56 protein-coding genes, 3 tRNA genes and 1 riboswitch (1 of these 60 only partly in view) are annotated in these 55,803 nt (G+C 70.7%); of the genes, 43 read left to right on the forward strand and 16 right to left on the reverse strand.

What is annotated here, in order from left to right:
* Positions 1–257 (forward strand): hypothetical protein (locus TA90_RS14970; RefSeq protein ID WP_043534920.1); only part of this gene is annotated, 257 nt, incomplete at its 5' end.
* Between the two features lie 22 nt (positions 258–279).
* Here TA90_RS14970 and TA90_RS14545 read toward each other — a convergent pair.
* On the reverse strand, positions 280–435 hold the full coding sequence (locus TA90_RS14545) for a hypothetical protein (protein WP_197067849.1): 156 nt from the start codon (positions 433–435) through the stop codon (positions 280–282).
* 285 nt (positions 436–720) lie between these two features.
* Between TA90_RS14545 and TA90_RS14975 the strand changes: the two genes are divergently transcribed.
* Entirely contained in the window at positions 721–1,728 is a 1,008-nt protein-coding gene (locus TA90_RS14975; RefSeq protein WP_074015299.1) for a hypothetical protein, read from the forward strand.
* Positions 1,729–1,843: 115 nt separating this feature from the next.
* Here the strand turns inward: TA90_RS14975 and TA90_RS05010 are convergent, their stop codons facing one another.
* On the reverse strand, positions 1,844–3,325 hold the full coding sequence (locus TA90_RS05010; RefSeq protein ID WP_043534921.1) for a plasmid pRiA4b ORF-3 family protein: 1,482 nt from the start codon (positions 3,323–3,325) through the stop codon (positions 1,844–1,846).
* A gap of 303 nt (positions 3,326–3,628) precedes the next feature.
* Here TA90_RS05010 and TA90_RS05015 point away from each other — a divergent pair, with 303 nt between their 5' ends.
* Positions 3,629–3,889, forward strand: a complete 261-nt coding sequence (locus TA90_RS05015) for a hypothetical protein (protein ID WP_043534922.1) — start codon at positions 3,629–3,631, stop codon at positions 3,887–3,889.
* On the forward strand, positions 3,886–4,293 hold the full coding sequence (locus TA90_RS05020; protein WP_043534923.1) for a PIN domain-containing protein: 408 nt from the start codon (positions 3,886–3,888) through the stop codon (positions 4,291–4,293). The genes TA90_RS05015 and TA90_RS05020 overlap by 4 nt, the downstream gene beginning before the upstream one ends.
* Positions 4,294–4,498: 205 nt before the next feature.
* On the opposite strand, the gene TA90_RS05025 is transcribed toward TA90_RS05020, so the two are convergent.
* Positions 4,499–5,971 (reverse strand): 6-phospho-beta-glucosidase, encoded by a 1,473-nt coding sequence (locus tag TA90_RS05025; protein WP_043534924.1) that lies wholly within the window; start codon positions 5,969–5,971, stop codon positions 4,499–4,501.
* Positions 5,968–6,717: a DeoR/GlpR family DNA-binding transcription regulator gene (locus tag TA90_RS05030; RefSeq protein ID WP_043534925.1), complete on the reverse strand. Its 750-nt coding sequence runs from the start codon at positions 6,715–6,717 to the stop codon at positions 5,968–5,970. The genes TA90_RS05025 and TA90_RS05030 overlap by 4 nt, the downstream gene beginning before the upstream one ends.
* 113 nt (positions 6,718–6,830) lie before the next feature.
* On the opposite strand from TA90_RS05030, the gene TA90_RS05035 reads away from it, so the two are divergent.
* The 4 genes from TA90_RS05035 to TA90_RS05050 all read left to right on the forward strand — a co-directional run bounded on the left by TA90_RS05035 (position 6,831) and on the right by TA90_RS05050 (position 11,209).
* Positions 6,831–7,955 carry a carbohydrate kinase family protein gene (locus TA90_RS05035; RefSeq protein ID WP_052450533.1) on the forward strand — a complete coding sequence of 375 codons (1,125 nt, stop codon included), beginning with the start codon at positions 6,831–6,833 and terminating at the stop codon, positions 7,953–7,955.
* An 18-nt stretch (positions 7,956–7,973) separates the two neighbouring features.
* Positions 7,974–9,353: an ABC transporter substrate-binding protein gene (locus tag TA90_RS05040; protein ID WP_074015300.1), complete on the forward strand. Its 1,380-nt coding sequence runs from the start codon at positions 7,974–7,976 to the stop codon at positions 9,351–9,353.
* A 78-nt stretch (positions 9,354–9,431) separates the two neighbouring features.
* Positions 9,432–10,403, forward strand: a complete 972-nt coding sequence (locus TA90_RS05045; RefSeq protein WP_082031476.1) for a carbohydrate ABC transporter permease — start codon at positions 9,432–9,434, stop codon at positions 10,401–10,403.
* Complete coding sequence (locus TA90_RS05050) at positions 10,400–11,209, forward strand: carbohydrate ABC transporter permease (RefSeq protein ID WP_043534926.1); 810 nt, start codon at positions 10,400–10,402, stop codon at positions 11,207–11,209. Before TA90_RS05045 ends, TA90_RS05050 begins: the two co-directional genes overlap by 4 nt.
* Before the next feature lie 61 nt (positions 11,210–11,270).
* On the opposite strand, the gene TA90_RS05055 is transcribed toward TA90_RS05050, so the two are convergent.
* From TA90_RS05055 to TA90_RS05065, 3 genes are all read right to left on the reverse strand, one after another.
* Positions 11,271–13,559 (reverse strand): heavy metal translocating P-type ATPase, encoded by a 2,289-nt coding sequence (locus TA90_RS05055; protein ID WP_074015301.1) that lies wholly within the window; start codon positions 13,557–13,559, stop codon positions 11,271–11,273.
* A 224-nt stretch (positions 13,560–13,783) separates the two neighbouring features.
* A complete protein-coding gene (locus tag TA90_RS05060; protein ID WP_052450534.1) occupies positions 13,784–14,620 on the reverse strand; it encodes a mycofactocin-coupled SDR family oxidoreductase in 837 nt (278 codons plus the stop codon).
* 447 nt (positions 14,621–15,067) lie between these two features.
* A complete protein-coding gene (locus TA90_RS05065; RefSeq protein WP_074015302.1) occupies positions 15,068–16,438 on the reverse strand; it encodes an App1 family protein in 1,371 nt (456 codons plus the stop codon).
* A gap of 252 nt (positions 16,439–16,690) precedes the next feature.
* On the opposite strand from TA90_RS05065, the gene TA90_RS05070 reads away from it, so the two are divergent.
* Complete coding sequence (locus TA90_RS05070; protein ID WP_074015303.1) at positions 16,691–17,074, forward strand: DUF4342 domain-containing protein; 384 nt, start codon at positions 16,691–16,693, stop codon at positions 17,072–17,074.
* Positions 17,075–17,086: 12 nt separating this feature from the next.
* Here the strand turns inward: TA90_RS05070 and TA90_RS05075 are convergent, their stop codons facing one another.
* On the reverse strand, positions 17,087–18,340 hold the full coding sequence (locus TA90_RS05075) for an MFS transporter (protein ID WP_052450547.1): 1,254 nt from the start codon (positions 18,338–18,340) through the stop codon (positions 17,087–17,089).
* A gap of 132 nt (positions 18,341–18,472) precedes the next feature.
* Positions 18,473–18,620: riboswitch (FMN riboswitch) on the forward strand.
* Positions 18,621–18,733: 113 nt separating this feature from the next.
* On the opposite strand from TA90_RS05075, the gene TA90_RS05080 reads away from it, so the two are divergent.
* Positions 18,734–19,159 (forward strand): riboflavin synthase, encoded by a 426-nt coding sequence (locus TA90_RS05080; RefSeq protein WP_052450535.1) that lies wholly within the window; start codon positions 18,734–18,736, stop codon positions 19,157–19,159.
* Positions 19,051–19,377, forward strand: coding sequence for a riboflavin synthase family protein (locus TA90_RS14550; RefSeq protein WP_074015304.1), 327 nt, complete (start codon positions 19,051–19,053; stop codon positions 19,375–19,377). Before TA90_RS05080 ends, TA90_RS14550 begins: the two co-directional genes overlap by 109 nt.
* A gap of 351 nt (positions 19,378–19,728) precedes the next feature.
* On the opposite strand, the gene TA90_RS05085 is transcribed toward TA90_RS14550, so the two are convergent.
* From TA90_RS05085 to TA90_RS05095, 3 genes are all read right to left on the reverse strand, one after another.
* A complete protein-coding gene (locus TA90_RS05085) occupies positions 19,729–21,147 on the reverse strand; it encodes a multicopper oxidase domain-containing protein (protein ID WP_052450537.1) in 1,419 nt (472 codons plus the stop codon).
* A gap of 283 nt (positions 21,148–21,430) precedes the next feature.
* On the reverse strand, positions 21,431–22,858 hold the full coding sequence (locus TA90_RS05090; protein WP_231550670.1) for a hypothetical protein: 1,428 nt from the start codon (positions 22,856–22,858) through the stop codon (positions 21,431–21,433).
* Positions 22,855–24,234 (reverse strand): hypothetical protein, encoded by a 1,380-nt coding sequence (locus TA90_RS05095; RefSeq protein WP_074015306.1) that lies wholly within the window; start codon positions 24,232–24,234, stop codon positions 22,855–22,857. Before TA90_RS05095 ends, TA90_RS05090 begins: the two co-directional genes overlap by 4 nt.
* 850 nt (positions 24,235–25,084) lie before the next feature.
* On the opposite strand from TA90_RS05095, the gene TA90_RS14980 reads away from it, so the two are divergent.
* Both TA90_RS14980 and TA90_RS14985 read left to right on the forward strand, forming a co-directional pair.
* Positions 25,085–25,888, forward strand: coding sequence for an ATP-binding protein (locus TA90_RS14980; protein ID WP_197067850.1), 804 nt, complete (start codon positions 25,085–25,087; stop codon positions 25,886–25,888).
* 30 nt (positions 25,889–25,918) lie between these two features.
* A complete protein-coding gene (locus tag TA90_RS14985) occupies positions 25,919–26,335 on the forward strand; it encodes a DUF4143 domain-containing protein (protein WP_269419969.1) in 417 nt (138 codons plus the stop codon).
* Between the two features lie 19 nt (positions 26,336–26,354).
* On the opposite strand, the gene TA90_RS15755 is transcribed toward TA90_RS14985, so the two are convergent.
* A complete protein-coding gene (locus TA90_RS15755; RefSeq protein ID WP_269419967.1) occupies positions 26,355–26,489 on the reverse strand; it encodes a hypothetical protein in 135 nt (44 codons plus the stop codon).
* Positions 26,490–26,504: 15 nt separating this feature from the next.
* Complete coding sequence (gene pgm, locus TA90_RS05110) at positions 26,505–28,175, reverse strand: phosphoglucomutase (alpha-D-glucose-1,6-bisphosphate-dependent) (protein WP_043534928.1); 1,671 nt, start codon at positions 28,173–28,175, stop codon at positions 26,505–26,507.
* A gap of 228 nt (positions 28,176–28,403) precedes the next feature.
* On the opposite strand from pgm, the gene TA90_RS05115 reads away from it, so the two are divergent.
* From TA90_RS05115 to TA90_RS05135, 5 genes are all read left to right on the forward strand, one after another.
* Positions 28,404–29,774, forward strand: coding sequence for an AGE family epimerase/isomerase (locus tag TA90_RS05115; protein WP_043534929.1), 1,371 nt, complete (start codon positions 28,404–28,406; stop codon positions 29,772–29,774).
* 160 nt (positions 29,775–29,934) lie between these two features.
* Entirely contained in the window at positions 29,935–30,678 is a 744-nt protein-coding gene (locus tag TA90_RS05120; protein WP_043534930.1) for a gamma-glutamyl-gamma-aminobutyrate hydrolase family protein, read from the forward strand.
* A 54-nt stretch (positions 30,679–30,732) separates the two neighbouring features.
* The gene (locus TA90_RS05125; RefSeq protein WP_147513384.1) at positions 30,733–31,713 is read left to right on the forward strand and encodes a glutamate ABC transporter substrate-binding protein; all 981 of its coding nucleotides are present in this window, start codon (positions 30,733–30,735) and stop codon (positions 31,711–31,713) included.
* 20 nt (positions 31,714–31,733) lie between these two features.
* Positions 31,734–32,375, forward strand: coding sequence for an amino acid ABC transporter permease (locus TA90_RS05130; protein WP_043534931.1), 642 nt, complete (start codon positions 31,734–31,736; stop codon positions 32,373–32,375).
* Positions 32,372–33,253, forward strand: a complete 882-nt coding sequence (locus TA90_RS05135) for an amino acid ABC transporter permease (protein ID WP_043534932.1) — start codon at positions 32,372–32,374, stop codon at positions 33,251–33,253. Before TA90_RS05130 ends, TA90_RS05135 begins: the two co-directional genes overlap by 4 nt.
* A 91-nt stretch (positions 33,254–33,344) precedes the next feature.
* On the opposite strand, the gene TA90_RS05140 is transcribed toward TA90_RS05135, so the two are convergent.
* Positions 33,345–34,457 (reverse strand): NAD(P)H-quinone oxidoreductase, encoded by a 1,113-nt coding sequence (locus TA90_RS05140; protein WP_052450539.1) that lies wholly within the window; start codon positions 34,455–34,457, stop codon positions 33,345–33,347.
* A 118-nt stretch (positions 34,458–34,575) separates the two neighbouring features.
* Between TA90_RS05140 and TA90_RS05145 the strand changes: the two genes are divergently transcribed.
* From TA90_RS05145 to TA90_RS05180, 8 genes are all read left to right on the forward strand, one after another.
* Positions 34,576–34,665: transfer RNA gene (locus TA90_RS05145), tRNA-Ser, on the forward strand.
* 53 nt (positions 34,666–34,718) lie between these two features.
* Positions 34,719–34,807, forward strand: a tRNA-Ser gene (locus TA90_RS05150).
* 270 nt (positions 34,808–35,077) lie between these two features.
* A complete protein-coding gene (locus tag TA90_RS05155) occupies positions 35,078–38,275 on the forward strand; it encodes a discoidin domain-containing protein (protein ID WP_043534933.1) in 3,198 nt (1,065 codons plus the stop codon).
* 167 nt (positions 38,276–38,442) lie between these two features.
* Positions 38,443–40,134 (forward strand): MFS transporter, encoded by a 1,692-nt coding sequence (locus TA90_RS05160; protein WP_074015307.1) that lies wholly within the window; start codon positions 38,443–38,445, stop codon positions 40,132–40,134.
* Positions 40,135–40,163: 29 nt separating this feature from the next.
* Positions 40,164–41,549, forward strand: a complete 1,386-nt coding sequence (locus TA90_RS05165; protein WP_082031480.1) for a M20/M25/M40 family metallo-hydrolase — start codon at positions 40,164–40,166, stop codon at positions 41,547–41,549.
* 135 nt (positions 41,550–41,684) lie between these two features.
* On the forward strand, positions 41,685–43,457 hold the full coding sequence (locus TA90_RS05170; RefSeq protein ID WP_082031495.1) for an amidohydrolase: 1,773 nt from the start codon (positions 41,685–41,687) through the stop codon (positions 43,455–43,457).
* A 72-nt stretch (positions 43,458–43,529) separates the two neighbouring features.
* Positions 43,530–44,522, forward strand: coding sequence for a PfkB family carbohydrate kinase (locus tag TA90_RS05175; protein ID WP_043534978.1), 993 nt, complete (start codon positions 43,530–43,532; stop codon positions 44,520–44,522).
* A 72-nt stretch (positions 44,523–44,594) separates the two neighbouring features.
* A tRNA-Arg gene (locus TA90_RS05180) sits at positions 44,595–44,667 on the forward strand.
* Here TA90_RS05180 and TA90_RS13765 read toward each other — a convergent pair.
* Complete coding sequence (locus tag TA90_RS13765; protein WP_074015311.1) at positions 44,626–44,949, reverse strand: helix-turn-helix domain-containing protein; 324 nt, start codon at positions 44,947–44,949, stop codon at positions 44,626–44,628. The two genes, TA90_RS05180 and TA90_RS13765, sit on opposite strands and share 42 nt — an antisense overlap.
* 103 nt (positions 44,950–45,052) lie before the next feature.
* On the opposite strand from TA90_RS13765, the gene TA90_RS05185 reads away from it, so the two are divergent.
* Positions 45,053–45,286 carry a helix-turn-helix domain-containing protein gene (locus TA90_RS05185; RefSeq protein WP_043534934.1) on the forward strand — a complete coding sequence of 78 codons (234 nt, stop codon included), beginning with the start codon at positions 45,053–45,055 and terminating at the stop codon, positions 45,284–45,286.
* A gap of 5 nt (positions 45,287–45,291) precedes the next feature.
* Here TA90_RS05185 and TA90_RS05190 read toward each other — a convergent pair whose 3' ends face one another.
* Positions 45,292–45,669 (reverse strand): hypothetical protein, encoded by a 378-nt coding sequence (locus TA90_RS05190; RefSeq protein ID WP_147513385.1) that lies wholly within the window; start codon positions 45,667–45,669, stop codon positions 45,292–45,294.
* Between the two features lie 29 nt (positions 45,670–45,698).
* Here TA90_RS05190 and TA90_RS05195 point away from each other — a divergent pair, with 29 nt between their 5' ends.
* The 16 genes from TA90_RS05195 to TA90_RS05275 form a co-directional block, all read left to right on the forward strand.
* A complete protein-coding gene (locus TA90_RS05195) occupies positions 45,699–45,881 on the forward strand; it encodes a hypothetical protein (RefSeq protein WP_043534936.1) in 183 nt (60 codons plus the stop codon).
* A 2-nt stretch (positions 45,882–45,883) separates the two neighbouring features.
* Positions 45,884–46,105 carry a hypothetical protein gene (locus TA90_RS05200; RefSeq protein ID WP_147513386.1) on the forward strand — a complete coding sequence of 74 codons (222 nt, stop codon included), beginning with the start codon at positions 45,884–45,886 and terminating at the stop codon, positions 46,103–46,105.
* Entirely contained in the window at positions 46,102–46,875 is a 774-nt protein-coding gene (locus TA90_RS05205) for a hypothetical protein (protein WP_043534938.1), read from the forward strand. Before TA90_RS05200 ends, TA90_RS05205 begins: the two co-directional genes overlap by 4 nt.
* A complete protein-coding gene (locus tag TA90_RS05210) occupies positions 46,859–47,065 on the forward strand; it encodes a hypothetical protein (RefSeq protein ID WP_043534939.1) in 207 nt (68 codons plus the stop codon). Before TA90_RS05205 ends, TA90_RS05210 begins: the two co-directional genes overlap by 17 nt.
* Positions 47,062–47,415, forward strand: coding sequence for an HNH endonuclease (locus tag TA90_RS16010; protein ID WP_074015309.1), 354 nt, complete (start codon positions 47,062–47,064; stop codon positions 47,413–47,415). Before TA90_RS05210 ends, TA90_RS16010 begins: the two co-directional genes overlap by 4 nt.
* A 9-nt stretch (positions 47,416–47,424) precedes the next feature.
* A complete protein-coding gene (locus TA90_RS05220) occupies positions 47,425–47,730 on the forward strand; it encodes a hypothetical protein (protein WP_147513387.1) in 306 nt (101 codons plus the stop codon).
* On the forward strand, positions 47,727–49,130 hold the full coding sequence (locus TA90_RS05225; protein ID WP_043534941.1) for a terminase large subunit domain-containing protein: 1,404 nt from the start codon (positions 47,727–47,729) through the stop codon (positions 49,128–49,130). The genes TA90_RS05220 and TA90_RS05225 overlap by 4 nt, the downstream gene beginning before the upstream one ends.
* A gap of 220 nt (positions 49,131–49,350) precedes the next feature.
* A complete protein-coding gene (locus tag TA90_RS05235; RefSeq protein WP_052450540.1) occupies positions 49,351–50,445 on the forward strand; it encodes a phage portal protein in 1,095 nt (364 codons plus the stop codon).
* A 2-nt stretch (positions 50,446–50,447) separates the two neighbouring features.
* Entirely contained in the window at positions 50,448–51,995 is a 1,548-nt protein-coding gene (locus TA90_RS15760) for an HK97 family phage prohead protease (RefSeq protein WP_043534943.1), read from the forward strand.
* A gap of 2 nt (positions 51,996–51,997) precedes the next feature.
* Positions 51,998–52,336: a hypothetical protein gene (locus TA90_RS05245; protein WP_043534944.1), complete on the forward strand. Its 339-nt coding sequence runs from the start codon at positions 51,998–52,000 to the stop codon at positions 52,334–52,336.
* Complete coding sequence (locus tag TA90_RS05250) at positions 52,333–52,680, forward strand: hypothetical protein (protein WP_147513388.1); 348 nt, start codon at positions 52,333–52,335, stop codon at positions 52,678–52,680. The genes TA90_RS05245 and TA90_RS05250 overlap by 4 nt, the downstream gene beginning before the upstream one ends.
* Entirely contained in the window at positions 52,677–53,093 is a 417-nt protein-coding gene (locus TA90_RS05255) for a hypothetical protein (RefSeq protein WP_052450541.1), read from the forward strand. The genes TA90_RS05250 and TA90_RS05255 overlap by 4 nt, the downstream gene beginning before the upstream one ends.
* A gap of 3 nt (positions 53,094–53,096) precedes the next feature.
* Positions 53,097–53,492 (forward strand): hypothetical protein, encoded by a 396-nt coding sequence (locus TA90_RS05260; protein ID WP_043534946.1) that lies wholly within the window; start codon positions 53,097–53,099, stop codon positions 53,490–53,492.
* A gap of 1 nt (position 53,493) precedes the next feature.
* Positions 53,494–53,796 (forward strand): hypothetical protein, encoded by a 303-nt coding sequence (locus tag TA90_RS05265; RefSeq protein ID WP_043534947.1) that lies wholly within the window; start codon positions 53,494–53,496, stop codon positions 53,794–53,796.
* Between the two features lie 108 nt (positions 53,797–53,904).
* Positions 53,905–55,380 (forward strand): phage tail tape measure protein, encoded by a 1,476-nt coding sequence (locus tag TA90_RS05270; protein WP_052450542.1) that lies wholly within the window; start codon positions 53,905–53,907, stop codon positions 55,378–55,380.
* Positions 55,377–55,803: the 5' end (the start) of a hypothetical protein gene (locus tag TA90_RS05275; protein WP_043534948.1), read on the forward strand. Its footprint extends 1,253 nt past the window's final position; only the first 427 of its 1,680 coding nucleotides appear in the window; the start codon lies at positions 55,377–55,379; the stop codon falls past the right edge of the window. The genes TA90_RS05270 and TA90_RS05275 overlap by 4 nt, the downstream gene beginning before the upstream one ends.

Here is a 55,803-nt window from a genome sequence, read left to right on the forward strand (position 1 = left end):
GCTCCAACATCGCCTTCACCTACTACCCGGCCGGGCACATGGTCTACACGAGCCCGGGCTGCCTGGAGAAGCTGGTGGAGGACCTGCGGGTCTTCTACGCGGCCGGTGTGGAGGCAGGGGTTACTGGGAGTGTGGCGGGTGCAGCGGGCACGACCGGGGCAGCGAGTGCGCGGGGTGCAGCACGCGTGTCGGCCGCCCTCGTGGACCTCTCCGACCTCGACGAACGCCCGGACCTGCCGCCGCTGGGTCTCAGCTGAAGGCTCTGTCGGGGCCGCTCCTTCACTCGATCTGTCGGTCGATGAAGCCGGCCATGCCAGGGACGGTGAAGGCAACAATGCCGTGGTCCGGGGCGTAGATCAGTCCTTTGTGGATCAGTCGTGCGCGGAAGAGCCTCTTGTCGGACTGACCCTGCTCCTGGACGAGATCTGCTGGCATCGGTGGGGGTGATCCCAGAAGAGCTTGTCCATGACGATGTGTAGCGACGTGTAACAGGTCGTTACACTCTTTTATGTTTCGTTACACCAACCGCGCGTCGACACTGCGTCCAGCCACGCCGCTGTCGAGCGAGCTCCAGGCAGTGTCGGCAGTCGGGGGAAGAAGAGGACTGTGGCATCCGTGGACCTCTCCGACCTCGACGAGCGCCCGGACCTGCCGCCGCTGGGCCTGGTCTGACGTCGCGGGGGCGCCGCAGGGCACCGGACGCCCCGCTATCGTCGGACCATGACGGATCGGCTCTCACGCGAGGACTTCTCCCGCAAGCTCGCCCCGCTCGACGAGGACGCGCTGCGGAAGGCCCTGTGGACGCTCTACTGGCGGGGAAGTGCCCAGATGCGGGAACGCATCCTGGACACACTGGATCCCGTGCGGGCCAAGGTCAGACGGGCGGCCGCCAACGCGCCAGCCGACGGCGCACTCACCCTGACCCGCATCAAGACCTTCGCAGCGCTCGCCCGAGCAGGCGCCTATCTCGCAGGCGACCGCCGGGTCTCCCCCTCCCAGCGCACCAAGTGGCGCACCGAGTTCAAGGGGCTCGCCACCGATGCCGTCTCCGCACTGCGCGGTGAGGAGTCCGAGAAGGCGTCCCGCGCGCTCGCGATCCTCATCGACCTGGCCTGCGAGGTGGGTTCCTACGACTACTTCCGCTCCGAGGACGCGGTGGCCGCCGCCAGGTTCGTGGTCTCCGACGCTGCGGAGGCGATCTGGACGGTGGCACGCGCCCAGCACGGCATCACCGGGATGGCTGACCTGGTCGCCCCACAACTCATCCGCTGGGAGAGGCGCTACGGCTGGACGCGGTACGGGGAGGGCTGGGTCGCGGAGCATGAGCGCAGCCTGGCCGAGGTCCTCGCGCCGATGCTGACGAACACGGATGCCTGGGGCGCATTCGCCGCTGCCCATGTCCGTGCGCTCGACGGCCTCACCACCACTCGGCGACATCGGTACGACGATCCGGCGCACGACCGGGCCGCCAACCTGGCCCAGTGGAACGCCATGCTGCTGGACCGCCTCGTCGACACGGAGTACGAGCCGCTCCTCGACACCTTGGTGAAGCACCCCGCACTGGTCGGCTCGGAGCGCACGTTCCTCGCCTCCCGCCTGGCCCACCTGCGCGGGGATGACGAGTCGGCGCGGCGGCTGATCGCCCGGTGCCTGAAGGATGTGCCCGGACACAGTGAGTACCGGGAGTTCGCCCTCGTCCTGGGGTCCTCACCCGAGCAGCCGTCGTGAGCGGTCGGCCTCCCGCCGAGGGGTGGACGTCCCACCCAACGGCGGGGCTGGAGCGCCACCTCTCGGTGGGAACCCCTCCTCTCGGGATGCCCGTCCCCGGACCTGTCCGACCGGATCACGGCGTCCGCGTGGCGGCACGGGCCGCGGCCGCGACGTCCGCATCGACGCCGCGCGGGGGTCGACCAGTGCGCAGGGTCCCTGCCAGCAGTCCGAGGACGTCGAGCGTCGGGCTGCCAGCCGGGGGCGCCGCGAAGCTGTCCCTGGAGTCGTGCCAGCCGAGGTCGAACATCATCTCGCTGATGCTCCGGTCCCACAGTTCCGCAGGGGTCTCGCTCCCGGCGACGGCGAGGGCCGCCCAGCCGAACTGGCGCTCGGCGGTGGACTTCCCGAGCGGGAGCCGGCCCGTGATGTGGCGCAGGAGGGCCTCCGGGTCCTCACCACAGCGCCTGGCGGCCAGCGTCGGTGTGATGCGCCCCTTGCGCACGGAGACGAGCCCGAGGGCCTGAGCCGTGTCGCGCACCTGTGCGACGGGTGGGGTGAGGTCCTCGCGGTTGACCTTCCCGATCCACCACTCGGCGATGCCGGTGCGCCGCGCGACCTGCTCGACGTCGGCCGGCTTCAGGTACCCCGCAGCGGTGAGCCCGACGCCCTCGCCGATGACGTCGAGCAGGACCCGCAGGGGTTCCGTGAGCCGGGCAGCGGCATCGGCACTGACCTCGATGGGGCCGAAGGATGCGGGATCGGCGAGGGCGTCGCGCAGGAGGCGCGAGCCCCGGTTCCTCGACACCTCGAGCAGTGACGCGAGTTCCACGGTGACCGGCGCGGGCTCTACCGAGAGCATCGTGATCATCGCGTTCGTCCCCTCGAGGTCGAAGGCATCGGGATGCCACCCCTCGGGCAGCCAGGCGCGCCCGTCCTCGGCACTGTCGAAGACCTCCGGGCGCAGTGCATCATCGAAGCCGCTGCGCACCCACTCGGCGATCTCGCTGTAGCCCCACGCACCGCCGCAGTCCTCCGGTGGGCAGGCGAGCCTGCCCCGGAGGCACCGGGGGGCGGTCGGCGGGTCATCGAGCACCTTCTCCACGCGCAGCACGTGCTCCCACCCGTCGCCGAAGTCGTACTCGTACCAGAGACGGTCGCCCTCGGCGGCGACGACCTGGTCCAGGCGGACTCCGTCCTCGAGCAGGCCCTCGTCACCCTCGTCGAGGTCGAAGGAAGTGAGGAACTCCGGAGCGTTGCGGCCGTTGCCCGTGCGGAAGCGGTGCAGGTGGCTGTCCGTCCACCCCATGGCGGCCTGGAGCACGTCGTGGAGGCGGGGGAGAGTGATGTCCCCGGGGACCTCGATGCGCCGCCAGACGGGCGGTTTGGTGCGCAGGAGGTCGACCCGGATGCGGAAGCCCCTCGTGGTCGTGGGGACGGGGTGGAGTCGGGGCCGAGGGTGATGCCAGGTGTCAGGCAGTCCGGGCCCGCCGCCGGGGAGTGCACCGGGGAAGCCGCCGGAGAGCAGTGCTCCGATCTGTTCCGGGGTGGCATCGCTCAGGAGTTCCTGGATGAACCTCCGGAGGTCCGGCGACTCGAACTCGTTGTCGGATGTCATCTGGTTCCCCCTGGTTCCCCTGGTTCCGCAGAACGCACTGAACAGACAGGGTAGCCGGTCGTGGTGGTCGTGGTGGTCGTGGTGGTCGTGGCGGTCGCTACAGGAGCGCCGAACGGTGGACTTCTCACCGAGCGGAAGCGCTATACCCCTACCGTTCGGTGAGAAGTCCACCTCTCGGGATGCCCACCCGTTGATGCCCACCCGTTGATGCCTACCGCTGATGCGCCCTCCTGACGGCGCACCCAACGGGGAGCGGATTCCACACCGAGTCGTGCAGCACGGGTTCCGCGCTACACTGGTCCCATGGCCAATCTGACGATCACGGTGGACGAGGAGACGCTCAAGCGCGCCAGGATCCGGGCCATTGAGCGCGGGGAGTCCGTCAACCAGTACCTCGCCCGACGCCTCGAGGAATACGCGCGCGGCGACGAGCTCCGGGAGCGCAGGGACCGTGCGGCGCACGCCTTCGTCGAGCTGTCGCGACGGATCAGCGGCAGCAGTGACGGTGCAGGCTGGACCCGCGAGGAGCTCTACGAGGATGACACCCGTGGTGGCCTGCGATGAGGGTCTTCTTCGACACGAACGTGCTGGCCTACCAGTTCGACGACAGTCGTCCTGACAAGCAGGCTCGTGCACGGGAGGTGTTCGCGGATGCCGCCGCCGATGCGGTCATCTCCACCCAGGTCCTCATCGAGCTCCACTCCGTGCTGACCCGGAAGCTCGGACGCACACGCACAGAGGCGTTCGAGGCTCTCTCGGCCCTGGACCTGGAGACCGTGGCTGCTGATGGTCCTCTGGTGATGGCGGCAGCGGAGACGTCCGCCGTCCACGGTCTCTCGATCTTCGACGCGATGGTCCTGGAAGCTGCCGCCAGGGCCGGGTGTCGGGAGTTGTGGACGGAAGACCTCGCCCAGGGGAGCAGGCTGCGTGGTGTGCTGATCGTCAACCCCTTTGCCGATGGGGCCTGAACTCGGTGCCCGCCCCCGGAAACTCCGCAGTGCCCAGCGAGATCACACGACGAAGGAGGCAGCTGTCCTCGTGGCACCGCGCATTCGCTGAGGCATGGGGTCCTCCGGATGACCGTGAGTCCGCGCCCGGACCCAGATGTGCCGCCGACCTGTGCGGCCGACGGCACACCCTGCGGAACGGGGAGGCGGCCCCGCCCGCAGCTCCTCAGTCGCCGAAGACCCGGGCGATGTCCGGGTTCTCCGCGATGTAGCCGTCCAGGACGCGCTGGGCCACGCGGATGGAGTCCACCAGGGGGTGGGAGGCCAGCGCACGCCAGGCCAGGACCTTGTCGCCGTGGAACGCGGCGTCGATGACGAGTTCCTCGCAGCCCTTGACCGAGGTGACCAGACCCAGCTCCGGCCCGGACAGCGCGCCGACCCGCAAGGGGTGGACGCCCTGGGCGTCCACGACGCAGGGGACCTCGACGACGGCGTCCTCGCGCAGCTGGGGGACCAGCAGACCCGAGGGGTGCGCCTCCGCGCCCGACCCGGTCGCGCCCGACCCGGTCGCGCCCGGCCCGGTCGCGCCCGCCCACGGCGTGTCCGAGTTCGCCACGTCCAGGATCATCCGTGCCGGCGCACCCGTGGAGACGGCCGTCATGAGGTCCAGTGCCACCTGCTGGTATCCGCCCCCGGCGATGTCCTCCTCGCGGCGCCCGTCGCGCTCGGACTCGTCGCGGGCCTCGGCCATGTAGGTGGCCTCACGTTCGTCGTGGGTCTGGGTCCACAGCTTGCCGGCCAGGTACTCGTGCTCGGCGGCCGCCCGGTAGAACTCACCCTGCTGGCGGTCCAGGAACTGCCCGCGGGTCTCCTCCTCCTCACGGATCCGCGTCACGGACTCCCGGTTGAGGTAGTAGTAGAAGAGGTACTCATTGGGCAGCATGCCCAGGGCGCGCACCCAGTCGGGGCCGATGACGCGCGCCTCCTCGATGTGGTCCAGCAGCGCGTCATCACCCAGGAGTCCCGGCAGGCGGTCCTCCCCGCCGACCTCCAGCGAGCGCAGCCAGCCGAGGTGGTTCAACCCCACGTAGTCGAAGGACACCGCGGAGGCGCCCTCGTCGACGCCGGAGACGGCACCCGCCCCGAGTCCCAACGCGGCCGTGGCGCGCCGGACCAGGCCGATGGGCGTGTCGCAGATGCCGACCACCCGGTTCCCCAGCACGGTGCGCATGGCCTGGGTGATGATGCCCGCGGGGTTGGTGAAGTTGATGACCCAGGCCTCCGGCGCGAGGTCGCGCACCGTGCGCGCCAGCTCCATGGCCACCGGGATCGTGCGGAAGGCGTAGGCGTACCCGCCCGCCCCGACCGTCTCCTGGCCGAGGACGCCCTGCTCGAGTGCGATGCGCTCGTCGAGGACACGCCCGCAGGTGCCCCCGACCCGGATGGCGGAGAACACGAAGTCAGCGCCGCGCACCGCCTCGCGCAGGTCGGTGGTGGTCGTGACCCGCGGCGCGCGGGGGAAGTCGAGGTCGCGCAGCACCGCGGCCATGACGCCCAGGCGGGAGGTGGAGATGTCGTAGAGGCAGACCTCGTCGACGACGAGACCCGGGTGCGTGCCCTTCCCCTCGCGGGCGGCCGCCAGGACCTCCACGATCTGGGGGACGCGGAACCCGCCCCCGCCTGCGATGACCAGCTTCATGCGAAGAGCACCTCCGTGTCCGTGCTCCCCAACAGGGGAAGGGGGGCGGTTGTGGGGTCAGTGGTCGTGATGACCGTGTCGAGGTCGCCGGCCGTGCACACCGGCAGCAGCCCAGACCCGGGGAACTTGTCGGAGGTCGCCAGCAGGCAGGTCCGCTCCGAGCTCGAGATGATGGCGTGCTTGATGGGGACCTCCGTGCCGGTCGAGTCCAGCACCGTCCCGTCGGGTCGCACGCCGGAGGTCCCGATGAAGGCGATGTCCGCGCTCAGCTGGGACAGGGCGTGCTGGGTGAGGGAGCCGACCATCGACAGGTAGGAGGGACGCAACAGTCCCCCCAGGACGATCAGCTCGGTGGTGTGGTCGTCACGCAGCTCGTCGATGACCGCCAGGGAGGCGGTGACGACGGTGACGTCACGGCCGCGCAGGTGGCGGGCGACCCGGGCGCAGGTGGTGCCGATGTCGATGAGGACCACGTCGCGGTCCTCCACGAGGGCGGCCGCCGCCTTCCCGACACGGTCCTTCTCGTCGGCGGCGCGGGTGGCGACGTGGGCGAAGGGCTGGTCGTCCTCGTCAGGGGTCCCCCCGCCGCGCACGCGTTGCAGCTTCCCCTGGCGGTCGAGGTCGTTGAGGTCGCGCCGGATCGTCGACTCGGACACGTCGAGCTGGGCCGCGAGGTCGCCGACGGATGCCCCGCCCTTCTCCCGGACGAGGGTGAGGATCGCGGAACGCCGCTGCTGGGGCAACATGACTGAATCGTAACCCAATTGCCATCAATTTCGAGCAGATATGAGCACAAGCGGTCACACATCAGGTAAAGTGACGGTCAACAACGCGGTCCCGTCACAGGGAGGAGTTCGCAATGGGCAATGCCGTCCCCGCTCGTCAGGGCGTCCGTGGGGAGTCGTCCCCGGACGCCGGGGCCCGTGCGGCCGTGGCTCGTGGTGGTGCGGCCCCTCCCGCTGGGCCCGGCGCCGGTGCGGCGCCTGCGGGCGGGCGCAGTGCCGGTGTGTCGCCCGACGGCGGCACGGACGGGCAGGTCTGCGTGGCGGGGCCGGTGTTCCTCGACGTCGTCATGGGCGGACTGCAGCACGCCCCCCGCCCCGGCGAGGAGCAGTGGGTGTCCGACTGTGCGGTCATGCCCGGGGGAGCCGCCAACCAGGCGGTCGCGCTGGCCCGCCTGGGGGCACCCACCTCCCTGGTGACCCACCTCGGCGAGGACGACGCGGGTCGACTGGTGCAGACCATGCTCGAGCGCGACGGCATCGACCTCTCGGGGGCGGTGCGCCTGCCCCGCCAGTCCGTCACCACTTCCTTGGCCTTCGACGGCGACCGGGCGATGACCACCTTCGGCACCGACGCCACCCCACCCCTGGCCACTCTCGCGACCGCGCCCGCCTGTCTCGTCTGTGACCTGCGCGCGATCCGCGACAACCGGGAGACGCTCATGCGCTGGCGGGAGGAGGGCGCCGCTCCCTGGGTCCTCGCGGACGTGGGCTGGGACCCGACGGGTCGCTGGGACCCCCACGACCTGGACGTGCTCGACCTCGTGGACGTCTTCACCCCCAACGAGGCCGAGGCCCTGCACTACACGCGGACCGCGGACGCCGCCTCCGCGGCGCGTGCCCTGTCCGAGCGGGTCGGCACCGTCCTCCTCACGCGTGGCGCCCGAGGGGTGCTGGCGAGCTCCACCACCCAGGAGGTCGAACTCCCCGTCGTCCCCGTGCCCGCCGTGGACACCACCGGGGCGGGGGACACCTTCTCCGCGGGTTTCGTGTGGGCGCACCTGCACGGGCTGCCCCTGCGGGCAGCACTGACCACGGCCGCGCTCGCGGCCTCCTACACCGTGGGTCGTCCGGGGGGATCAGCCTCCTCACCGACCCTCGCAGAACTCGCGTGCTGGACACGCGCGCAGGACCTCCCCCAGGAGTACGACACGGAGTTCCTGGATCTGATCGACGACGTGGGCGAAGGCCCACGCGGATGACACGAGAGGACGAGCCCCATGAAGAACCGCACGTTCCGGTCGATGGCGGCAGTTGCCGCAGTATCCGGAGTCGCACTGCTCGGCGCCTGCGCCCCGACCGCCGGAGGTGACTCCGACTCCGCGTCGGGGGAGTCCGGCGAGTCCGGGTCCGTGGAGGTGTCCACCGACATCTCCTCCGCTCCCGCCCAGACCCTGACCGTGTGGGACCAGGAGGTCCGCGGCGGTCAGAACGAACAGATGGAACGCCTCAACAAGGAGTTCATGGAGAAGTACCCCAACATCACCATCAACCGGGTCTCCCAGTCCTTCGACGACCTGCAGACCACTCTCCGTCTGGCCCTCACCGGCTCCGATGCGCCCGACGTCGTCGAGGCGAACAACGGTCGCAACACCATGGGCCAGTTCGTGGCCGCCGGCCAGCTGACCTGCCTGGACCCCTGGGTGAGTGCCTACGGCTGGGACCAGGAGTACTCCCAGTCGATCCTCCAGTACTCCTCCTACTCCTCCGACGGCACCACCTTCGGGGAGGGATGCGTCTACGGCCTGCCCCAGGTCGGTGAGGTCGTCGGCATCTACTACTCCAAGTCGAAGCTGGAGAAGCTCGGGCTGGAGGTGCCCACCTCCTGGGAGGACTTCTCCGCCCAGCTCGCCACCATCAAGGCCGACGGGGAGACCCCGCTGATGCTCGGCAACGTCGAGAAGTGGCCGGCCCTCCACGTCTTCGGCCCGGTCCAGGGCGCCCACGTGGACGCCGACACCGTCCGCACCCTCGCCTTCGGCAACGCGGGCGCCTCCTGGGACACCCCGGAGAACATCGCGGCAGCCACCGAACTGCAGGACTGGGCGAAGGCAGGCTACTTCAACGACGGGTTCAACGGCGTCGACTACGACACCGTGTGGCAGGAGTTCGCCAAGGGGACCGGCGCCTACCTGATCGCCGGGTCCTGGCTCGCCCCCGACCTCGAGTCCGCCATGGGTGACGATGTCGCCTTCATCGCGCCCCCCAAGGCCGACGCCATGGACAAGGTCCAGACCACCGGCGGCACCGGGCTGCCCTTCGCCATGACGTCCGCCGCGAAGGACCCCAACGTCGCCGCCGCCTACATCGACTTCATCACCAACGCCGACGCCATGAAGGTCCTGGCGGAGACCGGCAACGTGCCCGTCAACGACACGGCCTCCTTTGCCGCCGATGAGACCGGTGTCGTCGCCGACGTGATGAACGCCTTCGACGAGGTGACCACGCAGGGCAACGTCCTGCCCTACCTCGACTACGCGACCCCGACCTTCGACCAGGTCCTCGGGGACGCCCTGCAGGGCCTGCTCGACTCCAAGTCGACCCCGCAGGAGTTCATCGACACACTGGAGACCGCTTACACGGACTTCACCGGCAAGTGAGACCCGTCCGCCCCGCCCTCGTCCCCGGACCACCGCCGACGAGGGCGGGGCGCCACGCGGCCCGGAACGGAGGACCCCATGAGCACCGCTGATCCCGGCACCACCCCGCCGGCGACCGGGCGCACCCCCGTGCGCGGCGGCCCCGCCCGGAGTGGGCGGGCGCCCTCGTCGCGCCAGCTCTCCAAGACACGCGGACGGACCGTGGCCTCCATCGGCCTCATGGCCCTGCCGCTGCTGGTCTACGGACTGTTCATGCTCTACCCGCTGGGGCGGGTGGTGCTCCTGTCCCTGTACCGGTGGGACGGGCTGGGGACCGGGGTGTGGGTCGGGTGGGACAACTACCGCACCACCTTCACCGACCCCCGCCTGGTGGGGGCCTTCGCCCACGCCATGGTCCTCATCATCTTCTACGCCGTGATCCCCCTGGTCATCGGGCTGGTGCTGGCGTCCCTGCTCGCGCGCTCGCAGGCGCGGGGCATCGGCTTCTTCCGCACCGTCGTCTTCCTGCCCCAGGTCATCGCGATGGTCGTCCTGGCCATCGCGTGGAGGCAGATCTACGCCCCCAACGGCCTGCTCAACACGACGCTGAGGGCGGTGGGGCTGGACTCCCTGACGCGGGCGTGGCTCGGCGACTACGACACCGCCCTCGTGGCCGTGGGCCTGATCGGGACCTGGGTGAGCACCGGGCTGGTGACGGTGCTGCTGATGTCCGGCATCGCGGGCATCCCCAAGGACTACTACGAGGCCGCGACCCTGGACGGGGCCGGGTGGTTCCGGCGCTTCTGGCACATCACGATCCCCGGTGTGCGCGCCGAGATCCTCGTGTCACTCACCCTGACCGTCATCGCGGCCCTGAAGACCTTCGACCTCATCTACATGACCACCTCGGGTGGGCCCGGCACGTCCACCACCGTGCCCTCCTACGAGGTCTACAACCAGGCCTTCCGGCTGGGGCAGGTCGGGACCGCGTCCTCGTTGGCGGTGGTGCTGACGCTGGTCATCTTCGTCATCAACCTGGTCATCAACCTGCTGGGGGAGAGGGAACGATGAGGGCCTCCCGCACGGAACGCGTGCTCAACTACGTCATCCTGACGCTCTTCGCCGTCCAGGCCCTCGTCCCCATCCTCTACGTCCTGGCCATGGCCCTGGGGTCCCAGACCATCGGGGACTCCTCCTGGGGGCACCTGGGCAACTTCGCAGCCGCCTGGCAGCAGGGGCACTTCTCCCAGTACATGCGCAACTCCGTGGTGATCGCCGTCATCGTGGTGTCGGTGGCGCTGCTGCTGTCCCTGATGAGTGGCTACGTGCTGGGGATCCTGCGACCCCGCGGGTCGAGCATCCTCTTCTACGTCTTCCTGCTCGGCATCATGGTGCCGTCTGAGGCCATCGTCCTGCCGCTCTTCTTCGACCTGCGCACCCTGGGCCTCACCGACACGGTGTGGGCGATCGCCCTGCCCCAGATCGCCCAGTCCCTCGCCTTCGGCACCTTCTGGATGCGGGCCTACTTCCGCGGCGTCGACCCGGCGATCCTGGAGGCCGCCCGACTCGACGGTGCCGGGGACGTGCGGATCCTGCGCTCGATCCTGCTGCCCATCGGACGGCCCGCGATCGTCACCCAGATCGTGCTGACCTTCATGTGGACCTGGAACGACTTCCTCATTCCCTTGGTGATGTCGCCCTCCGGGAAGCTGCGCACCGCGCCACTGGGCCTGGCCTTCTTCCAGGGGCAGTACACGCAGGGATCGACCCTGCTGGCCGCGGGTGCGGTGCTGGTGGCCCTGCCGATGGTGGTGCTGTACCTGGTCCTGCAGAAGCAGTTCATCTCCGGCATGACCGACGGGGCCGTCAAGGGCTGACACCCCTCACGACCGGCGAGGCGTGCCTCGGGGTGGGGGGAGGGTGGGTGGCCTCCGGACCTCATCGATCCAGGACGACGTCCACACTGTGCTCCGGGCTGAGGTCCAGGCGGCGCAGCAGTTGGGCGTTGAGTGCGACGACCACCGTGGAGGCCGACATCAGCAGGGCGCCGATGCTCATCGGCATGACGAAGCCGATGGGCGCCAGGACGCCTGCGGCCAGCGGCACCGAGACCAGGTTGTACCCGGCGGCCCACCACAGGTTCTGCTGCATCTTGCGGTAGCTGGCCCGCGACAACTCGATGACGGAGAGCACGGAGCGTGGGTCCGAGCTGGCCAGGATCACGCCCGCGGAGCTGATGGCGACATCGGTGCCCGCACCGATCGCGATGCCGACATCGGCCCTGGCCAGGGCGGGGGCATCATTGACGCCGTCACCCACCATCGCGACCTTGTGACCCTCCGACTGCAACTGCTCCACACGCTGGGCCTTGTCCTCGGGACGCACCCCGGCGAAGACCCGGTCGATGCCGAGGTCCCCGGCGACGGAGTCCGCCACTGCCTGGGCGTCCCCCGTGATCATCACGACCCGGACGCCGAGTGCGTGCAGGGCGTCCACGGCCTGGTGGGACTCGGGGCGGACCTCGTCGGCCAGGCGCAGGGCGCCGGCCACCTCCCCGTCGACGAGGACGTGGAGGATGATCGCCCCCTGCTCACGCCAGGAACCGGAGACCGGGAGCTCGGCGACGTGGCGTTCCTCCAGGAGGCGGGGACCCCCGACCTCCACCACTGAACCCTCCACCTCGGCCCGCACGCCCACGGCAGGGGAGGAGGAGAAGTCGGAGGCGGTGGGGACGTCCAGGCCACGGGAGTGGGCCTCCGCCGTGATGGCACGCGCCAGCGGGTGTTCGGAGTCGGTCTCCGCCGCGGCGGCCAGGGCCAGAACACGGTCCTCGCCCGTGCCAGTGGTTGCCTCCACGGCGGTGAGTGCCGGCTCGCCCCTGGTCAGGGTGCCGGTCTTGTCGAAGAGGACGGTGTCGACGGTGCGCATGGACTCCAGGGCGAGCCGGTCCTTGACCAGGACGCCCCCGCGGGCCGCGCGTTCGGTGGCGATGGAGACCACCAGGGGGATGGCGAGGCCCAGGGCATGGGGGCAGGCGATGACGAGGACGGTGATGGTGCGCACCACTGCGTCGCTGGGCTGGCCGAGCAGGGTCCACACGAGGGCGGTCACCGCTGCTGCACCCAGGGCGAACCAGAACAGCCATCCGGCGGCCCGGTCGGCGAGGCGCTGGGCGCGGGAGAAGGAACCCTGCGCATCCGCGACCAGCTTGCGGATGCCGGCCAGGGCGGTGTCGTCACCGACCGCGCTCACCTCCACCCGCAGTCCGGAGTCCGTGGCGACGGTGCCGGCGACCACCTGGTCCCCGGTGCCGCGGTGGACGGGTCGGGACTCACCGGTGACCATGGACTCGTCCATGGCGGCGGCACCCTCCACGATGCGACCGTCCGCGGGCACCGCGGCCCCCGGGCGCACCACCACGACGTCACCGACGAGGAGGTCGGCGGGGGCGACCGTGACGGTCCCGGAGCCGGAGACCTTCTCGGCCTCATCGGGCAGGAGCGCGGCCAGGGAGTCCAGGGCTGTGGAGGTCTGGGCCAGGGAGCGCATCTCGACCCAGTGGCCCAACAGCATGATGACCACCAGCAGGGCCAGCTCCCACCAGAACTCCAGGGTGTGGTCCAGCAGGTGCAGACTCGCCCCCCACGAGGCAAGGAAGGCGACGGTGATGGCCAGGCCGATGAGCAGCATCATGCCCGGCTTGCGTGAGCGGATCTCGGAGACGGCACCCGTCAGGAAGGGCCAGCCGCCCCAGACGTAGACGACGGTGCCCAGCAGGGGGGAGACCCACTGCGCCCACGCACCGGCAGGCAGGTCGTAGCCGACGAGGTGGGCGAACATCGGGCTGAAGGCGACCACGGGGACCGAGACCGCGAGCATCGTCCAGAAGAGGCGCCGGAAGCGGGCGACGTGGCCGGTGTGCCCGCCGTGGCCCATGTGCGACATGTCGTGGTCCATGCCGGGCATGGAACCCATACCCGGCATCGAGTCCATGGCACCCATGCCTGCCCCGGACATGTCGTGGTCCGTGTGGCCCGAGCCGTGGTGGCCCGCGTGGCTGTCGTGGTCCGCAGGGATGTGGTGGCCGGCGTGGTGGTCATGGCCGGTGTGCCCGTCGTGACCACCGTGTCCCGTGTCGTGGCCGGAACGACCCGTCCGGTGGGCGTGGTCGTCCTGGGGCCCGGGTGCGCTGTCGTGGCTGTGCTCATGCTCGTCTCTGGCGCTCATGCTCCCATGTTATACCCCATGGGGGTATCTGTCGCGGGAAGGGGACAACTGCTGCGCACCGGCACCCGCAGGACCCCGCCACCGACACGTGGTCCCGACGGCGGAGAGGTCCCACCGGGGGTCCCGGGCCGACGGGACGACGCGTCGGTGCTGTCGCCCACTGTCGCTCACCGTCCCTCCCGTCATCCGACCCTGCCCGGGGCGGGGCACGGGCCGGGGAAGCCTCAGCGCGTCAGCAGTCCGGCGTCGACGGGGACCTGGGACCCGGTGATGTAGCGCGCCCGGTCCGAGGCGAGAAAGAGGACGAGCTCCGCCACGTCGTCGACCTCCACCCATGGGACCGGCAGCAGGTTGCCGGCGGAGCGTTCGGCGATCTCCCGGGGCGTGGACCCCTCCTGTTCGGCCAGTCCGTCGTTGAACGCGGAGTTGACGCCGGTGGGGTGGATGGACACGACGCGCACGCCGTGCGGGGCCAGCTCGATCGCCCAGGACTTCGTCAGACCCACCAGGCCCCACTTGCTGGCCACGTAGTGCGACAGGTTCGCGAACCCACGCAGCCCGGCGACGGAGGAGTTGTTGATGATGACTCCCGACCTCTGTGCGACGAAGGTCGGGATGACGGCACGCGCGGTCAGCCAGGCACCCTTGAGGTTGATGTCGAGGACGGCGTCCCACTGGTCCTCGGTCATCTCCACGGCCCGGGCGTAGGACCCGACCCCGGCATTGTTGAAGAGCACGTCGATGCGTCCGAAGCGTGCCAGGGCCGCCGAGACCGCGGCCTCCAGGTCGGCGGCCTCGCGCACGTCGCCGGTGGCGGCGAGGAACTGGCCGCCGTTGGCCTCGATCTCCTCGCCCAGGGACTCCAGGGCTGCGGACTCGTCGGCCACGTAGGCGGGGTAGGAGAGGGGTCGGTCCAGGTCGAAACCCACCACGGCGGCGTTGTTGCGGGCGAAGGCGAGGGCCGCGGCGCGCCCCTGGCCGGAACCGGCACCGGTGATGAAGACGACCTTGCCGGTGAAGTCCTCGGTGGTGGGGGTGGGGGAGATGACGGGTTCTGGCATGAGGTCCTCCGGGTGGGTCGGGTCGCCGGCCGGTGGTCGGTGCGAGGCCCGGTGCGGCGCGGGTTGTCGGTGGTGGGGCCCGGCGGTGTCCGCTGCGTCGCGCGGGCGCCGGGCGTGTCCGGACCCGACGAGGGCGCCCCCGCACCGGGTCCCGTGGTGGGACACGGCCCCTCCGCAGGCGTGCCCGTGATGAGGAGGATGCCCCCTGCGGGGCACTGTCTCGGTCGTCGAACCGCCATCCGGGACCTCGTGAACGGGTCCTCGGACCCCGGTGGCACCGACCGCACCGGCGTCGCGTGCGGCGCGGCGGGTGCGCGGTGCCCGGTGCGTGGAGGGGACCCGTGGGTGGAGTGCCCGGCGGGTGCGCGGTGCCCGGTGCGTGGAGGGGACCCGTGGGTGGAGTGCCCGGCGGGTGGAGTGGCCGGTGGGTGGAGGGGACCGGTGTGGTCAGGACTCCCGGTCGGGTGTCGGGCCCGCCAGCTCGCCGGGGGTGGCGTCCTCGCCCTCGTCCCGCGCACCCGGGTCGGTCATCCGCGCCAGGCGACGGTCGATGCCGCCCCGGCGCATGCTGTCCAGCAGTTCCGTGCCGTCGCTCCCGTACCAGACCGGGATGTCCTCGGGCACGGACCAGAGGGCGTCGGGGACCAGGGGCACGGGCGTGCCGTGGGCCAGGACCTGCTCGAGCTCGGACAGGGAGCGGATGGCGATACCCGCCACCCGGTCGGGGTGCTCGCGGGAGAACTCCGCGTAGATCATCGGGTCGCGCTGCCCGTCATCGCCCACCAGGATCCAGCTCACCTGTGGCAGGTCGGAGGCCAGGCGGCGCAGCTCGCGACGCTTGTGCGCGGGCCCGGAGCGGAACCAGCCGCTGTTGGAGGGGCCGAAGTCCGTCATGAGGAACGCCCCGCGGGGATAGTGCAGGCGCGCCAGGAAGTCACGCACCGTGGGCACCACGTTCCACGCACCCGTCGACAGGTAGACGACCGGGGCGGGCAGCAGGCCCTGGGGCAGGGTGGTGGGATCGGTCTCCTTCCGGTGCTGGCGTCTGCCGGCCACCAGTGCCACCCGGTTGAGCATCTCCGCCATGCCGGGCACGGCCTCCCGGGAGGAGACCCAATCCAGGAAGGCGTGCTTCACCGCGACCAGGAGGCGCGGCACCATCGAGACCATCACCGTGTCGTCGATGTCGGAGACCAGACCCAGGTGCTCCCCGTCACCGACCACGCGCAGGGCGAGGTGGGTGGGGGCACCGGCGCGCAGGCGCGCACCCGGTGAGCGGCCTGGGTCCGTGCCCGTGCCCGGTGCCGTGCCCGTCCCCGCGCTCGCGTCGCCCTCGTCGCCCCGGCTCCCGAGGGGCCGCAGCCTCCCCGCCACGAGCTCCACCCGCAGGGGGGTGTCGCCCTCGTCGATGCCGGCCGCCTCGACGTCACCCGCGTGGAGGACCTGCAGGGTGGCCTGGTGCCAGCCGGGGGTGAGGCCGTGGTCCAACAGCGTGAGGTCGACGTACCCGCCGGCGTCGGCGAAGGTGATGGTGCGGGCACGCCCGCAGGTCACCAGGACGGGTTGGCGGGGGATCTGCGCGTCCATGAACTGTCGCCACCCGCGACGTTGCCCCAACCAGTCGCGCTGGTCGCCGGTGCGCGTCATCAGCGCGCGTCCCAGCACCCGCGCCGTGGACTGTGAGCCGTAGCCCCCGAAGGCGATGATGCCGGGGTAGCACCCGGTCCACCCCAGGTAGCGCGCCAGCAGCGTGCTGGTCCGCTCGTCGAGGGCGGCGACGGCCGAGAGCAGGGGGGAGGGGGACTCGTCGTCGATCATCGGGTGGGTTCCTGGAGGACGGGGGGACGGCCGGGCATGGTCCCATCATCGCGCAGTGGGACGTGGAGGGGCGGATCTGGCCCCTGCGGGTGTCGAGGAGCGGCCGCGCCCCTGTCGTCAGGGGGTGTGGACGGGGCCCACCACCGCCCCCGCATCCCCGCCGGGTCCGGGAACTCCCAGGGTTCTCCCCGATGCGCGCGTGCCCCGGCACTGGGATGATCAGGGGTGAACCTATCTGGAGGGACCACAGCCATGGCTGAACAGAATGACGACAAGGCACGCACCTTCACCGAGCGCATCGAGGTGGCGGGCAGCGAAGCGGTGGCCACCATCAAGAAGCTCGTCGCCGACGGCGACGTGCGGCGCATCATCATCCGCGACCAGCAGGGCAAGCAGCTGCTCGCCGTGCCCATGAACGCCGGTGTCGCCGCAGGTGGCATCGCGGTCCTCGCCTCCCCGACCGTCGCGGCCATCACCGCGCTGGTGGCCGTCCTGGCCAAGGTGCGCCTGGAGGTCGAGCGCACGGACGTCAACCCCAGGGGCCCCGTGGTCGACGTGGAGGTCCACGACATCCAGGTCCACGAGCCCACGGCCTCGGGGACCGACACGCACGAGGACGGTCCCACCCAGTCCTGAGGTCGGCCTCCCTCAGACGGTGGGCGCCTCGCGGGGGGCGTCCCGCCCGAGGGTGTCCAGCAGTTCCCGGTCCGCCCTCGTCGTGTCCCGCCGCAGGCGCGGCAGACCGATGACCATGAGCGCCACCATCGCCCAGGCGCAGGCGATGACCACCAGGAAGCCGCCGTGCGCCCCCGCGGCGTCCACCCGGCGCCCACCCATGGCCGCACCGATGGAGGTCCCGATGTTCATGGCGGTGGACATCCAGGTGAGTCCCTCGGTCAGCTGGGTCGGTGGCACGACCTTCGTGATGATCGTGTTGACGTTGGTCATCGTCGGCGCGATCGTCAGGCCGGTGACCCACATGACCAGCGCGAGCACCACCAGGTTGCGCGCGAGCAGGAAGGTGGAGGCGCCCAGGGCCAGTGCCACGATGCCCACCCCGTAGAGCTTCCACAGGGGGCTGTGCCAGGTCCGCGCCCCGTAGACCAGGGCCGCGGTGAAGGACCCGAGCGCGAAGAAGGCCAGGAGCGGGCCCGCCAGGGCCGTTGCACCGTGCTCGTCGGTGAAGGCCACCACGGAGACGTCGTTCGCGCCGAACATGGCACCCGCCCCGATGTAGGTCATGGCCAGGCCGATCACGACGGGGTTCGCCAGGACGGTGGGGTGGCGTTCACCCACCTCGCGGCGGATGACCGGGGGCTCGGTGGCGCCCTGGCCGAGGAAGGCGATGCCGCCCACCGTCAGGAAGCCCACTGCCAGGACCAGCCCGGTCGCGGGGTGGACCAGGGTGCCCAGCAGGGTGGCCATGACGGGACCGACGATGAAGACGAACTCGTCGATCGCGGCTTCCATGGCATACGCCGTGGTCAGCTGCTTCTGGTTGGTGACCACCGTGGACCAGCGCGCCCGCACCAGCGCCCCCGGGGATCCCCAGGACGCACCCGAGAGGGCGGCCAGGGCGAACAGCGCCCACTCGGGAGCGTGGGCTAGGGCAGCGGCGACGAGGGCGACCATCGACAGGGCGGAGACGACCAGCGAGGGCGCCATCACGCAGCGCTGACCGCGGGTGTCCACCAGTCGCGCCAGCAGGGGGGCTCCGATGGAGAGCCCGATGATGTTGGCGGCGCTCACCGCGCCGGCCAGGGTGTAGTTCCCGTAGGTGGCCTTGATGAGCAGGATCGTGGAGATCCCCACCAGTGACATCGGCATGCGCAGGACGAACCCGGCCAGCGAGAATCGCCAGGCCCCGGGCAGTCGCAGCACGTCGGCGTAGGTGGAGAGCACGATCACCGAGTCTATTCGGGGCCCGTCGGCGCGGGAAGTGCCCCCGGGGTGCGGATGGTCACCCGGAGTGGGGCCCGAGGGTCCCGGGTCCGGTTGCCGCTCGGACGATAGGATCGCGCCGATTGCACACACCACGTGCTTCGGGGTCGGTGAAAGTCCGAACCGGCGGTGACAGTCCGCGACCCGTCCACGTTGCCTGCCGATCCGGCCGGTGACACGGATGGTTGACCCGGTGGGACTCCGGGACCGACGGTGAGAGTCCGGATGGGAGAGGCACACGTGGCGCCGGGACGACCGGCGGGCTGCTCGCGGCCTGCCCGGGCTGCACCCGGTGACGCGTCCGCGCCCGTCGCGCACACCCCGGAGCCTGAGCACAGAGGGTACGCGGACACCATGTTCACCGGAATCGTCGAAGAGGTCGGCACCATCGTCTCGACCGGTCCCGAGCCGGGAGGCGGCGCGGCCCTGAGGATCCGAGGTCCCCTGGCAGCCTGGGGCGCCAGGCAGGGCGACTCGATCGCGGTGGCGGGAGCGTGCCTGACGGTCGTGGACCAACCCACCGCCGAGGAGTTCGTCGTCGACGTCATGCCCGAGACACTGCGGCGCACCTCGCTCGGCTCCCTGCAAGCGGGATCGCCGGTGAACCTCGAACGCTCACTGCGTGCCGACGCCCGCCTGCACGGCACATCGTCCAGGGCCACGTCGACGGTGTGGGTCACCTCCTGCGGCGCAGCGAGGAAGGTGGCTGGGTCGAGCTGGAGGTCTCCGTGCCCGCACCCCTGGTCGGCCTGGTCGCCGAGAAGGGTGCCGTCGCACTGAACGGGATGTCCCTGACGATCACGCACGTCGGTGGCGGGGACGGGGACGCGCGGGAGCCGGGAGAGAAGGGCGCCGGCGAGGGCGGGCGGGAGACAGACGGGGGTGGGTGGCAGGCGGACGAGGGTGAGACCGTCGAGGGCGGTCGCGGCGTGGACGAGGGCGGTGCCACGGACGGTTCACTCGGTGTCGCCCTGATTCCCGAGATGGATACCCCATAAACGGATTCCTCCGATCTGCGCGCGAGGTCCTGACCTCGTCCCCGGTCCTGACCCCTGCGCCGACACTGCCGCGGGCACAGGCACAGTCGCAGCCACAGCTGTCTCCCCGTTCCCAGCCACAGCCCCCGTCCCGTTCCTGGTCCTGGCCCTCATGCTGCTGGATGACCGCAGCCGCGCACCGGCCCAGGCTCCACGGCCTCGGCACCGCGATCCCCGACCGATCTCCCCGACAGGGGTTCCGACCCACTCCGGTCCCACCGGGTCGAGTGGTCGCTTGGTCATGGTCCTGCTCCGGGTGCCCGGATACTCGGCCCGGGCCTCGTCCACGGGGCGAGTGCGGGCCCGCGTCCGCTACTGCGTGACCTCGAAGAACCCGTGCGCGCCCTTCTCCGCCAGGCTCATGGCGTGGTTGACGAAGGCGTAGCGGCCCGGCTCGTGCGCGGTGAACTCGACGAAGCCACCCTGGGCGGGCAGTAGCGGCAGCACCTGGGCGCCAGTCGTGCCCCGGGTGACGCCGTCGGTGGAGGTACCACCGGAGACGGAGGCGTGGCCCTCGCTCCACACCGTGTCGAACTGTGCGCCGACCACGTGGAAGGCCAGGGGCTGGTTCGGCCCCGCGTCGAGCACCCACACCCGCACCTTCTCCCCGACCCGGGCGGGCAGTGGATGCGCGTCGTACTGGAAGGCGCGCCCGTTGAAGGTCATGATGTCGGGCACGAGGCCCGAGATCTTCGTGGCGTCGGCGACCTCACCCTCGGCCCCCAGGTACTGCTCGCCCTGGACGAGGACGTACTCCCTGTCCGCGGGCGCCAGGTCGTCGGGCTCGATGACCACGGCGCCGTACATGCCATTGACGATGTGCATGGACATCGGTGCCGTCGAGCAGTGGTACATCCACACCCCCGAGCGCTTCGCCGTGAACGTGTACTCCAGGCTCTGCCCCGGGTCGATGGTGCGCATGGGCTCGTCGGGTGCGACGTCCCCGGCGTGGAAGTCGATGGAGTGGCCCATCGACCCATCGTTGACCAGGGTGATGTGGAAGGTGTCCCCGACCTTCCCGCGCAGCACCGGGCCGGGCGCGCTCCCGTTGTAGGTCCACACCGTGTGCGTGACGCCGGGTGCCAGGGTGTCCTGCTGCTCGGTGACGCGGAAGGTGTGGTGGTGCTCGGTGGAGTCCTCCGCAGCGGGCAGCTCGGCGGGGTGGGGGTCGCTGGTCCGTGCCTGCTCCAGCAGCTGGGTCGCGCTGGGCACCTGCGCGCTCGCGGAGGAGGTGCCGTCATGGGCGTGGTCGCCCGACTGGGTGGCGTCCGTCCCCGTCATCGACGAGGGCGACCCGGAGCCTCCCACGGCCCGGATCTCCAGCGTCATCCCCATCTGGCGATGACCGGGCAGCGAGCACCAGCCCTGGGTGTCGGCACCGATGACGCCGGCGTCCAGGGTGGCCGCAGCACCCGGGGCGATCGAACCGGTCTCCGCCCCGGAGGCCAGGACGAGGTCGTGGTACTGGTCGCCGGTGTTCTCGAAGGTGATGACCAGCTGGTTCCCCGCAGGCACCTCGATCGACGAGGGCGTGAACGCCATCCCCTCGACCCGGACGGTGACCTCGGTGGTCTCACCGGTGGGGGTGACGCTGCCAGAGGTGCTACCTGCGGACTGGGAGTCGTCGGTGGACCCGGGTGAGGAGGTGTCCGGGCGCAGCGCACCTGTCGGGTCCGCCAGCCACACGGCCAGGGTCGTGGAGACGACCAGCAGGACGCCCATGACGGCCATTGCTGCACGTGAGAGCCCATCGCCGCCACCGGCCGGTGGGCGCGGGCCCCGGCGTGCGGGTCCCGCGCCGGACCCCGTGCCTGACCTGGATCCTGCCCCTGACCCTGCCCCTGCCCCTGCCCCTGGCCCCGTGCCTGACCCGGAGCCTGGTCCTGACCCGGGTCCCGCGCCGGATCCCGTGCCCGCGCCCGAATCGGTGCTCGGTCCGGGACTCACGGGCGTTTCCGAGCCGGCGTCGCGTGCACGCCCATCAGGTGACGTGGGGGAGGAGGGGGTGGTGGGCTCATGCATCGGGGTCTCCGGGGTGCGGGTGCGGATCAGCCGGCTGGGACGGGGTCGGTGTGGTCGACGGTATCAACGGGACACCCCGGGGCCGTGGGATCCCCGGGGGCGCACCGAGGGTTGCACGGGCGGCGCGGGCCTGGATCACGCCCGCACGCGCGAAGAGCACGATGTCGGCCACGAAGGTCACGAGCACCAGCACCCACCACAGGGTGCGAGCCGCCGCGGGTGCGCCCTCGGTCGCTCCTGCGGGTGTGGAGGAGGCAGTCACGGTGGGGGAGGAGAGAGCAGTGGCCGCCGTCGTGGCCGCCAACATGACCAGGGCGGTGTTGCGCACGACCAGACGCGCGACCGAACCTCGTTCCAACTCGGCGATCCCGGTGCGCACCACCGACGGACCTCCCCCGATGACCACCGGCATCAGGTAGGACAGTGCGCCGACCAGCACCTGCAGCAGGCCGCCCGCCCCCACCACCGGCAGCCACGACAGGTTCGCATCTCGCAGGGCGGTGGCATCGGGTGCACGGAGGGCATTGACGCCCACGGCGACCGCTCCCATGAGGAGCCAGACAACCCCCGCGGCGGTGGACCAGGAGGGATGGGCCGCAGGGGCCTTGGCAGCGGCGGCTCGGACCAGGGGCACCAGCACCCCACCCCCTGCGGCCACGACCGCCAGGAGCACGCCGATGCCCACTCCCGGCATCCACTCGATCACCGCGCAGGTCGCGGCCCCCAGGATGCCCACCACCATCATCGGCAGCGCCCTCAGGGAGAGGCGCACCGCTGCGGGATCCATGCGGGTGCGCAGCATGGTCGGGCCCAGGGTGACCAGCGTGCCCGCCATGGTCAGTCCGATCCAGCCACCCACCCCCACCAGCGCATGGGCCACCGTCAGTCCGTCACGGGAGTCCAGGAGCCACCTCGGTGCCTCCTGCGCGAACATGGCCACGGTGATGAGTCCGGCCAGGGTGGCGCCGATGACCAGATGGGCGGCGGCCGCGACGTAGTAGCGGATCACCACCGCGAAACGACTGGCCAGGCGGGTCCGTGCGGCCAGCACCAGGGCGGTCCCGTGCCAGGCGATGACCAGCCCGACCAGCGTCGCGCCCACCACCGTGGCGACCACGGTGGCACTCCACATCCCCGCCACCAGCACGAGGAGCGCGGCGTTGAACACGAGGATGCGCACGGTATTGTCCCGGCCCGAGCGTCGGTCCCCGGGGGGCAGGTGGAGCAGGGCGCGGGCGAAGTACCAGGACCACTGGAGGATGGCATTGCTGAGCACACCCAGGGTGACGACGTGGACCATGGTCCACAGGGGCTGGGGGAGCGCGCCGCGCAGACCGAGCCCCACGGCCATCACGACCACGGCCACCAGCATCCACGCGGTGGTCAGGCGGTCGGTGCGCGCGACACGGGAGGTGCTCATGACGTCGCTCCCGACCGGTCGCTGCCGGTGGTGCCGGCGGTGGTTCCGGTTCCGGTGGCGGTTCCGGTGGTGGCGCATTCGTCTCCGTCGGCGACGCACCCGGAGACGCGGCGGGAGGCACGCACGATCAGGGCGACGGTCGTGACCACGAAGGTGAGCATCGCGACCACCCCGAGCGCGCCTCCCAGGCGCCAGGCTCCTTCGGCGGCGCGCACCCCGGAGACCACGCGGACAAGCAGGCCGATCTCCAGCAGTGCCCACACTGCCCACATCACCGGGTGGTAGGGCAGCTGGCGGCGCGCAATGGCAGGCACGATGATCGGTGCGTGGGCCAGCACCATCGACATGGTGAACCCGATGGTCAGTGAGTGCACCGCGATGTCGTAGGGATGTCCGGAGAGGGCGGGGCCGGCGACGAGCCACATGAGCGCCGGGACCAGCGCCCACGCGTAGCCGGTGAGCATGCTGGCGCCCGCCAGGCGGGGCAGGCCCGTCAGGCGCACGGTGCGCCGGGCGACGTCGTGCCAACCGACATCGACCACCAGCGCCGCCAGGGCCGCGCCGAGCAGCGTGTACCCCCATCCCGGGGCGGCCAGGGTCAGCGGCAGGGCCAGCACCAGGACGAGGGCCTCGGCCAGCACGCGGGGCTCCGTCCCCGGGGAGAGGAACGCGATGCGCGCCAGCTCCAGGCGCTCGCCGACGATGGTGAGCACCAGGAAGCCCAGCCACCACACCACCACGAGGGCGACGGGCAGGCCGCGCGTCCACAGTGCGATGCCGCCCAGACCGCACACGGCCCCCAGGAGCTGCACGAGCAGGGCGATGGAGCGCTGTCGGCGGAACCAGACGATCAGGTAGATGGCGCAGAGCGCCGCCATGGCCAGGCACCAGGCCAGTCCGGGCAGCAGGCGGGGGATCGCAGGGGAGGAGGCGCCCAGCAGGGAGGCGAGGGTGGTGGCGACCGGGGAGTCCGGGTCCGTGAGGAGGGAGGACGCCGCCACCTGGGCCAGTACGAGGGCGCCGCCCAACCCGCTGGCCAGGGGTGCCACATATGCCCACAGCGGTGCGTGGACCGATCGTTGACGCGGACCTGCTCCGGGAGAGGCCGACACCGCGGTGCCCGCCGCGGAGGCGCTGGACGTGGAGCTGTCGGCACCGGAGAGGTCGGGGGGTTTGGTGGGTGCGCCGGACTGGAGGGCGACGGCGCGCTCGAGGCAGACCGCGGTGCCCAGGAAGCCGAAGATCATGAGGACCCCGTGCACGTCGGCCAGTGGCGCCGAGATGACTGGCGCCAGGGCCCCCAGGCGCAGCAGCGCGGCGTTGAGGCCGGCCAGCAGGGAGACCATGGCCAGGAGCAGCAGGGCGAGGCGTCCCACGGGGAGGCGGGGGGCCGCCCGGGGCGGAGATGTGCGGAGTGGAGATGTGCGGAGTGGAGATGTGCGGAGCGGAGCGAGACCGGGCGAGGGCGCGTGCAGCGTCGTCGCCTGCGGTGGGTCCGAGCCGGGTGGGTCCGAGCCGGGTGGGTTCGAGTCGGTTGGGTTCGAGTCGGTTGGGTTCGAGCTGGGCGGATCCGTTCGCGGGGTGGTCACGAGCGGTGCGGTGGTGCCCGGAGCCGTCGACGGGCCCGGAGACTGCTCGCCATCCGCAGCCCCGTCCGGTCCCTGTCCTCGCCTCGCATCCACCTCTCCAGCCTATGGGTGCAGGTTGCATCGGCGGGAGCGGGACTTCTCACGTTCCTGGTGGTGGTCAGCGCATGGGACTGGCGGCGCACGGCTGGGCCGGTGAGGGGGTCCCCAACCACGTGCAGCGGTGATGTCCAGCAGTGTCGGCGTCTGACCGTCGATCGGGGTCTCGGTGCGTGCATCGGTGCAGGCGCGTTCCCACCCGCCCATCGGGCGCAGCGGGAGAGTCGGCCGGGCCTGCTGTCGTCGCCAGTCGAAGGTGCGCACACAGAGGTGGAGCAGGCTCGGCAGATCGGCACCAGCGTCCCGGAGCAGGTGCAGGTGCAGGTTGACCAGATCGTGCGTTCGCGCGTTGGCAGGAACGGCGACGGCGTGGAGTTTCTGCACGACCTGGTACTACGGGTCGACCAGTTCGGCGGGAGTGCAGTTCAGCGAGGGCGGAGCGGGCGCCGAACTGTGTGAATGGAGAAACTCCTCAGTCTCTGGTGGAGAAGTCCATCAGGATGTAGTGGAGAAATCCACTGGGTTCGCACGGGCTCGGTATGTGGAGAACTATCGACCCCGCGTCGTGGATGCCGAGTTGGCGGAGACCCTGAGTTCAGCCGGAGCACTGCTCGTCCAGGGGGCACGGGCGACAGGGAAGACGGAGTCGGCTCGACGCCTGGCCGCATCGGAGCTGAGGCTGGACTCCGCGGAGCCGCGTGCGCTGTTGGCGCGCGAGCAGCCAGCAACCGCGCTGCCCGGGGATGCCCCGCGCCTGCTGGACGAGTGGCAGCCCGTCCCGGGCCTCTGGAACGAGGCGCGCCATGCCGTGGACGATCGGAACCTGCCCGGGCAGTTCATCCTCGCCGGTTCTGCCAGCCCGGACCGCGATCCGCTCCGACATTCCGGTGCTGGCCGCTTCCGGCACATCCTGATGCGGACTATGACATTCGCCGAAACCGGGCATGCGACCGGAGCGGTTTCATTGAGGGGACTCTTCGACGGACCCCCGCAGGACCTCCCGGAGTCCCGGATCGACTTCCCGGCGGTGGTCAACAGGCTGGTCGTCGGCGGATGGCCGGGATGGTCAGCCCGGGGCGAGGAGGCGGCTCGGGCACAGACGCGGTCATACGTGGAGGACATCGCGGAGTACGACTTCCCGATCGTGGGCGGCACCCGACGTGATCCCCGTCGCTTCAGCACCTTCCTGCGCGCGCTCGCCGGGCTCAGCACCCGACCCGCGACCTTCGCGACGATCACGCGTCGGATGCAGGAGTACGCCACTGATCGCGTGGGCTCCGCCGCCGCACCTGAGCTCCATGAGCTGGCCCAACGCCTCTACCTCGTCGAGGACCAGCCGGCATGATCACCGAGACTGCGTTCGCGCACAGCACTGCTGCAGACTCCCACCACGCACCTGGTGGATCCGTCGCTCGCTGCGGCGCTCCTGGGGGCGGGGAGCGATCGTCTGCTGGTCGAGCGGGAGACCCTGGGTTTCCTGTTCGAGTCGCAGGTGGTCCACGACCTGCGGGTGTTCGCCCAGGCGATGGGTGCCCGCGTGGTGTTCCACTACCGGGACGCGAAGGGGCGCGACGAGATCGATGCTGTCGTCGAGGCGCAGGACGGGGCCTGGCTGGCCATCGAGGTGAAGCTGGGTGAGGGCGCGGTCGATGCGGCAGCGCGCAACCTGCGTCGTGTCACGGCGAAGATCGAGCGCCCGCCGCTCGAATGTGTGGTCATGACGCCGACGGGAGCCGCCCACCGGCGTGACGACGGCGTCCTGGTGGTCCCGCTGACGGTGCTGGGTCCCTGAGGGACTGGAGCCGCCCTCGTCACTTGTACGAGGGCGGCCCCAGCGCCAGCCCCAGCGCCAGCCCCAGCGCCAGCCCCAGCGCCAGCCCCAGCGCCAGCCCCAGCGCCAGCCCCAGCGCCAGCCCCAGAGCCAGCCCCAGCGCGGGAGCCAGCACACGACGCGGCAGGGCTCAGCCCAGGGCCGCGTCCACGACCGTCTTGGCCTCGGCCTGGACCTCGTGCAGGTGGTCCTCACCCTTGAAGGACTCGGCGTAGATCTTGTAGACGTCCTCCGTGCCCGAGGGGCGTGCGGCGAACCAGGCGTCCTCGGTGACGACCTTGAGGCCGCCGATGGGGGCGTCGTTGCCGGGCGCGCGCACCAGTTTGGCGAGGATCGGCTCCCCGGCGAGCTCGGTGGCCGTGACGTCCTCGGGGGAGAGCTGGGCGAGACGCGCCTTCTGGTCCTTGGTGGCGGGGGCGTCGATGCGGGCGTAGGCGGAGGCGCCGAAGCGCTCCACCTGCGAGCGGTGCAGCTGCGAGGGCGAGGAGCCGGTCACCGCCAGGATCTCACTGGCCAGCAGCGCCAGGATGATCCCGTCCTTGTCCGTCGTCCACACGGTGCCGTCCTTGCGCAGGAAGGAGGCGCCCGCGGACTCCTCGCCGCCGAAGCCGACCTCACCGGTCAGCAGGCCCGGGACGAAGTACTTGAAGCCGACGGGTACCTCCACCAGGCGGCGCCCGATGGAGGCCACCACGCGGTCGATCAGCGAGGAGGACACCAACGTCTTGCCGACGCCCGCATCCGCGCTCCACCCGGGGCGGTGGGTGAACAAGTACTCGATGGCCACCGCCAGGTAGTGGTTCGGGTTCATGAGGCCGTCGGGCGTGACGATCCCGTGGCGGTCGGAGTCCGCGTCGTTCCCGGTGGCGATGTCGTAGGGGGTCTCGCCGTCGGCATCCGGGGTCATGACGGCGCGGAGGGAGGCCATCGCGTAGGGAGAGGAGCAGTCCATGCGGATCTTGCCGTCCCAGTCCAGGGTCATGAACCGCCAGGTCGGGTCGACGTTCGGGTTGACGACGGTGAGGTCGAGGTCGTAGCGCTCGGCGATGGCGGCCCAGTAGTCGACGCTCGCACCGCCCAGGGGGTCTGCGCCGATCCGGATGTTCGCGTCGCGGATCGCGTCGATGTCGATGATCGTGCCGAGCTGGCCGACGTAGTTGGCCAGGAAGTCGAACTTGTGGACCTTGGGGTGGTCCAGCAGGGAGGAGCCGATGGTGCGCGGGACGTCACGCCAGCCATTGGCGAGGATCTCGTTGGCCCGGTTCGCGATCCACCCGGTGGCATCGGAGTCGGCTGGGCCGCCGTGGGGAGGGTTGTACTTGAAGCCGCCGTCGCGGGGCGGGTTGTGGGAGGGGGTGACGACGATGCCGTCGGCCAGGCCCGGGCCGCTCGTGCGCAGCTCGCCGGGGGCGCCGTTGGCGTTGAGGATGGCCAGGGACACCGCGGGGGTCGGGGTGTAGGACTCGCGCGAGTCGATCTCCACGTCGACGCCCGCGGCGGTGAGGACCTCCACCGCGGTCTGCCAGGCGGGCTGGGACAGGACGTGGGTGTCGCGACCGATGTAGAGGGGGCCGTCGTAGCCCTGTGCGGTGCGGTACTCGACGATGGCCTGGGTGATGGCCACGATGTGGGCCTCGTTGAAGGCGGCGTCCAGTGAGGAGCCCCGGTGGCCCGACGTCCCGAAGACGACCTTCTGGTCCGGGTTCGTGACATCCGGTTCGAGGTCGTAGTAGGCGGCGACGACGGCCTGGGGGTCGATGAGGTCTGACGGTTGGGCGACGGTGCCGGCTCTCTCGTGCATGCCCCCAGTGTTCCACTCGGACGGCGACCGCGGGGAGGATCCTTCCGTTGGGTGGACACCGGGTGGGCCCGACAGGGCGCGTGGCGCCGGTCCGTCGTGCGCGGACGGCGCGGGTCCGGAGCGGGGCCCCGCGACGGTATCCTTGGGGCGGCGCCGACGATGCCCGCGAGGTCGGGTCCGGCGCTCCCCGCGTGACGACGCCGTCCGCGAGGGCCGATCCGATCGACGATGACGTCATTCAGGGGGTACGCGGTGGGCTGGTTCGACTCCGTGGAGCACAACAGGTGGTTGTCCGGCCAGATGCGTGACCTCCTCGACGTGGCCAGGGGGGCGACCGTCCCGACGGGCTTCGCGCACCTGGCCGCCGACGGTTCCGCCGATGCCGGTCGTCCGGTCGACCTGGCCATCACGGCCCGCATGACCTACGTCTTCTCCCTGGGGACCCTCATGGGGATCCCCGGTTGCCGACGCCATGCCGACCACGGGGTGCGTGCCCTCACCCGCAGCTTCGTCGACCCCGTCAACGGGGGCTGGATGACCCTCATCGGTCCCGAACCGGACGCGGAGGGGCACGGCGTCGCCTGGGAGGGCCCCGACCAGCCGAAGTCGCAGTTCCACCACGCCTTCGTGATCCTCGGGGCGGCCGCGGCCACCGTCGCGAGCCGCCCCGGAGCCCTCGAGCTGCTCATGGCCGCCCTCCATGACCAGGAGCGCCACTGGCTGCGTCCCGACGGGCTGGTCGCCGACACCCTGACCGCGGACCACCGGCCGGTGGACGCCCCCGCCACGCTGGGCGCCCTCGTCCACACGGTGGAGGCCTACCTCGCCGCCGCGGAGGCGACCACGGACCCCGTGTGGGTGGAGCGCGCGGAGGTCATCACCCGTTTTGTCCACGACCGTGCCGAGCAGGCCGGGTGGAGGCTCGGGGAGTACTTCGACGGGGACTGGGACCCCCTCCCCCTGGGCACGGGTTCACCGGACACCCCCGACGTGTCCTGGCCCGACGTGCGCCGCGCCTACCGCGGCAGCGTCATCGGGCACTCCATGCAGTGGGCGCGGCTGGCACTGCAGGTGCGTGCGGCGCTGCGCTCGATGGGTCGGCCCCAGCCCGACTTCCTCCTCGTCATGGCCCAGGAGCTCTTCGAGCGTGCGCGGGTGGACGGGTGGAGGCGCAACGGCGAGCACGGCTTCACGCTCACCGTCGACGGGGGTGGGCGGCCCGTCGAGACCGAGCACCTCCAGTGGGTCACCTGCGAGGGGGTGTGCGCCACCGTCGCCATGCGGCGCGCACTGTTGGACGACGGGGCCGGGGAGGGCGAGGTCGAGCACTACGCCCACTGCTACCGCTCGTGGCTCGACTACCTCGACGAGTACGTCATCGTCGCACCCGGTGTGTGGGTGGGGGCGTCGGACGAGCACAACGAGCCACTGGCCGGGTCGGGACCCTCCCGTTCCGACGTCTACCACGCCATCCAGACCCTGCTCATGCCGCGGGTCCCGCTGTGGCCGCCCTTCGCCTCCGCGATCTCGCGCGGGCTCCTGGACAAGCCCGCCCAACCTCCCGCGGACAGGCGCTCCTGGAACGTGTTCCGGCGCTGAGGGCCGCCCCCCGGTGGTGGCTCACCGCCGGTGGCAGTGGCGCTGGCAGGTGCGGCGGGGGTGAGGTGTCGGGGACACCCGGCGGTCGGGGAGTGTCACGGAGGACCGACCGGTGGGACACCGGTCGCGGACCTGTGGCGGGTGATGCCACTGTGGTCGCATGAGCACCCCGCCCACCGGCCGCCCACGACTGTTCGTCTCGAACGTCGTGGGCTCCCGCGTGGGCGCACCCGATTTCCACCACCTGGTCACCCTGCTCTCCTCGCGCCTCGTCGAGGTCGCCTCGCGCGACTGGGAGGTCACCTGGGCCTTCGCCCAGGACGAGGGCGTGCGCGCCACCGTCGGCCGCGCCCGCCAGGCCGACGCGGTGGTCCTCATGGGGGGCGAGGACGTCTCGCCCGAGCTCTACGGCGCTGCGGCCGGCTACCCCCGCGAGTCCCGACACCACCACGGCGCCGACCTCGCACAGGTCGAGCTGGTGCGCGACGCGGTGCGCCGGGGCGCGCCCCTGCTGGGCATCTGCCGAGGGGCGCAGGTCGTCAACGTCGCCCTGGGCGGCACCCTGGTCCAGGACCTCGAGCTACCCGGTCACCGGACCGACACCCTGCTCCAGGACCTGAGTTTTGCCCGTCACGGGCTGGTCGTTGACCACACGCGGAGGCTGTCGCGTGCCATCCTTGACCCAGAAGTGCGCTCCGCACACCACCAGGCCATCGACCGTCTCGGCGAGTCGCTCCTGTTGACGGCGAGCGCGCCGGACGGCACCGTGGAGGCGGTGGAACACACCTCGGCCCCCGTCTTCGGTGTCCAGTGGCACCCCGAGGACCCCTCCTCGGACCCCGGCCCCCTCGGGGCCCTCCTCGACCACCTGCGCACCGCCGCCCTCGACAGGGTCGCCGCGTAGGGCAACATCCCATCCGCGGCGCCGTCCGGCGTCGCACCGACACAAGGAGAACCGATGAGTAGCACCCGGCACCACCTGCGAACGCGTCCCCTGGCCGCACTGGCCCTCGGAACCGCCGCGATGCTGGCCCTGTCCGCCTGCGGCGGCAGCTCCCAGTCCGGCGAGTCCGGCGAGTCCGGTGCGGCAGCCGGCGGCGGCTTCGAGTCCTCCGACGCCGCCTACGACGCCATCGTCAACGGCGGGCCCGTGGCCGACGACTCGGTCATCGAGGCGAACGAATGGGCCAAGGCCATCAAGGACGCCGGCACCCTGCGCGTCGGCGGCACCGAGACCGCGACCCTCTTCTCCAACCTCGACCCCACCACGGGCGTCGTCACCGGCTTCGACGCCGGTCTGACCCAGCTGCTGGCCCGCTACATCCTCGGTGACGCGTCGAAGACCTCCCTGACGCAGGTCTCCGTGGACACCCGCGAGGAGCTCCTGGTCAACAAGCAGGTCGACATCGTCGCCGCCACGTACTCCATCACCCCGGAGCGCCTGGAGCGCATCGACTTCGCCGGCCCGTACTACTCCTCCCAGGCGGGGATCCTCGTCAAGGCGGACAACACGGACATCACGGGCATCGACGACCTCGCCGGGAAGACGGTGGCCACCCAGGCCGGGTCCACGGGTGAGACGGTGCTGGCCAAGTACGCCCCTGACGCCCAGGTCCTCGCCCTTCCCGACAATGCCCAGGCCATCCAGTCCGTGGAGCAGGGACGCGCGGACGCCTACGTCATCGACCAGACGCTGCTGCTCAACAACGTGGTCGCCTCTCCCGGCACTTTCAGGGTGGTCGGTGACCCCTTCGGTGACGCCGACCTGTACGGTCTGGGTGTGCCGAAGGGATCCGACGCCACGGAGTTCGTCAACGACTTCCTCAAGAAGATCGAGGACGACGGCACCTGGCTGAACCTGTGGAAGCAGACGATCCAGGCGAAGACGGAGATCAAGACCGAACCCACGCCTCCCGCCATCGGTGAGGGCATCAACTGACACGGGAAGGCGACTGAGACATGGTCCTGTGGGGGTACCGCTGGGACTTCCTGGCCGGACTGGGAGTCACCCTGCAACTGACGGTGCTGGCATTCCTCGGCGCCGCGGTCCTCGGCACCCTCATGGCGGCGTTCCGCATCAGCCCGATCGCGCCCCTGCGCGCGGTCGGGCTGGTGTTCGTCGAGATCTTCCGCAACGTGCCGCTGATGAGCCTCATGATCGTGGTGGTCTACGCGCTGCCGGAGATCGGAATCACCATGTCCTTCAAGACCTGCGTGATCGTGTCGATGACCTGCGTGGGCGGGGCGTTCCTGTGCGAGGCCGTGCGCGGGGGCATCAACGCCGTGCCCGCTGGGCAGATCGAGGCGGCCAGGTCCCTGGGGTTCACCTTCTCCGGGGTGGTGGGCCAGGTGGTCCTCCCCCAGGCCGTGCGCTCCATGGTGCAGCCGCTCGTGACGGTGTTCATCGGCGTCCTCATCAGCTCCTCCCTGGCCGGCGTGGTGGGGGTGCGCGACCTGACGGCCACCGTCTCCTGGATCAACAACCAGGAGGCCCGCGGGCTCGCGACCTTCATGGTCGCCGCGGTCATGTACCTGGTGATCGCCCTCCTGGCCGGTGCGGTCGGTGACCGCCTCGAGAGGAAGCTGAGGGTCCTGCGATGAGTGCTGCGACCGCCGCCCCCACCCGTGGGACCACCAACACGGGACCCACCGCCCTCTTCGACGCCCCCGGTCCGCGCGCCGTCGCCCGCATCCGGTGGATCACTGCCGCCTCCCTGGTGCTGGTGGTCGCCGGGATCGTGTACGCGGTGTACCTCTTCGGGGTCAACGGCCAGCTGGCGCCCGCGAAGTGGTCCGCGTTCCTGCAGTGGCCCATCCAGCGCTACCTGCTCAAGGGACTGGGCAACACCCTCCTGGGCGCCCTCGGGGCGGCCGCCATCGCCCTCCCGCTCGGCGTGGTCCTCGCCCTGGGACGGCTGAGCAGGAGGGGCCCCGTGAGGTGGGTGTCGACCGGGCTCATCGAGTTCTTCCGGGCGATGCCGCTGCTGCTCCTCATCTACATCTTCTTCATGGCACTGCCCCGCTACGGCATCAACCCGGAGCTCTACTGGAAGCTGGTCATCCCCATCGGGCTGTGCTCGGGCGCCACCATCGCCGAGGTCTTCCGTGCGGGCATCCTCGCGCTGCCGACCGGCCAGTCCGAGGCCGCCGCTGCGGTGGGCATGACCGAGGGACAGGCCATGCGCTACGTGGTCTTCCCGCAGGCGGTGCGCCTGGTGATGCCCGGACTCCTCGCCCAGGTCGTGGTGCTCCTCAAGGACACGACACTGGGCTACGCGGTGTCCTACTCCGAGCTGCAGTACTCCGCGAAGGTCCTGGTGTCCTCCACCGGGAACCTCATCCAGACCTACCTGCTCGTCACGGTCGTCTACATCCTCATCAACGTGGCCATCTCGAAGACGGCCGAGGCCTGGGGCAGGCGCAGCCAGCGCCGCTACGCCCGCGCCGGGGCCACCCAGGTGGCCACCCGCATGCGCTGAGCGCGCAGCCGCCCGGGGGTGCCCACCCACCGACGAGGGCGGCGCCGCCCTCGTCGGCCTGCAGTGCCCCGCGCGGGTGGTGGTCCGGACCTCAGGGCAGCAGGACGCGTGCCCCGATCCTCCCACCGGTCCTCATCGAGGTGTGCACCCGGACCGCGTCCTCGAGTGGTGCGACCTCAGCCAGCACCGGTCGCACGAGTCCCCGCCGCACCAGCGGCCACACCCAGGTCTCGAGGGCATCGCACACCTCGCCGCGCCGCGCGCGGGACTGGGACCGCAGGGTGGTTCCACGCACCGTCAGGTTGCGTCTGAGCAGGCGGCCCATGTCGAGCGCTCCGACGGATCCACCCAGCAGGCCGATGACCAGGAGTGTGCCACCGGGCCCGAGCGCGTCGAGGTTGGGGCCCAGGGACTCTGCACCGGAGACGTCCAGGACGAGGTCCACGCCCCGCCCCTCCGTCTGGGTGGCGATGAAGGGGGCGAGTTCGTCGTGGCGGTCCACGGCGGCGTCGGCGCCCAGGGACACGCAGGCGACAGCCCTCTCCGGTGAGCCCGCGGTGGCGAGGACCCGGCAACCCAGGGACCGGGCGATCTGGATGGCGATGGTGCCCACCGAGCCGGTGCCGCCCTGGACCAGGACGGTCCGCCCGGCGTTCTCCTCGGGGTCACGTGAGAGACCGCCGACCTCCACGAGGTTGAGCCAGGAGGTGGCGGCGGCCTCGACCAGGGTGGCGGCCAGGACGTGGGGGGCGGTGTCGCGGTCGAGGCGTGTCTCCAGGACCTCCTCGTCGGAGAGCGGGGAGAAGCCGGGTGTGAAACGCGGATCGGCGGCAGGGTCGAGTGAGGTCAGCGGGAGGGGGAGGACGTGGACGTCCTCGGCGAGGCACAGGTCCGCGCAGCCGCCGCCGCTGACCAGCGCGCACACCGCGTCGCCCACCTGCCAGCGGGTGACGCCGGGCCCCACGGCGGACACGGTGCCCGAGCACTCGAGGCCGAGGGACACCGGGGCCCCGGCGGGAGGGGCGTACCGGCCACGGGCCTGGGCGACATCGGCCCGGTTGACCCCTGAGGCGGTGACGCGGATGAGGACCTGTCCCTCACCCGGGACGGGATCGGGGGAGTTGAGCAGTGTGAGCCGGGAGTCGAGTCGCCGGACCGCCGGGTCGCCGGGCGTGGTCTCGGACAGAGGTGTGAGGCAGCGCATGTGTCCATTGTCTCCCGTCGGTGGTCATCCGGTCGGGGTGGTCCCACGGGCCGGGTGGTTTCGGTGTGGGGTCCGCGGTTTCTGTCAGGGCGCGGGAGCGGTTAGGATCAGACGGCTTGGAGAGCTGACCGAGCGGCCGAAGGTGACGGTCTTGAAAACCGTTGTGCCAGCAATGGCACCAAGGGTTCGAATCCCTTGCTCTCCGCCACCGGACCGGTGATTGGCGGGGTGACTCGCCAGTTCGCTAGTCTGGGACGTACTGGAGACGTCGCATAGCCAGGTCGAGTGCGCCTCCCTGCTAAGGAGGTAGGGGTTCACGCCCCTCGAGGGTTCAAATCCCTCCGTCTCCGCTGGAAATGGGCCCCGGGATCCTCGTGATCCCGGGGCCCTTGCCATGGGCGTGGATGCCGTCCGCGCTCGTTGACTCCCGTGTGGGACGGACGTACGATGCTCGTCGAGCTCACGGCCGAAACGCTTCGGTGCGACCGGGGCACGTTTCAACGGCGAGGCAGTGAACCGGATGGCACCGGCCGCGTTCGTCGGCACGTGCGTCGGCCGTCCGTGGCAGGACCCGGGTCTCAGGACAGCCCATTCCATCCACATCGCTTCTAGGAGCACCCATGGCGCGTCGTCTCCGAACGATGGTCGTCGCCGGCTTCCTGGCTCCCTGCATGGTTGCAGGGATCGCGGGAACCGCGTTGGCCGACCCCCAACAACAGGTCAGCAACAGCACGGTGTCGGGCTTCCCGACCTCCCCACAACCCTCGACGGGTTCCTTCGACTGGGCCCAGAGGGCCAAGGACTACGACGCTTTCGTCTACGACTGGCAGGACCGTGGCTCCTACACGACCATCCAGACGGACACCTCCGCGCTGAACATGCCGGCGGGCTCGACCACCTTCAAGATGCCCGCCTACTACGGTGACACGCGCGTCCAGGGTGATGCGGGCAACGGCAACCAGGAGGCGGTCACCCAGATCGCCTCGGTCGTCGGGGCAACCCTGGTCGGCGTCGACAAGTCCGACCAGGACGGCAAGGACTACGTCGACATGCTCCGCACCTTCTACCACCCGGATCTCGGCGTGGCGAAGGACACCCCCTCCTCGTCCTCGAGCGCCCCGGGTTCGCAGTCGATCTGGTACACGACGGTCTCCAACGTCCTGTACTACATGCTCGGCGACCAGTACCCCGACGCCACGGACATGACGCCGATGCTGCGGTCGATCGCGGACCAGTACTACGCGATGCTCAAGTCCGTGGGCGGTGCGAACGCGGACATCACGATGCAGGACTTCGACTTCGCCACGGGCACGGCGGTCAAGGGTCGCAACGAGGGCGGTGAGGCCGCCGCCGGCGCCGCAGCCATCCTCCTGTGGGCCCACGCCAAGTTCGGTGACTCCAAGTACCTCGAGGGCGCCGAGTGGGCGATGGACGCGCTGCAGCGCTCCAACCAGAACCTCTACTACGAGGTCATCCCAATCCTCGCCCCCTACATCGCCGCGCGCATGAACGCCGAGGACGGCACCGACTACGACGTCTCGAAGTACATCGGTTGGCTGATGGCGGGCTCCAACACGCGTCGCGGTTGGGGGACCATCACGGGGACCTGGGGTGGCGTCGACGTCTCCGGGCTCTCCGGGTCCAAGACGGACTGCGGACCCAAGGGCTGCACGAACGGGAACACGGGCTACGCGTTCGCCATGAACTCCTTCGCCACCCCGCTCCTCGCGGCGACCGCCAAGTACGATGCGCGCTACGCGGACACCATCGGGCGTTGGATGCTCAACGTCGACCACGCGGCCCGCTACTTCTACGCCGACCAACTGACCGCCGACCAGCAGTACTGGGGCAGCCGGTTCATCGACGACCCGGCCCACGTCATCGCGTACGAGGGGCTGACGACCTCCGGGAGTGCCGGGATCATGGCGCTCGGTGACGTGCCGGACCGTTCGGCGAACTGGGGCGTCGGGAAGGACGCCACCAGCCTCGGGCTCTACGGATCCAGCTGGGTCGGCTTCATGGGTGCCTCGCTGTCGGCGACCAACGTCGCGAACGTGGTCCGGACCGACCTCAACGCCCTCGACTTCTTCGGGACCAACGCATATCCGACCTACCTGTACTACAACCCGAACACCACCGATGCGAAGGTGTCCGTGGCCCTGGAGTCGGGCAGCAAGGACCTCTACGACTCGGTGTCGGACTCGATGCTGGCGACCGGGGTCTCCGGGACGACCACGATCACCGTCCCCGCCGGGCACTCCGTGGTCCTCGTCGAGGTCCCCGCGGGCGCGACGAGGGCGACGCAGGGATCGGCCACGACCTTCGACGGCACCGCCGTGGCGTGGAACCGCAACACCGACAGGGACCTGGTCGTGGAGTCCGCCGGCGTCACCGCGTCGTCGAGTGCCGAGGGCTCCGACCCCTCGGCCGTGGCGGACGGGGACACGTCGACCCTCTGGACGTCCGGGGCGGGCGGCGAGCAGTCGCTCACGGTGGACCTCGGGGCGGCGAAGACGGTCTCGCGTGCCTCCGTGGTGTGGGGCCCCGAAGCGGCCAGGGCATTCCGGCTCGAGACCTCTGAGGACGGCGTGAACTGGAGTGTGCAGACCGCTGCGTCCGACGGCTCCGGGGGCAGCAGCCAGCTCGGGTTCCCGCCGGTGCGGGCGCGGTACGTCCGCCTGGTGCTGACCGAACCCGTCATCGAGGGCGCAGCCGCCTACTCGGTCCGCACCCTGGAGGTCAACGGGTCCTCCGCGAGCGATGACCTGGCGCTCAACCAGCCGACGACTGCCTCGAGCATCCAGAACACCACGAACAAGGTCGAGAACGCCACCGATGGGGACGCCTCGACGAGATGGGAGTCGAAGACCGCAGATCCCCAGTGGCTGCAGGTGGACCTCGGGAAGACCCAGGACGTGGGGCGCGTGGTGATCGCCTGGGAGACGGCCGCCGCGAAGGACTACACCATCGACGTGAGCGATGACGGCAACACGTGGACGACCGCCGCCACGGTCCAGAACACCACCTCACCGGTGACCACCGTGACGGACCTGCCGGCCGGCACGACTGCGCGGTACATCCGCATGAACGGGACCAGCCGGCTGACGAAGTACGCGTACAGCCTGTACTCCCTGAGCGTCTACGCGCCCGCGGGCTCGACGACGCTGAACCCCGACGGGAGCGCGACCTCGCGTCCCGCCGAGGTCCTCGGTGTGGAGAGCGCGGAGGGGGCGTCCGGGTTCGTCGCGGGCGCCGAGGGTGCCTCCGTCTCCCTGGCGTCCTTCACGCCCGACGCCGAGGTGACGGTCACCTGGACGCCGACGGGGACGGCCGACTCCCCCGCATCCGGGGACGGGTCGGCCACCACGTGGACGGGGCGCACGGGGTCCGACGGGACGGCCGAGGTCACGGGCACGCTGCCCGCGGCCGGGACGTACACGGTGAGGGCCACGGACGCGTTCGGTGTCACCGCCCTGGCGGAGGACTCCGTGGAGGTCGGGGCCGCCCCGGAGCCCGAGCCGAGCGAGTCCACCGAACCGTCGGAGCCGTCGGAGCCGAGTGAGTCGGGTGAACCCACGGAGCCGAGTGAGTCGGCCCAGCCGTCCGAGCCCGCTGAGTCCGGGTCCCCGACGACGCCGGGGACCGGCTCACCCTCCGCCACCGGCACGGCGACCGGGTCCTCCTCGCCGACTGCGACGGAGGATGCCACGGACCTCGCCCACACGGGCGCGACCGCCGGGTCGCTGGGGGCACTCGCCCTCCTCCTGATGACGACCGGGGCCGGGACCCTCGTCGTGCGCAGGAGGAGGATCGGCTGACGGATCCGGACCCGGATCCGTGGCGGGTGGCGTGTCGCGATGGGCGCCACCCGCCACGGCCGGTGGGCGGCGGAAGGCGTGCCACGGCCACCTCCCCGCCACCGGTGCGTTTGACCACTGCTTGATCCTCGATTGACACCCTTCTTGCCGATTTCTAGGGTCATCGCATGATGCGAATCCGCGGGCGGGCGGCAGGTCCCGCACTGCCCGGGACGGGCTCTCCTGCAGGGTCCGCGACTGCCGCCCCCGGAGCTGCCCCCTCCCGCCCCGTCGACGCGTCAGGCGGGGAGGCCACGCCCGGTGGGTCCCCGGTCGTCGGCATCGCCGCGGCGGGCATGACCTCACTGGTCGGCTGGTTGGTGGTCGTGGAGTTCGTGTCCGGGATCATCCAGGGCTACTACACCCCCCTGTACACCGACATCGCCCGCCACCTCGCCATCCACGACGCCGACGTCAACATCTTCGAGGCCGCCCAGCTCATGGTCTCCGCCGTGTGCGTGCCGATCTTCGCCAAGCTCGGGGACACACTCGGGTACCGCAGGATGCTCCTGTGGTCCTCCGTGGTCACCGCCGTGGGCAGCTGGGGCATCGTGGTCATGCCCAACTACCTCACCTTCACCATCGCCTGGGCCGTCCAGGGGGCCTACGTGGCCTGGCTGCCCCTGGACGTGGCGCTGATCAGTGCGCGGGCCAGGCAGTTCCCCGACGCCCACCGGCTGACCACGAAGGGAGCGGGCGTGATCGTCGCGGCCCTCCAGGCCGGCGCCATCACGGGAGCCGTCCTCGGTGGCCAACTGGGTGTCTTCGCCCCGACGCACATGCCTCTCGTCCTGGGCGTGCCGGCGGTCTTGGTCACCGTGGTCGTCCTCGTCGTCGCCACCCGCGTGCCCGAGGCGCCGGAGATTCCCGGGGGCCGTCTGGACCTGCGCGGTGCGGTGCTGGTGAGCCTGTCTCTGCTGGCGGTCGGCACGGGACTGACGCTCGTGCGCCTCCAGGGCCTCACCTCGCCATGGGCGTGGGGACTCGTGGTGGTCGGGTTGGTCCTCCTGTGGGCCTTCGTGCGTGCGGAGCTCCAGGTCGAGGACCCCCTCATCGACGTGCGCGTCGTCCGCGGCACCCAGTTGTGGCCCGTGGTCGTCACCTCGGGCCTCTTCGGCGTCTCCGTGCTGGGGGCGCAGGGCTCGCTGTCGACCTTCGCGCGCACCGACCCGGAGGTCTACGGCTACGGACTGGGCCTGAGCAGCATCGGGGTGTCGGTACTGATCCTCGGGTACGTACTCGCCACCTTCACCGGTGCCCTCCTGCACTCCCGCATCGCCCTCGTGCTCGGGGGTCGGCGGAGCCTCGTGCTGGCGAGCCTGCTCGTGGCCACTGGCTACCTCTCGCTGCTCGTGCTGCACACGCGTGAGCTGACGATGCTCGCGGGGATGGTGGTCGCCGGGCTCGGCTCGGGCGCCCTCGTCGCCGCGCTGCCGGCCGCTGCTGCCTCCGCGGCCCCCCATGACCGCACGGGCGTCGCCACGGGGCTCACCAACACGACGAAGACCGTGGGCGGGATGGTCGCCTCCGCGGCGTTCGCGGTGGCACTCCTGTCCGGCAACCACGACACGCTGGCGGGTGAGGCCGGGACGGCGGGTTCCTTCGGCGGGTACATGACGGTGTGGATCGTGTGCGGGGTGACGGCGCTCGTCTCCGTCGGCTTCCTGCTCATGGCCCCCGCAGGCTCCTTCGAGGGCGCTCCCGATGCGGTCGGCGCGGCGGAACCCACCGGTGACACGAACGGGGGTGACGACCCCGACGAGGGTGCCGCGCCCGAAGCGGCCCCGGTGGGGGAGACTGATCTGGGCGCACCCGCGTGAAGGCACGCGGGCCAGGACGAGGAGGACACATGTCCGTCGATGACGGGGCAGGGGGAGCCACATCCACGGTGGCGGAGAAGCTCGGGAGGGCCATCAGGGTCCTCACCGTGTCGGTGAGGGGACAGGAGCCCGGCAGTGCCCCGGCCTTCGCCGCCCTGCGCGAGCTGGTCGCCACCCAGTGGCCCCACGCCCGTGAGGTCCTCGACGTCGAGGTCGTGTCAGGCGCGCTGCTCATGACGTGGAGCGGGTCGGACCGCTCCCTCGCCGACCACCCCGCGATGTTCATGGCCCACCAGGACGTCGTGGGCATCACGGGGATCGATCCCGCCACCGTGACGCCGCAGACCCCGGCACCCGGGTGGAGCGTTCCGCCCTTCTCCGGGGAGGTCCTCGACGGTGCCGTGCGGGGCCGTGGGGCGCTCGACGACAAGGGATCGCTCTGCGCGCTCATGGAGGCGCTCGACTCGCTCGCCGCCGCCGGGCACCGACCCGTGCGCGACATCGTCGTGAGCCTGGGCTGCGACGAGGAACAGGACGGGAGCTCGGCGCGCGCGGTCGCGGAGGTCCTGCGCGGGCGCGGGATCCACCCCTGGTTCGTCCTCGACGAGGGCGGCGCCGTTGTCGAGGGAGCCCTGCCCGGTGTCGCGGGCCGGATCGCCGTGGTCGGTGTCTCCGAGAAGGGGGTCGTCGACCTGCGTCTGACCGCCAGCGATGCCGGCGGCCACGCCTCCACCCCACCGCGCCGTGGGGCGACCTTCCGCCTGGCGCGGGCCATCACGCGCATTGAGCACCGCCCCTTCCCGGTGCGCCTCTCGGAGCCGGTCGCCGCCATGCTCGAACTGGCCGCACCACACACGGAGGGCCCACTCGCCAGGGTCTACGCCAGGGCGCGCACCCTCGCGCCCGCCATCGCCCGGGTCCTGGCCGCCAGCGGTGCCGAGACCGCCGCCCTGGTGCGCACGACGGTCGCCGTCACCCAACTGTCCGGGTCGGCAGGTCTCAACGTCCTGGCCACCTCGGCCAGCGCAGGCCTGAACGTCCGCATCGCGGTGGGGGAGACCCTCAAGGGCACGCTGGCCCGGATCCGCCGCGTCGTGCACGACCCGGCGGTGACCGTCGAGGTCGTGTCCGCGAGCGAGCCGTCCCCGGTCTCGCCCTCGCAGGGCGCCCAGTGGGAGGCACTGGGACGGGCCCTGGCCACGTCCCACCCCGACGCCGTGCTGCTCCCCTACGTCCAGATGAGCGCCTCGGACTCCCGGCACTTCACGTCCCTCAGCGACCACGTCTACCGGTTCACGCCCTTCGAGATGTCCGCCGCCGAGCGCGCGACGATCCACGGCCCCGACGAGCGGATCCGGGTCAAGGCGCTGGAGGACGGGGTGGTCTTCTACCAGGAGCTCGTGCGCGGTCTGTGAGCACACCGCGTCGCTCCCGCAGGACACCCGTGCGCAGGCCGTGCGGAGCCCCCGTCGACCAGCACCCCGCGGCCCCCGCCTGGAGGACGTGGACGCGGGCGTGACGCGGCACGGAGCGGATCTACCATGCCGCACATGGCCGACCTGCTGATCCGGGACGTCCGGATCGTCCCCTTCCGCGACCGTGCGACCCTGTCGCGTACCTACGCCACCCACCTGCCCGACCACGGGACCTCCGCCGTGCCGACCGTGGGCGACCCCGGTCGTGCCGCGGACGCGGCACTGGAGCGCGCCGCCCACCTGCGCGCCGCGGACGCCGCACGCGGGGTCGACGCGGGCGAGCCGGTCGACGTGCTCATCCGCGACGGCCGGGTGGCGGAGGTCGGACCGCACCTGCACCGCGGCGGGGTCGACGAGCTCGACGGTGGCGGCGCCTTCGCCGTCCCCGGCCTGTGGGACGCGCACGCCCACCTCGACCTCGAGGCCGCACGGGCGGGACGCCTGGACCTGCGCACCACACGCACGCCGGAGGACGTCCTTTCCCTGGTGCGGGAGGCGGTCGATGCACTGTCCGCCGCCGACCGCGCCCGTGGGGTCAGCGTGCAGGGGTTCGGTTTCAGGCTGTCGGGCTGGGCGCGAACCCCCGACGTGGCCGAACTCGATGCCGTGTCGGGGGACGTCCCCGTCGCCCTCGTCTCGGGCGACGTCCACTCGGGGTGGCTGAACTCCGCGGCCCTGCGCGCGCTCGGCGTGGCCGACCCCGGTGGCCCACTGCGGGAGGACCCCTGGTTCGGGGTGATGAACCGCCTCGACGAACTGCCCGGCTCGCGCGAGCTGCGTGAGCGCGGGTACCGCGCCGTCCTGGCGGACATGCTGGACCGCGGGGTCACGGGCGTGGTGGACATGGCGCAGCCGGCCTCTCCCGACGAGTGGCCCCGGCGGGTCGCGGCGTGGGAGGGCGCCGGCGGTGTCCCCCTGCCACGCATCCGCGCCGCGATCTACCGTGAGCAGCTCGGGGAGTGGACCCGGCTCGGGTTGCGCAGTGGGGACCCGCTCCCCGCCTCCCCCGTGGACGAGGGCGGCCACGCGCTGTTCACCCAGGGTCCCCTCAAGGTCATCGCGGACGGGTCCATGGGGACCTGCACCGCCTTCACCCATGCCAGCTACCCGCCTGCCCTCGGACTGGCACACACCCACGGCGTGGAGAACATGTCACGGGCGGAGCTCGAGGACCTCATGGCGCGGGCCACCTCCGCGGGGTTCACCATGGCGGTCCACGCCATCGGCGACGCCTGTCTGGAGGACGTCGCCTCCGCATTCCTCGCCACCGGGGCCCGGGGTCGGGTCGAGCACGCCCAGCTGCTGGGCGACCCGGCCGGTGGGGGAGTCGACGCGCCCGCGATCCTCGCACGCCTGGGTGTCGAGGTCTCCGTCCAGCCCGCTCACCTCCTCGACGACTGGTCGGCGGTGTCACGGGTGTGGCCGGGGCTTGAGTCGCGCTGCTACGCCTTCGCCGACCTCGTCGGTGCAGGGGTCCGACTGCACCTCGGGTCAGATGCGCCGGTCGCCCCTCTGGACCCCTGGCTCGCCATGTCGGTGGCGGTGGGACGCCTCGTGGACGGGGGTGCGGTGTGGGGCCCCGAGCAGAGGCTCACCCCTGAGGAGGCGCTGGCCGCCTCGGTGGACGGGTGCGGACCCGTGGCCGTGGGCTCGCGCGGGGACGTGGTCCTGTGCGGGGAGAACCCGTTGGCGCCGGTGGTCGACGTCGGGGAGTCCGCGCAGCGTCTGCGCGCGCCGGGGCAGCTCACCACGGTGGTGGGCGGTCGGGTGGCCCGGTCCTGGGGCCCGTCCCGGCTGACGTGCGCGGGTCCGTGCGGGAGCGTCGTGGGGCCGCGAGGTCGAGGGTGAGGTGTGCCACACTGGTGCCGTGACGCGGTCGAGGACGCCCGCACACGCAGGTTCGAGGATCGGGGTGCGCACATGGAGAACGGCAACGGGGGCAGGGTGGTCCACACCGGGCAGGTCGTCATCGACCTGACCATGAAGGTCGACCACGTCCCCTCCCCCGGCACCGAGGTGTTCGCGGACTCCTTCGCCCTCGAGGTCGGTGGTGGCTTCAACGTCCTGCGGGCCGTCCGCCGGATGGGGGTGACCGCTGAGTACGTGGGCGGCATCGGTGTCGGTCCCCTGGCGGAGGTCGCGCGCGGCACGCTCATCCGTGAGGGCGTCAACCTCACCGGGTACAGGGAGAAGGAACTGGACACGGGGTTCTGCGTGGCCCTGACGGACGCCGACTCGGAACGGACCTTCCTGTCCACCCGGGGCGCTGAGCTGGCCACCCCCCTGGAGGCCTACGACCACGTCCACCTGGGAGCCGGGGACGTCGTCTACATGACCGGATACTCCCTGGCCGATCCCGAGCCGCGTGACGCGCTGCTGCGGCTGGTCTCCCGCCTGGCCCTCGAGGGCAGGCCGGGAAGCGCCGCGGCTCCTGGCGCCCCGGCGGTCGTGTTCGATCCCTCCACCATCGTCGACCAGACGGATCCCGACGCCCTGCGCCGGGTCGCCTCGCTGCATCCCGTGTGGACCATGAACCTCAGGGAGGCGGGCATCCTCGCCGGCCTGTTCGGGTTCGACGCGGGCGAGGACGGCGCCGCCCTCGCCACCGCCCTGTCCCAGGGGCTCGATGCCTGCGTGGTCGTGCGCGCGGGCGCCAGGGGTGCCTGGCTCGCCCACTCCGGTGCCGCAGAACTGGTGCCGGCGCCGAGCGTGCGGGCAGTGGACACCAATGGCGCGGGCGACACGCATGCCGGGGTCCTGTGTGCCGCGCTCGCGGTCGGACGCTCGCTGGAGGACTCCATCCGTCTGGCCACCGTGGCCGCCGCCCTGTCCGTCACACGGGAGGGACCTGCCACCGCGCCCACCGTCGAGGAGCTCGAGCTGGCGATCTCCGGGCAGCTCGGGGGTCTGTGACCCATCGCCCAGGGAGCCGGTTTGTCCTCCACGCCGCGCGACGCGTACAGTGGTTCCCAGCCAAACGGCGATGCGCCCGTAGCTCAATGGATAGAGCATCTGACTACGGATCAGAAGGTTGGGGGTTCGAGTCCCTTCGGGCGCGCGGCAACCCCCCTCGGTGCGATCCACCGGTGGGGGTTCTGCTTTCCATGAAGTCGGTCACCAAGTCCTGGACAGAGACGCCGAGGATGGCGGCCACCATGTCAAGTTCATCCAAGGCCCACGGTGTCGTCCCGTGCCAACGCTTGTGCGCCTGGAATTGTGACATCCCAACCTCGCGAGCCAGCGCCGACTGAGAGAGCCCTGCGCGCGCCGCGAGTGCGCGAACGTTCCCCGCTACGACTTCAGAGAGTTGTGGCTCTCGGGCCACGGTCTGTGTACTCATGACCTGAGTCTATAGCGTGAAGCAATAAAATGTGAAGTGGAATCGGTGCGACACGCCGACGAAACGGCGATGAACTATGGCATAACCCCATAGTCTGTTGGACATGGCTACGACACAGACCGCGATCAGTCGCGAGGTCCGCCGGTGGATGCAGGCGGAGCACTACACGCAATTGGATGTTGCCCGCCGTCTTGGCATCAGCCAGCCACAGGTCTCGGGACGCTTGAAGGGATCGGTCAAATGGTCCCTGGACGATCTCGACAAGCTGTGGGACCTCGGCGTCCCCATCGACCTGCCCGCCTACGGCGAGGCCGTCATGGCAGGCGCCAAACGATGACCACGCTACGCAAAGACGACGACACTCCAGCGGCTTCCGCTGTATCGGTAGACCCGTGCAGGGGCCGCCGCGATCTTCGCCACGTGGCGCAGGCGCTCCGCAACTCGGCCCGCTTGGTCCTCTGGTACATCACCGAGAATCTCACTCCCCATGGTCACCGTGACCCGCTGGGGGCTGACCCTCTGGAGGACCACAAGGGTGTCGTCCTCGGGTGTGTGCTGCCCCGATTCAACCTCGATCCTCAGCTCCTGGAGAGCGCGTTCCAGGGCCTCATCGTCGAGGTTGACCAACTTGAAGCTCTCGCCGCGCCGAGGCTCCGGCAGGACCGGAACCTCCATCTTCAAAATCTCGGTCGCGGCCTTGCGTCTCCTGAACAGTCCCATGATGCCGAGCCTACCGAGGCGGTGGCCCGATGAAGCCCCGCGTGGATTGGCTGGTCCTGTTCTCTGCCCTCTCCGTCTTGGTCGCCTTCGGCGTCGGGATCACGGTCCTGGACGAGGCCCGGACCTCCTGGGCCGTCGCTGGCCCATGGCTGGGATGGATCATCACCGCCCTCGTGGCGTGGGGCATCGCCCAAGGCAGGTGGTCCGAGTGACCGTGGACGTGTTGCACCCGTGCGAGTGGCTGGACTCCGTGGCCGCCGTCGCGCCGTTCCAGCCCTCCAAGCCGTCGCATCTCCTGGACTTGCCCGGCTACGTCGCCCTGCTCTGCGACGGGGACAACCTCACCAAAATCGACAGCTACGCCAAGCTCGTGCCGGGGATGGTCCTGGAGTTCGAGCGCGCCCGGCTCTCCAACAGGCTGGTGACCCGACGATGACCACCACGACCATGCGTCTCACGGCTGGCGCTCCCCTGCCCACCATCCTCAGCGCCCTGGGCCGCTCCGGGTGGGGTCCCCTGGACGGTCGGGAGTGGCAGGGCGTCCGCAGCGTCCTGCGCGCCCTGGGCGACACCCTCCACCCCCGCTACGGGCAAGGCGACACCACAGCGTGGCAGGTCAGCAAGGGAGCTGGCCTCTCCGAACGCTGGACCCGCGTGTGCTTGGGATGGCTGGAGGACGCGGGACTCATCGAGTGGCAACGCGGTGGCGTCCTCGACGGCAGGCCACTCGCCGGGACGATCCGTGTCGTCAAGTCCGCCCTGATCGACGTCCTGCGCGCCGCCCGCCCCGCCCACGACCAGGCCAGCCGCGACCGTTCCGCCAGGACCCGCCTCCGCCTCGCCCGCGCAGGCATCGTCACAATCCGTCGCCAGCATCGCCGCAGGTCAGACCATGCGGAACCAGGTGCAAGCCTTCCCCCCTCCAAGAGGGGGAGGGAGGGCCATCGGCCCATCCCATCCACCCCAACACCGATCACAGACAAGGAGAACACCGTGAACACCACGACGAAGGGCATGCCAGAGTCCGTGCGACTGACCCGTCTGAGAGACCAGTACATGCGGACCCAGGGAATCACCAGCCCCGAAGATGTGGCCTACGCGCACCGACACATGGCCACCGTCCAGGACTGGGACCGCAAGATCGCAGCAGCCCGCAAGGCCGAACGACGCCCCGAGGAGGACCTGACCGATGCCCAACTCTGGTAACCCCAGCAAGGACGACGACACCCGCCGTCGCCTCCTCGACCTGGCCGTGGGCATGCGGGACCTGGCCGATGACATGGTAGACCTCCTGCCCGACTCGCCCTACTCCATGAGCCGCGAGCAGCTCTACTTGTCCAGGACTCTGGAAAGCATGCGCTCCACCACCAGCGCACTCATGGCGGTCCTGTCATGACCAGGACCTGGGGAGGCAGGCGCGCCCAGGGGCTCCTGCTCCTGGTGCTCCGCACCTACGGGCACACCTGCCACCTGTGCCACCAGCCCATCGACGTGAGCCTGATCGGCACGCGCGATCCCATGCGGCCCAGCGCTGACCACATCGTGCCCCGCTCGCGTGGTGGGAGCGACGCCATCGGGAACCTCCGGCCTGCTCACGTCCGCTGCAACAGCTCACGCCAAGCCAAGAGCATGGCGAGCCTCCGAACGGCGACAGACGAGCGCCGTTTCTTTGAAAGCGGGGCCACGGGACACCCCGCGCCGCCCTGTCCTTTCCCTCCCGAAACCTCAGAAAAAACGGCGGAATAGAGCCAGAAAATGACGACCCAGGCCCAGACATTGCCCGGGATGGAGCACACCCCCTCCCAGATGGAGAAGGCAGTGGAGGCGACCATCCAGGCCCTCCGAGACCAGGACCTCCTGCGCCCCGAGCACGAGGCCCTGGTGCAGCTCGCCCGAGAGCTGGCAAAGACCATCGCCGCAGGGAGCGCGTTCGCCAAGACGAGCGTGCCCCAAGCCGCCCAGCAGCTCATCTCCACCCTGGACGCCCTGCCCAAGCCGGTCGAGGCGCCCGTGACCGACCCCCTGGCAGAAGCCATGCGGGACGACGAGGCCGACCAGTGAGCGCCCCCGCCCGCTACTCCACCGCCCCGACCCCCGGCGCGCGCAACGAGCAGAGGCACGTGGAACTCATGGCCAGGCTCCTGGGGACACCCCTCATGCCGTGGCAGTCCCAGGTGGCCCGCGTCGCCACCGAGCGCCGAGCAGACGGCCGCGGCTGGCGCTACCCGACCGTTGTCCTCAGCGTGCCCCGCCAGTCCGGGAAAACCACCCTCATGCGCGCCGTCATGGCGCAGCGGACCCTGCGCTACCCCCGCACCCAGGCGTTCTACACCGCCCAGACCGGCAAGGACGCCAGGGAGCGGTGGAAGGACCTGGTGGACATCGCAGAGATCAAGTTCCCCAACCTAGTGAGCATCAAGCGGGGCGCGGGCGCCGAGTGCATGGAGTGGCGCAACGGGCGCGGCCAGGTGCGCACCTTCGCTCCCACCAGGACCGCCCTGCACGGCTACACCCCCGAGCTGGTCATGCTCGACGAGGTATTCGCCTACGACGAGGACCTGGGGTCCGCCCTCATGGCCGCCATCGTCCCCGCCCAATCCACACTCGAGGACCGCCAGCTGTGGATCGTGTCCACCGCAGGTGACTCGCACTCCACCTGGTTGAAGGCCTGGGTGGACCGAGGCCGCGAGGCGACCAGCGACCCCATGAGCGCCATCGCCTACTTCGAGTGGTCAGCGCCCGAGGACCTCGACCTGTCCGACCCCCGCAACTTCGAGGTGTTCCACCCCGCAGTCGGACACACCCAGACCATCGCCACCCTGGCCGAAGCCGCCGACGCCATGACACCCGGCGAGTACCAGCGCGCATTCGGGAACCGGTGGACCACCACCAAGTCCAGCGTGATCCCCGCCGACGTGGTGGAGCGCTCCACCAACCCCGAACAGATCCCACCCGAGGCCCTGGCCGACGCGGTGGCCGCCTACGACGTGGCCCCAGACCGGTCCTGGGCCACCCTGTGGCTCGCCTGGAGCGACCACCAAGGCCACCACCTGCGCCCCTGGCTCTCCCAACCCGGCACCTGGTGGCTCCCCAGCGAGGTGGACGCCCTGCGCGCCCAGGGCGTCTCCCGCATCGGCGCCGACGATGGCGGGCCAGCCCGCAGCGTCACCGCCGCCCTCCGCCTGCGCGGCGTCGAGGTCGAGACCCTGGGCGCCCGAGACTTCGCATCCGGCACCGGAGACCTCATCGAGGCACTCACCATCGGCACCGCCGACCACTCCGGGGACCAGGGCCTGGTGGACGGCCTCGACGGCGCCGTCCTGCGCCGCATGGGCGAGGCCGACGCCTGGTCCCGCCGAGACTCCACCGGCCCCATCTGGGAGGTCATCGCCGCCACCGTCGCCCTACGCCTCCTGACCTACGTCGAGGCCGCCCCCGCACCCATGGTGGTGTCCCTATGAGAGCGGAACACGTCCGCATCGACGCCAGCCCCGCAAGCGCCGTCGTCATCTGCACGTGCGGATGGCGCGACGTGGCCACATCACCGCAGGTCGCAGCCCGTATGGGCGTCGAACACGAGGCACGATGCCACCCCGACCAACGACAGGCATACGACCTCGCCCGCGCCGCGACACGCCGAGCCGACCGCCGATAGTCCAACACCGGCGATCCCATAGGCCCATGGCCAATGTGCTCGCCCGACTCTTCGGCATCGACTCCCGATCCCGCCAGGTCGCATCCCCCTGGGCCGACCGGGAGACCCTGGAGGCCGCCGCCTGGGCGAACCTGCTCGACCTCCCCGACGACGCCCTCCCCATCACCCGCACCCAAGCCATGAGCGTGGCCGCCATCGCCCGAGGCCGCCAGCTCATCACCGGCAGCATCGCCCGCCTGCCCCTCATCGGCATGCGCGGCACCGACCCCATGGAAACCCAGCCCCCCGTCCTCGACCAGCCCGAGTCCGGGCGTCCCCGCTTCCAGACCCTCACCTGGGCAGTGGACGCCATGCTGTTCTACGGGCGCGCCTGGCTGACTGTCCAGACCCGCTCCGAGGACCGCCCCACCAAGGTCTGGTGGGTCCCAGAATGGGAAACCACACTCGATGACCTGGGCAACCTCACACACGCCTTCGGACGCCCCGTCCAGGCCGCTGACGTGATCCGCATTGACGGCCCCACAGAAGGCCTCCTGAACTTCGCCGCGCCCCGCATCCACGCCGCCCGCCGCCTCGACGCCGCCGCCCTGCGCGCCGCCTCCAACCCCGTCCCCGCCGTCGAGCTCCACCAGTCCAGCGGCACCCCCCTCACCCCCGACGAAGCCAAGAAGCTGGTGGCCGACTACCTGGCCGCCCGCCACGGGTCCGACGTGTCCTACACCAACTCCACGATCGAGACCAAGACCCACGGTGCCAACCCTGAGCAGCTCCTCATCGACGGGCGCAAGGCCGCAGCCCTCGACCTTGCCCGCGCCATGGGACTGCCTGCCTGGGCCGTGGACGCCCCCGTCGAGGGCTCCAGCATGACCTACACGAACGTCCCCAGCCGGTCCCGAGAGCTCCTGGACTACGCGCTGGCCCCCTACATGGAAGCCATCACCGCTCGCCTGTCCATGGACGACGTGCTGCCTCGCGGGCAGTGGTGCCGCTTCGACACCGACGCCTTGCTTCGCGATGACTTCAAGACCCGCATGGAGTCCTACAAGACCGCCCTGGAAACCAAGATCTACGACCTCGACCAGCTCCGCGCCCGTGAGCGTGGCATCCCCCTGGAGAAATGACCATGACAACCCCCATCCTCTGCGCCACGCCCGCCCCCGGCCTCATCCGGGCCGCCCTCGTCACCGCCAGCGTGGACACCGAACACCGCACCATCGAAGGGATCGCCACATTCTTCGGGCAGGCCGCCAACGCCTCCACCGGGCGCGTCCAGTTCGAGACCGGCAGCCTCCACCTGCCCGAGGACCTGCGCCGCGTCAAGCTCTGCGTTGACCATGACCACACCCGCGCCGTCGGCTACTGCATCGACGCCAGCATTCAGGGCGACCAGCTCCGGACCAAGTTCCAGGTCCCCGAGACGCCCGAAGGAGACGAAGCCCTCGCCAGCGCTGCCAACGGCCTGCGCGACGGCCTCAGCGTCGGCGCATTCCCCGAACCTGGCGGCGCGAAGTACCTCCACGGTTCCCAGACCCTCGTCATCACCAACGCCGTCGTCCGGGAGGTCTCCCTGACCGCTCTCCCCGCCTTCGACGCCGCCCGCGTGGCCGCCGTCAAGGCCACCACCCCCGACCCGTCCACCCCCACCACCCAGGAAGGCACCACCCACATGGACCCCGAAGAGACCACCACCGAGACCACCCAGACCCCCACCGTCGAGGCCACGGCCACGGCCACCCAGGCACCGCCCGTCGTCCCCACCCGCCGCGCCCCCGCCACCGTCGAGGCCGCCGCCCAGACCGTCGTGCGCATGCTCCAGGATGGAGCCACCCCCGGCGCCGTGCAGGCGGCCCTCCAGGACGTCGTGCCCGCCGACGACGCCGGAAAGGGATTCATCGGCAGGGACACCTGGCTGGGACAGCTCTGGCAGGCCCGCCGCGTCGCCCGCCCCCTGATTGACTCCATCACCACCAAGCCCCTGGGCCGCACCACCAAGGTCAAGGGCTGGCAGTGGGAGACCCGCCCCACCGTGGACGCCTACACGGGCAACAAGACCGCCATCGCCTCCAACAAGGTCAAGACCAAGGCCATCGAGGCCAGCGTGGAGCGCACCGCAGGCGGCTGGGACGTGGACCGCATCTATGTGGACCTGGGCGACCCCGACATGCTCCAGGCCCTGTGGGAGGGCGCCCTGGAGGACTACCTCCTCAAGACTGAAGCCAAGGCCGCCACCGGCATGCTCGCCGCCGCGACCGCCGTCACCGCCACCAGCACCGACCTGCCCGCCGCACTCGTCCAGTTGGGACTGGCCGCAGCCAGCCAGGCCAGCGCTCTCAACTTCGTGGCCTTCGGCGCTGACGTGTGGGCCGCGTTCACCGCCCTCACCAAGGACGAGATCCCCTGGTGGATCACCAGCGGGGACGCCCTCAACCTCTCCACCACCAGCGGCCAGGTCAACGGCCTGCGCCTGTTCGTGGACCCCACCATCGCGGGTACCACGATCCTGGCCGGAGACAAGCGCGCCGCCGAGTGGCACGAAGCCAACCCGCCGGTTCGCGTCAACGCCGTGAACCTCCCCAACGGCGGCGTGGACCTCGGCCTGTTCGGCTACCATGCCCTCCTGGTCAACGACCCCGCGAGCCTGTTCAAGATCGAGCAGGGCGGCGGCTCCTGACCATGGCCGACGACACCCCGACCCCCGTCACCGCCGAGGCCCTCGCCACCAAGGCCGCATCGTGGGTCAAGCTGGCAGGCGGCCCAGACGAGGCCATGCGGGACTGCGCCAGCGCCGTCCTCGCCCTCGTCTCCCGCCTGCCAGTGGGTGCCACCACGCCCTGGGGTGAGGACACCATCTTGGGTGCCGTCATGCTGACCGCCCGACTCCACCGCCGCCGCAACTCCGCCGCAGGAATCGAAGCCATGACCGAGCTGGGCGCCACCTACGTGTCCCGCTACGACAACGACATCGCGCGCCTCCTGCGCATCGACACGTTCCAGACCCCGGTGGCGATATGAGCACCCTCAGCCAAGCCGCCGCCGAGACTTCCGCCATGCTCACCGACTGGGGTGTCCACACCGTCACCGACCCCAGGGACCTCAACCTGCCCGGCGCCTGGCTCGCCCCCTCACAAATCGACCACGAAACCCTCACCACCGGCCCCCTACGCGTGGCGTGGGACCTCTACCTGCTCGCCCCCGACAACGGCGCACCCCTCGACGCCCTCGGCGCCATGCTCGACCAGCTCACACCCCACATGGTCCTGGGCACCATCGACGCCCTGAGCCTCACCGTCGCCAACCAATCCCCGGACCCCCTCCCCGCCCTCCATCTCACCTTCGAAACGGAGCACACACCATGACCGTCAACATCACCCGCCTGGGACCCGGCGTCCTCACCTTCGGAGAGACCGGAACCCTGTCCACCTGGTCCAGCCAGGTCACCAAGTGCAGCGTGGTCCCCGAGGTCAAGACCGACGACCCCGTGCCCGTCCTCTCCGGTGAAAGCGCCCCAGGCGACCGCACCGAAGCGTTCTCCCTCAAGGGGACCATCCTCCAAGACCTCGGCGCCACGGCCTCCATCTCGGAGTGGACATGGGACCACCGAGGCGAAACCCTGCCCTTCAAGTTCGTCCCCAACAACGCCAAGGGCAAGGCCGTCCTGGGCGAGTGCACCATCGAGGCAACCGAAATCGGCGGCGAAGTCTCCGCCAACGCCACAGCCGACTTCGAGTTCTCGTGCACGTCCGCCCCCTCCATCGAGGACGCCATCTGACCAATGGCCACCGACTACACCGGCGTCAAGCTCGACGGCGCACGTCGCCTACGCTCCACCCTCCGCAAGGCAGGGGTGGACATGACCAAACTGCGCGACACCAACCGCGAGGTCGCCGGAGTAGTCGTCACAGCGGCAGGCGCCCGAGTCCCCACCAGGACCGGGCGCCTGGCCGCCACCCTCCGCACCGGCGCCACCCGGACAGCAGCCATCGCCCGCGCAGGCAACAACCGAAGCGGTGGCGTCCCCTACGGCAACCCCATCCACTGGGGCTGGTTCCGCCGACACATCAAGCCCAACCCGTTCCTGAGCCTCGCCGCCCAATCAACAGAACCCACCTGGTTCGGAATCTACTCCGAACGCATCGGGCAAATCCTCGACACCGTAAAGGGAAAATGAAATGCAGAACCTCCAGGTGCAAATCGTCACCACCGCACTCTCCGACGACGCCGCCCCCCGCGTGGTCACCGTCCAGACCGACAACAGGGACCAAGTTCGGTGGGAGCTGGCACGCGCCCGCGAAGGATGGCCCGCCCAGACCGAGGCCCCAGCCCTCTTCACCGCTTACGTGGCATGGTCTGCGCTCGCCCGTGGAGGCGACCTCCAGGGAATGAAGTTCGCCGACTTCCAGCAGACCGTCATCGCGTCCACCGCGTCCCTGGTGGACGTGGACCCTACCCGAGCGGCTCCCGCCGCCGACTGATCGTCGAACTCGCCCTGGCGACGCGCATTCCCATGAGCGAATGGGAAACGCGCCCCACCGAGGACATCGCAACCGCCATAGAGCTACTGGAAATCAGGTGATCCGCTAATGGCTTCCAAGACCGCCATTCTCTCCGTCCGAGTCGTCTCCGACACAAAAGACGCGAAGAAGGGAATGGACGACGTGGCCACCGGCGTGGACAAGCTGGAGCAGGGCCTCAACAAGGCCACCGTGCCCGCAGGTCTCGCCCTGGGAGCCATCACAGCCCTCGGGAAAGGCGCCTACGATGCAGCCTCCGACCTCCAGCAGTCAGCCGGTGCCGTCGAATCAGTGTTCAAGGACCAGGCGGACACCATCATCGGCGCCTCCAAGACCGCAGCCGACGCAGTAGGCCTCTCCACGTCCAGCTACCAGAACCTTGCCACCGTTCTAGGCGCCCAGCTGAAGAACATGGGCATGCCCATGGACGAAGTGGCAGGAAAGACCACAGACCTGATCGGCCTCGGGTCCGACCTCGCCGCCACCTTCGGCGGGACGACATCCGACGCCGTGTCCGCCGTGTCCGCCCTCCTGCGAGGCGAACGCGATCCCATCGAACGCTACGGCGTTTCCATCAAGCAGGCCGACATCAACGCCCGCATGGCAGCCGACGGCCTCACGGGCCTGTCCGGGGACGCAGCCAAAGCCGCGGAGACCCAGACCGTTCTGGCCATGCTCGCCGAGCAGACCAGCGGTGCCATGGGCCAGTTCGCCCGCGAGACCGACAGCGCGGCAGGCGCCCAGCAGATAGCAACCGCCCAGTGGGAGAACGCCCGCGCCGAGCTGGGAGAGCGACTCCTCCCCATCGGCACCCAAGTCTCCCAGTGGCTCGCCCAGGGCGCCCAACTGGTCATGCAGCATTCCGGGGCCGTCACCATCCTGGTCGGCGTCGTCGCCGCCCTCTCCGCAGCGGTCCTCATCGCCAACGGCGCACTGAAGGCCTACAAGGCAGCCCAGACCGCCGTGAAGGTCGCCACCACCGTCTGGACCGCTGCACAGTGGGCCATCAACGCCGCACTGACAGCCAACCCCATCGGGCTCGTGGTCGTCGCCATTGCCGCCCTGGCAGCCGGAGTGATCTACGCCTACAAGAACAGCGAGACGTTCAGGAACGGCGTCAACGCAGCGTGGGACGCTGTGAAGTCCGGCGCCTCCATCGTCTGGAACACCCTGGAGCCCATCCGAAATGCATTCAGTGGAATAACTGACGCGGTGAAATCTGCCTACAACTGGGTCAGCAACCTGTTTAGCAGCTTCACCCCACCATCCTGGCTCCAAACAGTCGCCGGATTCGTCGGCCTCACCGCCGACACCACCCAGTCCGTCGAGCTGGCGGCAGGCACTGGCATGTCCGCTGCACCCAGCCTCGCGCGACTGGTCACGCTCTCCGGGTCCCGCAACTCCGCGCCCGCCACCGTCGTCCACAACACCATCACCATCAACGGCGCCCTGGACCCCGTGGAGGTGTCCCGTCAGCTCCGTCGCATCCTCGACGACCACGATGTGCGCGTCACCTCCAGCCGAACCGTAGGAGCCTCCCTGTGACCATCACCCCCAGCCTCCGCATGGGAGGCGGCACCGTGTCCATGACCGCTGACCAGTACCCCACCGACGACACCGCGCTGGACTCCCTGCGCATCATCTGGGGACGCGGGGACCCCTGGAGCCACCCAGACCCCGCCACACTCACCGCGCGGGTCGCCCTGGTCACCGGCGTGCCGGGCTGGCTCCACGTCGGCGCCACCATCGACGCCCACCTGGGTGGCACCATTGAGGACGACCGGCCCCTGCTGGACCTCCTGCCCTGGGTGGACGCGGCAGACCTCCCCGACCTCTGGAGCCCGCAGGTGTTCCCCCCTCAGCCACGCGGCGACAGTGGGCTGCCCGAGATTGAGCGCAGTGGCGTCTCCGGCGGCTGGGTCGAGGTCTACCCCGGTCCTCGCGTCCCCACCGAGTTCCCCAGGGTCT

The organism is Actinomyces polynesiensis, from assembly GCF_000820725.1.
Lineage (GTDB): Bacteria > Actinomycetota > Actinomycetes > Actinomycetales > Actinomycetaceae > Pauljensenia > Pauljensenia polynesiensis.

Excerpts from the sequence above, each read along its gene's own strand:
- TA90_RS14545 (WP_197067849.1), bottom strand. The coding sequence starts at position 435 with ATGCCAGCAGATCTCGTCCAGGAGCAGGGTCAGTCCGACAAGAGGCTC.
- TA90_RS14975 (WP_074015299.1), top strand. The coding sequence starts at position 721 with ATGACGGATCGGCTCTCACGCGAGGACTTCTCCCGCAAGCTCGCCCCG.
- TA90_RS05010 (WP_043534921.1), bottom strand. The coding sequence starts at position 3,325 with ATGACATCCGACAACGAGTTCGAGTCGCCGGACCTCCGGAGGTTCATC.
- TA90_RS05015 (WP_043534922.1), top strand. The coding sequence starts at position 3,629 with ATGGCCAATCTGACGATCACGGTGGACGAGGAGACGCTCAAGCGCGCC.
- TA90_RS05020 (WP_043534923.1), top strand. The coding sequence starts at position 3,886 with ATGAGGGTCTTCTTCGACACGAACGTGCTGGCCTACCAGTTCGACGAC.
- TA90_RS05025 (WP_043534924.1), bottom strand. The coding sequence starts at position 5,971 with ATGAAGCTGGTCATCGCAGGCGGGGGCGGGTTCCGCGTCCCCCAGATC.
- TA90_RS05030 (WP_043534925.1), bottom strand. The coding sequence starts at position 6,717 with ATGTTGCCCCAGCAGCGGCGTTCCGCGATCCTCACCCTCGTCCGGGAG.
- TA90_RS05035 (WP_052450533.1), top strand. The coding sequence starts at position 6,831 with ATGGGCAATGCCGTCCCCGCTCGTCAGGGCGTCCGTGGGGAGTCGTCC.
- TA90_RS05040 (WP_074015300.1), top strand. The coding sequence starts at position 7,974 with ATGAAGAACCGCACGTTCCGGTCGATGGCGGCAGTTGCCGCAGTATCC.
- TA90_RS05045 (WP_082031476.1), top strand. The coding sequence starts at position 9,432 with ATGAGCACCGCTGATCCCGGCACCACCCCGCCGGCGACCGGGCGCACC.
- TA90_RS05050 (WP_043534926.1), top strand. The coding sequence starts at position 10,400 with ATGAGGGCCTCCCGCACGGAACGCGTGCTCAACTACGTCATCCTGACG.
- TA90_RS05055 (WP_074015301.1), bottom strand. The coding sequence starts at position 13,559 with ATGAGCGCCAGAGACGAGCATGAGCACAGCCACGACAGCGCACCCGGG.
- TA90_RS05060 (WP_052450534.1), bottom strand. The coding sequence starts at position 14,620 with ATGCCAGAACCCGTCATCTCCCCCACCCCCACCACCGAGGACTTCACC.
- TA90_RS05065 (WP_074015302.1), bottom strand. The coding sequence starts at position 16,438 with ATGATCGACGACGAGTCCCCCTCCCCCCTGCTCTCGGCCGTCGCCGCC.
- TA90_RS05070 (WP_074015303.1), top strand. The coding sequence starts at position 16,691 with ATGGCTGAACAGAATGACGACAAGGCACGCACCTTCACCGAGCGCATC.
- TA90_RS05080 (WP_052450535.1), top strand. The coding sequence starts at position 18,734 with ATGTTCACCGGAATCGTCGAAGAGGTCGGCACCATCGTCTCGACCGGT.
- TA90_RS05085 (WP_052450537.1), bottom strand. The coding sequence starts at position 21,147 with ATGGCCGTCATGGGCGTCCTGCTGGTCGTCTCCACGACCCTGGCCGTG.
- TA90_RS05090 (WP_231550670.1), bottom strand. The coding sequence starts at position 22,858 with ATGAGCACCTCCCGTGTCGCGCGCACCGACCGCCTGACCACCGCGTGG.
- pgm (WP_043534928.1), bottom strand. The coding sequence starts at position 28,175 with ATGCACGAGAGAGCCGGCACCGTCGCCCAACCGTCAGACCTCATCGAC.
- TA90_RS05115 (WP_043534929.1), top strand. The coding sequence starts at position 28,404 with ATGACGTCATTCAGGGGGTACGCGGTGGGCTGGTTCGACTCCGTGGAG.
- TA90_RS05120 (WP_043534930.1), top strand. The coding sequence starts at position 29,935 with ATGAGCACCCCGCCCACCGGCCGCCCACGACTGTTCGTCTCGAACGTC.
- TA90_RS05125 (WP_147513384.1), top strand. The coding sequence starts at position 30,733 with ATGAGTAGCACCCGGCACCACCTGCGAACGCGTCCCCTGGCCGCACTG.
- TA90_RS05130 (WP_043534931.1), top strand. The coding sequence starts at position 31,734 with ATGGTCCTGTGGGGGTACCGCTGGGACTTCCTGGCCGGACTGGGAGTC.
- TA90_RS05135 (WP_043534932.1), top strand. The coding sequence starts at position 32,372 with ATGAGTGCTGCGACCGCCGCCCCCACCCGTGGGACCACCAACACGGGA.
- TA90_RS05140 (WP_052450539.1), bottom strand. The coding sequence starts at position 34,457 with ATGCGCTGCCTCACACCTCTGTCCGAGACCACGCCCGGCGACCCGGCG.
- TA90_RS05155 (WP_043534933.1), top strand. The coding sequence starts at position 35,078 with ATGGCGCGTCGTCTCCGAACGATGGTCGTCGCCGGCTTCCTGGCTCCC.
- TA90_RS05160 (WP_074015307.1), top strand. The coding sequence starts at position 38,443 with ATGATGCGAATCCGCGGGCGGGCGGCAGGTCCCGCACTGCCCGGGACG.
- TA90_RS05165 (WP_082031480.1), top strand. The coding sequence starts at position 40,164 with ATGTCCGTCGATGACGGGGCAGGGGGAGCCACATCCACGGTGGCGGAG.
- TA90_RS05170 (WP_082031495.1), top strand. The coding sequence starts at position 41,685 with ATGGCCGACCTGCTGATCCGGGACGTCCGGATCGTCCCCTTCCGCGAC.
- TA90_RS05175 (WP_043534978.1), top strand. The coding sequence starts at position 43,530 with ATGGAGAACGGCAACGGGGGCAGGGTGGTCCACACCGGGCAGGTCGTC.
- TA90_RS13765 (WP_074015311.1), bottom strand. The coding sequence starts at position 44,949 with ATGAGTACACAGACCGTGGCCCGAGAGCCACAACTCTCTGAAGTCGTA.
- TA90_RS05185 (WP_043534934.1), top strand. The coding sequence starts at position 45,053 with ATGGCTACGACACAGACCGCGATCAGTCGCGAGGTCCGCCGGTGGATG.
- TA90_RS05190 (WP_147513385.1), bottom strand. The coding sequence starts at position 45,669 with ATGGGACTGTTCAGGAGACGCAAGGCCGCGACCGAGATTTTGAAGATG.
- TA90_RS05195 (WP_043534936.1), top strand. The coding sequence starts at position 45,699 with ATGAAGCCCCGCGTGGATTGGCTGGTCCTGTTCTCTGCCCTCTCCGTC.
- TA90_RS05205 (WP_043534938.1), top strand. The coding sequence starts at position 46,102 with ATGACCACCACGACCATGCGTCTCACGGCTGGCGCTCCCCTGCCCACC.
- TA90_RS05210 (WP_043534939.1), top strand. The coding sequence starts at position 46,859 with ATGCCCAACTCTGGTAACCCCAGCAAGGACGACGACACCCGCCGTCGC.
- TA90_RS16010 (WP_074015309.1), top strand. The coding sequence starts at position 47,062 with ATGACCAGGACCTGGGGAGGCAGGCGCGCCCAGGGGCTCCTGCTCCTG.
- TA90_RS05220 (WP_147513387.1), top strand. The coding sequence starts at position 47,425 with ATGACGACCCAGGCCCAGACATTGCCCGGGATGGAGCACACCCCCTCC.
- TA90_RS05235 (WP_052450540.1), top strand. The coding sequence starts at position 49,351 with ATGGCCAATGTGCTCGCCCGACTCTTCGGCATCGACTCCCGATCCCGC.
- TA90_RS15760 (WP_043534943.1), top strand. The coding sequence starts at position 50,448 with ATGACAACCCCCATCCTCTGCGCCACGCCCGCCCCCGGCCTCATCCGG.
- TA90_RS05245 (WP_043534944.1), top strand. The coding sequence starts at position 51,998 with ATGGCCGACGACACCCCGACCCCCGTCACCGCCGAGGCCCTCGCCACC.
- TA90_RS05250 (WP_147513388.1), top strand. The coding sequence starts at position 52,333 with ATGAGCACCCTCAGCCAAGCCGCCGCCGAGACTTCCGCCATGCTCACC.
- TA90_RS05255 (WP_052450541.1), top strand. The coding sequence starts at position 52,677 with ATGACCGTCAACATCACCCGCCTGGGACCCGGCGTCCTCACCTTCGGA.
- TA90_RS05260 (WP_043534946.1), top strand. The coding sequence starts at position 53,097 with ATGGCCACCGACTACACCGGCGTCAAGCTCGACGGCGCACGTCGCCTA.
- TA90_RS05265 (WP_043534947.1), top strand. The coding sequence starts at position 53,494 with ATGCAGAACCTCCAGGTGCAAATCGTCACCACCGCACTCTCCGACGAC.
- TA90_RS05270 (WP_052450542.1), top strand. The coding sequence starts at position 53,905 with ATGGCTTCCAAGACCGCCATTCTCTCCGTCCGAGTCGTCTCCGACACA.